Genomic DNA, 56,705 nt, shown 5'->3' with positions numbered 1-56,705 from the left:
CGATGATCTCTTGCGGGAACAGCAGCTCGGCACGCAGGCTTGCCCCGAACGGCGGGCGTCCCTGCCGCACCGCGATGTCGATGCCGTCGGCATGGAAGCTCATGACCCGCTCGGTCGCGGTGATCCGGAGGTCGATCCCCGGATGGGCCTCGGTGAATTCCGCGAGCCTCGGGATAAGCCATTTCGAGGCAAAGGTCGGGGTCACGCTGATCGTCACGCGCGAGGGCGTGTCCAGGAGTGCGCCGGTCGCGTCCATGAGCTGAGAGAAGGCCCGGGAGACCGCGGCATGGTAGCTCCGCCCTTCCTCTGTGAAACTGAGCCCCCGCGGCTCGCGCAGGAACAGGCGCAGGCCGAGATGGTCCTCAAGCCCACGCACCTGCTGCGCCACGGCGCCCTGCGTCACGCCCAGTTCCTCCGCCGCTGCGCGGAAGGACAGATGCCTGCCGGCTGCCGAGAAGGCGCGCAGGCCGTTCAGGGACGGCAGATTGGCTTCGCTCGTCACGATAGTTCTCCTACACCCACGCGACAGCTGCGCTTGGCTGGTCGCATGCGTCTCTCCTCCGTATTTGAACACGCATAGGCGAAACAGGCGCCACGGGAAAGACGCGGAGAAGATAGACATGGCAATAGAAAAAGTAGCTTTGATCACGGCGGGCGGCAGCGGCATGGGCGCCGGAGCGGCGCGGCGGCTGGCAGCCGATGGCTTCAAGGTCGGGGTGCTGTCCTCCTCGGGCAAGGGCGAGGCCTTGGGGCAGGAGCTCGGCGGCTTCGGCGTCACCGGCTCCAACCGATCGGTCGAGGATCTGACGCGACTGGTTGACGGTGCTATGGATCGCTGGGGGCGGATCGACGTGCTGGTGAACTCGGCGGGGCACGGGCCCAAGGGCGACATCCTCGAGATCACGGACGAAGACTGGCACGCGGGGCTCGACGTCTACCTGATGAACGTGATCCGCCCCACAAGGCTGGTCACGCCGATCATGGAGGCGCAGGGTGGCGGAGCGATCATCAACATCTCGACCTTCGCCGCCTTCGAGCCCGATCCGCTGTTCCCGACGTCAGGCATCTTCCGGGCCGGACTCGCCGGTTTCGCCAAGCTTTACGCCGATAAATACGCGGCACAGAACATCCGCATGAACAACGTGCTGCCCGGCTTCATCGACAGCCTGCCCGAGACCGAAGACCGGCGCGCGCGCATTCCTCTGGGCCGTTACGGGCGCGAGGACGAGGTCTCGTCGCTGATCGGCTGGCTCGCCTCCGAAGATGGCGGCTATGTCACCGGGCAGAACTGGCGGATCGACGGGGGGCTGACGCGTGGCGTTTGAAGCGGTCAACCTGCCGGGCCGTGTCCGCGCAGCCTTCGTCGTGAAATGGGCGGCCTCTGTCATCCAGATCCTTGGCTATGCCGGCACTGCCTTCGGCTGGACGCCGTGGAATCTCTACCTCTTCGTCGTCGGGGTTCTCGGCTGGCTGGTCGTCGGGCTGCTCTGGAACGACCGGGCGATCATGCTGATCCACCTTGTGGCCCTTGGCGCGATGCTGGCGGGGATGGCGCGCGCGTGAATGGGGGGGCCGTCACGCGGCGCCATTCATCCGCAGACCGTGCCCCAGCCGCTTCGCGCTGGTCACGGCGGCGTCGCGATGCAGCGACCAGGTCTGCGTGAGACCCTCCAGTATCACCAGAAGTTCGATTTCGCGGCCGTCCAGTCCGGTGGCGGCCGCCGCGCGGCGTGCCACCTCGGCCTTGTGCCGCGTCAGCAGTTCGCGCAACCCTTCGCTGCCGGGCTCTGCCGCCACGGCGCCGTGGAACAGACATCCATGCGCAGCCTCAGCGGCCATCCAATCCCCAACCCGCTCAAACAGCGCGTCGAGCACCGCCTGCTGTGTCTCGGGCAGGTCCTCGAACAGGTGCGCAAGGTAGCGCCCATGGCGATGCTCCAGCGCCGCCACCACCATGTCGGCGCGTGATGGCGTATATTTGTAAAGCGTGCGCAGGCTGACACCCGCCGCATCGCGCAGATCCTCGACGCTGGGTTCTGCAAAGCCACGGGCGGCGAAGGCCCGCTCCAGCCCGGCGGCGATCTTGGTCTTAGTGTCGGTCATGCTTGACGATGTAGAGTGATCCCTCTACCTACGCAAGTAGAGCAATCACTCTACACCTTGGAGCGACATGATGACCCTTCCCGATACGATGAAGGCGATGGTTCTGACAGGCCATGGCGGTCTCGACAAACTGGAGTGGCGGGAGGACGTTCCCGTGACGCGCCCCGCAGCGGGCGAGGTGCTGATCCGGGTCGGTGCCTCGGCGGTGAACAACACTGACGTGAACACCCGCACCGGCTGGTATTCGAAAGCGGTGCGCGGCGATACGAACGCCGCCGCGACCACCGGCTATGACGGTGCCTCGGATGCCGACGGCGGATGGTCCGGCGCGCTGAACTTTCCGCGCATTCAGGGCGCCGATTGCTGCGGCAGGATCGTTGCGGTCGGCGACGGGGTGGAAACCGCACGCGTCGGCGAACGGGTGCTGGTGCGCCCAATGTATAGCCCCAAAGACGAGGACGCGGATGCACTCGTTACGTTCGGCTCCGAGCGCGACGGCGGCTTCGCGGAGTTCGCCACTGTCGAAAGCAGAAACGCGCTGCGGATCGAAAGCTCGCTCGCGGACGTCGAACTCGCTTCCTTCCCCTGCGCATTCTCGACCGCCGAGGGGATGATCCAGCGCGCGGGATTGGGCGCCGAGCGGGTGCTGATCACCGGCGCCTCGGGCGGTGTCGGCTCGGCGGCGGTGCAGCTTGCCAAACGGCGCGGCGCGCATGTCACGGCGGTGACCAGCCCGGCGAAGGCAGCCGACCTCAGCGCGCTCGGTGCAGACGCCATTCTCGGACGCGAGGAGGCCCTGCCGGAGGACGCCTTCGACGTCGTCCTCGACCTCGTCGGCGGGCCGCGCTGGCCCGCGTTGCTTGAGGCGCTGGCGGTGCGTGGCCGCTACGTGACCTCGGGCGCCATCGCCGGGCCGATCGTCGAGCTGGACCTGCGCACGCTCTATCTGAAAGACCTGACGCTGATCGGCAGTACACGGCAGGATCCGGAGGTCTTCACCGATCTGATCGGCTATATCGAACGCGGCGGAATCCGACCGGTCCTCGCGGAGACCTTCCGGCTGCGCGATCTGCACAAGGCGCAGGAGGCGTTTCTCGAAAAGTCCCACATGGGCAAGATCGGGATCGAGATCGCAGGCTGACGCCGCACGCAGTGACCTATCCAAGGCGGAGTGATGTCAGCCCATGACGTCGCTCTGCTTCACCGCAATGATTCCGTGCCCCCTCAGTCTTTCTTGCCGTAGTGTGCGAGGAACATGTCCACGCAGTCGGCGATGACGGCATCCGGGTCGACCTCGGCCTTCGCCCCCATCAGGAACTGCGGCCAAACCAGGAAATGCTTCACCATCGACAGGAGCTGCCCGGCGGCAAAACCCGGCTCAGCCTGTCGCAGCGCGCCGGCCTGCATGGCTTCGCCGATCAGCGCCTGGATCGGGCCGTCCTGCATCGCCGCCTTCGCAAAGAAGGCCTGCGCGAGATCCTGATCGCGCAATAGCTCTGACATCACCAGCCGGTTCAGGCCCATGTATTCTTCGCCGGTCAGATGGCCGACGTAGTCCCGCACTGCCCCGTTCAGTTGCTCGCGCAGCGGCACGTTCGGGTCATAGCGCAGCTTGGGCGTCGCCGCGATCTGCTCCAGCAATATGTCGGTGATGGCCTGAAAGAGAACTGCCTTGCTTTCAAAATGCTTGTAGAGGGTGCGCTTCGACACCTCCGCCAGCTCGGCGATGCGATTTACCCGCGCCGCCGGAAAACCCTGCTCCTGAAACTCCAGGATCGCCGCATTCAGAATATCTTTTCGTTTCTTTTCAGTCAGTTTCATCGAATATGCCTTCTGCGTTTTCAGAAATGTAAACATGGCGGTTTACACCCCGCTGGCTCGCCCCTATGTAAACACGACGGTTTACACACACAAGCGCCGACGGCGCCCCGATCACTGGAGAACACCATGACTGACCTCACTTTCGGGCCGAAGGGCTGGACGCCTGAACGTCTCGGCGACCTCACCGGCAAAACCTTCGTCATCACCGGCGCCAACGCCGGCGCGGGCTTCCAGGCCGCGCGCATCCTCTTGAGCAAGGGCGCGGAGGTGGTGATGCTGAACCGCAGCGCCGAGAAATCCGCTGCCGCCGTTAAGGAGCTGAAACAGGAGTTCGGCACCGCCGCGCCTGTGCGCTTCGTCCGCATGGACCTCGCCGAGCAGGCTTCTGTCCGCGTTGCCGCCGAGGAGGTGCTGAAGACCACCCCGCGCATCGACGCGCTGATCTGCAACGCTGCCATCGCCCAGGTGCCGACCCGCAAGCTGACCCCCGACGGCTTCGAGAGCCAACTCGGCACCAACCATTACGGCCACTTCACCCTGTGCGGGATGCTGTTCGACCGGATCGAGCAGTCGCAGGGGCGGATCGTCGTCGTCGCCAGCCTCGGCTACAACATGGGGCTGAAGACCATCCGCTTCGACCACATGAACTGGGACACGGGCTATGGCGCGAACACCGCCTACAGCCAGAGCAAGCTGGCGCAGATGATGTTCGCCTACGAGCTTCAGGACAGGCTGGCCGCGGCCGGGCGGACGGGGGTGAAGGTTTACGTCTGCCACCCCGGCTCGTCCGCGACCTCGTTGATTACGACCAGTGGCAGCCGGACAATGCGCCTTATCTGGTGGCTGATGACCAAGACGCCGATGGTCCAGACCGCCGAACAGGGGGCCTACCCGGAGGTCATGTGCGCGACAGAAGAGGCGCTGACGGAGCAGCGCGCCCTCTACGGACCGACGGGCCGCATGGAAGCCGTCGGCCCGGTCGGACGCGGCACGCTGAACGCCCACGCTTACGACAAGCCGGTCATGGTCAGGTTGTGGGAGCGATCCGAGAAGGACACCGGGTTCAGCTGGGGCCTTTGAGCGCCTCGTGGTCCTGCCGATGCAAAGGCCGGGCTCAGGTTCGTCGGCCCCTCGAGCCGCCCGTCCGATCGCGGACACTGCAACTCATGAGGGCTACAAACTGGACATCTTGAAAACAGCGCTGACTGGACGAGAGCCGAAATGCTCTCCTCCGCTTTCTTCATCTTTTTTGGCCTGTCCTTTCTCCTGGTGAGCCTGGGGTTCTGGCAACTGGGTAGGACCGACGGTTTCGTCGCAGACGAGATCACGCGCTGAAGGGGGTTGAACGAATACCGGATCGCGGTGTTCAAGGTTATTCCGCTGATCATCGTCGCCTGCGCTGAGAGTCTCCTGTTCGGGGAGCGCTATCCGGGCAAGATCATGCCGCAGCGCCTCTGTCAGAAGCGCCGCGATCTCTTCGGCGGGCATGGCGCGTAGGATGGAGTCGGTCATAATTCTTGTCTCTTCGCGTTCCACGATTGCGAGGAGATGAGCCGTCCGGCTCATCGCCTCGGCCAGAAGAGAGGTTCGCAGCGAGAGACACAGAAATTTGCGCCGGCACCTTTCCGCGATGACGTTGGATAAGCGTTTCCGGAAATAGTAGATGCGGTCCCGGCGCTGGAGGTAGGGGCCGGCCGGCCGGCGCCGGTGACCTGATCGAGTGAAGGCAGGTTCGTGTGCGGCAGTCTGCGTCACACTCCCGGCGGGGTGTGACACAGGATTTCCGGGCCGGTCCTGCCGACCCGATATTCTTGGGCTTTTTCGTCTGTACGGGAAAACATGGCTGGGGTGGTAGGATTCGAACCTACGGTACACGGTACCAAAAACCGCTGCCTTACCACTTGGCTACACCCCAGCAGTGACGCGCTGATTACTCTGGTCGTCTGGCGGGTTCAAGCCCTTTCCGCCGAAAATTGCCCCGTCCGATGCCATCGGTCGCGGTGCCGGCAGGCCGCATCGGTTCATTCCGTCGGGGCGTCCCGTGACAGCAGATCCTTGCCGCGTTTTTCCCGACGTTCCTCCTCCACGATGGCCTCGAGCGCGTGTTCGGCGTGGGCCTGCACGTCCATGGCGTCCTCGGGCTGGGCGGGGGGCGGCGTCGATCCGGCGGAGGGGGGCGCGGGAAGCTGCCCCAGGCCCTCGCCGCCCGCGCCGATCAGGCGGTAGGTCGGCTCGGGCATGTCGATGCCGGCCTCGGCCAGCGCGGCGAGGCTGAGGCGGATGGCTTCGCCGCGGGCGGCCAGAAGCGAGGTGTCTCGCTGGTCGATCCAGCCCGCGAGGCGCAGGGTCACCGTGCTGTCGCCGATCGCCTCGATCCAGGCGTCGGGCGCCGGCGCCGTGAGGGTGAAGGGCAGGGCGGCCAGTGTGTCCTTTGCCGTCTGCGTCGCCCGCGCCATGTCCGATCCCGGGTTGATGCCGATGTCGAAGAAAAAGCGGCGCTCGGCATTCATGGTGAAGTTGACGATTCTGCTCTTGAAGACGGTGGCATTGGGGATGCGGATGTGATTGCCGTCCCAGCTCAGCAGGATGGTCGCGCGCGAGGTGAGGCGGACGACCTTGCCTTCGTCGCCGTTGATCTCGACCGCGTCGTTGGGCCGGAAGGGCTGGCGGATCGAGAGCATGATCGAGGCGATGAAGTTCTCGACCGTGTCGCGCACGGCAAAGCCGATGGCGAGACCGATGATCCCCGCCGCCCCGAGTATGGTCGAGAGCAGGGCGGTCGCGCCGAGGATGTCGAGCCCCACGACCACGCCGGCGATGGCGAAGGCCAGGCGGATGACCTGGCGATAGATGTCGGCGATGAAGGCGTTCGGGGCAAAACGGTCCCACGGCTGACGCATCCGCGCGATCAGGATGCCGAGGAAGACCACGACGAGAAAGGCGGTGAAGGCGATGGCCAGCAGGGGCAGCCAGGCCATCAGGTCCGCCATCCGCCGTTCGAACCGGTCGAACGCGGGGTTCAGGCGGCGACTCACGTCGGTGGTCTCGGTCACCTGGTTGCGGATGGCGACCACCCCCTCGATGCGTCCCGCCAGGTCGTTGAGGTTCCCGGCCGCGGCGGCGTCGAGGGTCGTGCCCCGCAGGGTCACGATCCCCGAGGAAACGGTGACGGTGACGTCCTCGTAGCCATCGAGGACAGCGAGGATGTCGCGGATACGGGTCGCGATCGCCGCGTCCTGCTGCGCGCTGTCCGAGACCGAGATGGTCCCGGTCGGCTGGTCGTTGTCCTGGGCCGGGGCGACCGGGGTGGTCAGCATCAGCGTCAGGAGGGCGAAGGACAGGATGCGGATCATGAGAGGCCGGGACAGGAATGGGAACGGGGCAACTCTACCCGTCGGGGCCGGGGGATCAATTGCGCAGTTCGGCGGCCTCGACGCCCCAGAGCGCCGATTTCGGGGCCCAGCCCTTGTAGCCGGCCACCGAGAGGCGGCACCAGTCCGGCGTGCACTGGTCGAGGCGGGCGACCACGCCCAGTTCTAGCTGGGCGGCGACGGGGCTCTTGCGGTTCGGGCGGAGGTGAATGTCCAGCATGTCCTTCTGGATCAGCACGGTGCGGACCCCGGACAGGAGTGAGTGGTGAATCCAGCCGCCGGCGCCCTCCTGATCGACGACGCGGCGCCAGTGGCCATGCTCGGCCGTGATCTGCAGCGGCATGTTGCGGCGCATGAAGACCCAGTCGATCCGGTGCGTGACGCTGGGGCCGCGCCGGACGTTGCCCTTGGATGCCTTCATCGAGACGTAGCGCGGCAGCGGAAGGTGGGTGACCGGGCCGGTCTCCTGCGTGGGGGGCGTGTCGCCGGTGCCCGCGAAGACGGGTGTCGCCGCGACGATCAAGGCCACTGCGACGGCGCGAAACCACTTCTGTCTCATGGTGATACCCAAATCTGCCCGCGATCCGCTGGCGGTTCTTGTGCCGCCGCTTGCTTTGGGTCACTTTGCCCCTAACTCGCAGCCTTTGGAAGCCAGGGGAGGGCCTTCATGCCAACTCAACGTCTGAGTGTTGTCGTAACGCGACGCTTGCCCGAACGGGTCGAGGCGCGGATGACAGAGCTGTTCGACGTGACGCTTGGCCCGCGGGACCGCCCGATGGATCGCAGCGAACTGGCCGAGGCGATGCAGACGGCCGATGTGCTGGTGCCCAACCTGCGCGACCGCATCGATCGCGCGCTGATCGCCCAGGCCGGGACCAGGCTGCGGCTGATCGCCAACTACGGCGCCGGGGTCGATCATATCGACGTGGCGACCTGCCGCGAACGCGGGATCCTCGTCTCCAATACGCCCGACGTGGTGACGGACGACACGGCCGACATGACCATGGCGCTGATCCTTGCCGTGACCCGCCGCATTCCCGAGGGGCTCGCCATGATGCAGGCGGACGACTGGGAGGGCTGGAGCCCCGGGGCGCTGCTGGGCGGCCGCATCGCCGGGCGGCGGCTCGGCATTCTCGGGATGGGGCGGATCGGGCAGGCGGTGGCGCGCAGGGCCAATGCCTTCGGCATGCAGGTGCATTATCACAACCGCCGCCGCCTGCGGGAAGAGACCGAGGCAGGGCTGGGCGCGACCTACTGGGAAAGCCTCGACCAGATGGTGGCGCGGGTCGACGTCCTGTCGGTCAACTGTCCGCACACGCCCTCGACCTTCCACCTGCTGAACGCGCGGCGGCTGAAGCTGATGAAGCCCGGGGCGGTGATCGTGAACACCTCGCGCGGGGAGGTGATCGACGAACATGCTCTGGCGCGGATGCTCAAGGCCGGCGAGATCGCCGGGGCGGGGCTGGATGTCTTCGACTATACCGATGAGACGAGCGCCGATCTCAGGACCCTCAGGAATGTCGTTCTGCTGCCGCACATGGGATCGGCGACGCGCGAGGGGCGCGCCGAGATGGGCGAGAAAGTCATCATCAACATCAAGACCTTCGCCGATGGCCACCGTCCGCCCGACCAGGTGTTTGCCGGACTGCTCTGATGCAACACGAATTGCCGGCCGGTCTTAACCTTTGATTTCCGTTTTGCTGTGACGCTGTAGGCGGGTCCGATGCTTGCGGCGCGGGCCGCGGAACAATGAGGTCGAAGCGAATGGAGACGGATGACGAGGCCGGTGCCGGGGCCACGCCCGGGCATGTACTCGGCCAGCACCGCTTTCCGAGACGGGGGGCGGATGCGCCGAACCTGACGGTCGAGGATGCGCAGACCGCGGGTGCGTTGGCGGATGGTGGGAAAGCCGATGGACAGGTCGCCTGAGGCCGACGGTTTCCTGCGTGGCATCCGGGCCACGCTGAAGGCGCTGTCCGGTGTCGCCTTCCTGCTCGACGATCGGGGGCGGGTGATTGCGGGCACAGTCGGCTGCGATCCTCTCGGTTCGGGCGCAGGCGGCTTTTCGCGGGATGTCACCGATCTGATCGACGACGTGCTGGGAACCGGCCAGACCCGGGCCCAGAAGCTCGCTCTGCCCGATGGGCGGTCCCTTTGCTTCACATGCAGCCGTGTCGTGGACCCGGCGACCGGGGCCCTCTACGTGCTTGCCCAGGAAAGCCGGCGCCCGTCGGTTCCGGACCGGTTCTTCCCGGCCCAGCCGGATCTGCTGCCGCCGATGGAGGAAATCGAACGCGCGCGCGCCGCGGAACGACGCATGCGCGAGGAGGCCTCGCACTGGCGGCAACTGTCGATGACGGATCGGATGACCGGGTTGCTGAATGCCGAGGGGTTCCGGGAAAGGGGGCGCGCCGTACTGAAGAAAAGCGCCTTCGCCACGTTGGTCTACGCGGATCTGAACGGGTTCAAGTCGATCAACGATACGTTGGGCCACGCGGCGGGGGACGAGTTGCTCCGCGACATCGCGCAAAGTCTCGCGGTGGCAACGCGCCTGACCGACCTGATCGCCCGGATGGGCGGCGATGAATTCGCCATCCTGTTGCCGGATTGCGGCGAAGGGGATCGGCTGCGTGTCGAGGAACGGCTGCGCCGCAGGATGGAGCGCCGGTTTCCCGTCGACGGGGGGCAGGGACGGCCCACCCGGATCCTGGCGGTCGATGCGGCCATCGGCATGGTATCCTGTCCCGAGGACGGGCGCGATCTGGACGAGCTGCTCGCCCTGGCCGACGCCCGCATGTACGACGACAAGGCCGCGCGCCGGGAGGGCCGGCGCTCGGGTTAGGATCAGCGGCTGGCGCCCGGCACCCAGAGGACGTCCGCCGTTCCGTCGGCATTGGCGACGCGGCTGGCGACGAACAGCCAGTCGGAGAGGCGGTTGAGATATTTCACCGCGACCGGATTGCATCCCTCTTCGCTCAGCAGGGCGACGGCCAGCCGTTCCGCCCTCCGGCTCACGGTGCGGGCCAGATGCAGATGCGCAGCGAGGGGAGAGCCACCGGGCAGAACGAAGCTTCTGAGGGGTTCCAGCCCCTTGTTCATCGCGTCTATTTCCGCCTCGAGCCGGTCGACCTGACTGTCGATCATGCGCAGCGGCGCATAGTCCGCCTTGTCGTCCGAGGTCATGTCGGGGCGGCAGAGATCGGCGCCCAGATCGAACAGATCGTTCTGTATCCGGGCCAGCGCCGCGTCCGTCTCGTCGGTGGCATGCAGCCGGGCGAGGCCGAGCGTCGCGTTCGTCTCGTCCACGGTGCCGTAGGCTTCGACGCGTAGCGAAGGTTTCGGAACGCGCGTTCCGTCACCGAGGGCGGTCTCGCCGCCGTCTCCGGTCCGGGTATAGATTTTCGACAGCACGACCATGGTCAACCTCCACTGCGCATCCAGACGAACAGCAGGATCAGGGCGACGGCCACGAACTGGGCGGCGATGCGCAGCTGCATGATCTTGTTCGCTTTCTTCCCGCCCGATCCGACGGCGAACCCGCCGATGCCATAGAGCAGGATCGCCGCCACGGCCAGCACGGCCAGGCACGCGACGATGAAAAGAGGGTCTTCGAGCATCACGTCTCTCCCGGGTTTTCCCTGATGTAGCCGGTTGCAGCCAAAAAGCGAACACGCCAATTCAGCGCAGCTCAGGCCCGCGAGAGGATCCAGTCGAGCGCGCGGTTGGGCAGAAGCCGCCGCGCCATCTCCATCGCCCTGGTCGGGGTCGTGACGCGATAACGGGCGCTCGGTTCGGGCTCCTCGAGGGCCCGGATGAGGGTGCGGGCCACCGCCTCGGGCGGCAGTTCGAACCGGTCGCGGCCGGGGGCGTCGTAGAGCCGGGTCAGGAGCGATCTGCGGTATTGTTCCGCGCGGGCCGAGGCCTCCCAGTCCACGTAGCGTTCGAACAGGGCCGTGCTGTTTTCGCGGATGCGGGTGCGGATCGGACCGGGCTGAAGCAGGATGACATGGATCGGCGTATCCCGCATCTCGATCCTGAGCGTGTCGGTCAGCCCTTCGAGCGCGAATTTCGACGCCACATAGGCCGAGCGCCAGGGGGCGGTGACGATGCCCAGTACCGAGGAACAGTTGACGATGCGCCCGTGTCCCTGACGCCGCATGACGGGGATCACGCGGCGTGTCAGGTCGTGGGGGCCGAAGAGGTTCGTCTCGAAGACATGCTGCAGGCCGGCGCGCGGCAGATCCTCGTTCGCGCCGGGGAGGGCCACGGCGCCGTTGTTGTGCAGCGCGTCGAGCGTGCCGCCGGTCGCGGCCAGCACCCGGTCCAGCGCCACTTCGATCGTGCCCGGGTCGGTATAGTCGAGGCGGGCCGTCTCGAACCCATCGGAGGCGAGCCGGTCGGCGTCGGCCTGCGCCCGGCACGTCGCGAAGACACGCCAGCCCTCGGCGCGCAGGGCCGTGGCGCTGGCGTATCCGATGCCCGACGAGCAGCCGGTGATCAGGATCGACCGTGTCAATGCGGGGCCGGAGGAGCGGTCCGGATCGGCCGGCTCAATTCGCGGCCGTGACGAGGAAATCCGCCATCCAGCCGACACGTCCGGTGTCGCCGACCCGCAGCTTCAGCCAGCCGTTACCGGGTTCGGCCAGCACCTCGACCGAGTCGCCGCGCGACAGCCTGGCGACGATCGAATGGTTGGTGCCCGGGCCGTTGCGCATGTTCACCCGATTGCCCGAAACCTCGCGCATGTCCGGAGCCGGCTCGGGCTTGACCACCGCGGGCTGGGGATCGAGGGTTTCCGGATCGGGCGCGGTCTCGAGCACGCCGCCGAACGAGGCGAGGACGGCCGGATCGACAGAAGCCAGTTCCTCTTCGTCGGGGCGGCGCAGGTCGAAGCTCGCCTGCGAGAACGAGGCGCGGGCAACTTCGGGCATGGGAGCGGGGGCGCGCTCGGCCTCGGCGTCGGCCTCGGGGCGGGGCGACCGGGAGGAGACCTGGACAGGTTCCGGCGCGATGTCGGCATCCGGTTCGCTGGCGGCCACGCGCTGCGTCGGCTGGAAGTCGGCGCCGCCGCTCATCTCGTAGCCGGCCCAGGCAAGGAATGCGAAGGTGAGAAAAATGAATTTGTTCATGACCTGCTCCGACGTGGCTTTGTACTGGTAACTCTTTGAGAACGAATTCGGTTTCTTATACTCTGATTCTCTGGTTTCCGTAGGTAGGGAATACCCTTAAAAACAAAGTGTCGCCTTTACCGTGACAACCTCTGCGGATACACATCATCTATGAGCGATCTGATTGACGACCCCAACATGGGTGGCGACACGAGCGCCGAGCCGCTGTCTCGCGCGATTGGCGACCGCTACCTGACCTACGCGCTGTCCACGATCATGCACCGGGCGCTGCCCGATGCCCGGGACGGGCTCAAGCCGGTGCACCGTCGCATACTCTACGCGATGCGCGAGCTGCGGCTGTCCGCCGGCGGCCGGTTCCGCAAGTCCTCGAAGATCTCGGGCGACGTGATGGGGAACTTCCACCCGCATGGCGACCAGGCGATCTATGACGCGATGGCGCGGCTCGCCCAGGACTTCAACGTCCGGTATCCGCTGGTCGACGGGCAGGGGAACTTCGGCAATATCGACGGCGACAACCCGGCCGCCAGCCGGTACACCGAGGCGCGGCTGACCGCCATCGCCGAGGCGATGATGGAGGGGCTGGCCGAGAACGCGGTCGATTTCCGCGACAACTACGACGGCACGCTGACCGAGCCGGTCGTGCTGCCCGCCGCGATCCCCAACCTGCTGGCCAACGGGGCGAGCGGGATCGCCGTCGGCATGGCCACGAACATTCCGCCGCACAATATCGAAGAGCTGTGCAACGCCGCCCTGCACCTGATCAAGACGCCGGACGCCAGGGACGAGACGTTGCTGAACTACGTCCCCGGCCCGGACTTCCCCACCGGCGGCACGATGGTCGAGCCGCGCGTGAACGTGGCCGAGGCCTATCGCACGGGCCGAGGATCGTTCCGGCTGCGCGCGAAATGGGAAAAGGAAGATCTCGGCCGGGGCCAGTGGCAGATCGTCGTGACCGAGATCCCCTACCAGGTGCAGAAGTCCAGGCTGATCGAGAAGATCGCGGAGCTGATCCAGACCAAGCGGGTGCCGATCCTCGCCGACATCCGCGACGAAAGCGCCGACGACATCCGGATGATCCTCGAGCCGCGGTCCAAGGCGGTCGATCCGGACGTGCTGATGAACATGCTGTTCCGGAACTCGGATCTCGAGGTGCGGTTCAGCCTGAACATGAACGTGCTGATCGACGGGGTGACGCCCAAGGTCTGTTCGCTCAAGGAGGTTCTGCGCGCCTTCCTCGACCACCGGCGCGAGGTTCTGCTGCGCCGGTCGCGGCACCGGATGGAAAAGATCGACCATCGGCTCGAGGTGCTGGAAGGCTTCATCATCGCCTTCCTCAACCTGGATCGCGTGATCGACATCATCCGCTACGACGACGATCCCAAGGCCGCGCTGATGGCCGAGGACTGGTCGGTCAAGCGGGGCCGCGCGGCCAGCGAGGCGGATTACGTCAGCCCGATCGGGCTGGATGCGGCGGGCGAGCTGTCCGAGGTTCAGGCCGAGGCGATCCTGAACATGCGGCTGCGGTCGTTGCGGCGGCTGGAAGAGCTGGAACTGATCCGCGAGCGCGACGCGCTGATGGAGGAACGGGCCGGGCTCGAGGATCTGCTGGAGAGCGAAGATCTCCAGTGGGTGCGGATCTCGGACCAGATCCGGGAGGTCAGGAAGACCTTCGGCGCCAAATCCGAAGGCGGCGCGCGCCGGACCCTGATCGAAGAGGCGGGCGAGGTCGAAGAGGTGCCGCTGGAGGCCATGATCGAACGCGAGCCGATCACCGTCGTCTGTTCGCGAATGGGCTGGGTCCGGGCGATGAAGGGTCATATCGACCTGACCCAGAAGCTCAAGTTCAAGGACGGGGACGAGGGGCGCTTTGCCTTCCATGCGGAAACCACGGACCGGCTGCTGGTTTTCGGCACCAACGGGCGGTTCTATACCGTCTCGGCCTCGAACCTGCCCGGCGGGCGGGGGATGGGCGAGCCGCTGCGCCTGATGATCGATTTCCCGAACGAGGCCGATATCGTCGATATCCTGATCCACAAGCCGGGGCGGAAGCTGGTCGTCGCCTCGTCGGCCGGCGACGGTTTCCTCGTGTCCGAGGACGATGTGCTGGCGCAGACGCGTTCGGGCAAGCAGGTGCTGAACGTGCGGGGCGACGCGACCGCGCTGGTCTGCAAGCCGGTGCAGGGCGATACGGTCGCCGTGGTCGGCGAGAACCGCAAGGTACTGGTCTTCCCGGTCGAGGACCTGCCCGAGATGGCGCGGGGCAAGGGTGTCCGGCTTCAGAAATACAAGGACGGCGGATTGTCGGACGTCACCACGTTCAACCTGGCTGAAGGGCTGAGCTGGTTCGACCCCGCCGGGCGCCGGCGCGTGCAGTCCGAGCTTGCGGAATGGACGGGGCGGCGTGCGGGATCGGGCCGGATGGCCCCGCGCGGCTTCCCGCGCGACAACAAGTTCAACTGACGGGGGCGGCGGGCACGGCTTCGGGCTGATCGAAACCGTGAAAGATCAGCACGGCCCCGTTCTTGTCGCAGTCCTCGTCCGAGGGCGGGACGGGATGGGCGCCGACCGATATGCGGTGCCCCTCGTGTTCGCCGGCGGCATGCCCGGCCGTGCCGTTCTCGATCGTCTCTTCGGCCATCTTCCACAGATCGACAAAGTCGAAGCGCGGACCGACAACCTCGAGCGTCCGGCCGATGTCGTGCTGCTGCATCTTGAACACCTGTCCGATGAGGCGGCTGTAGCGTCGGATCGTGCCGTCGCCGTCCAGGATGATCACGCCGACGTTCAGCAGCCTGAGGACGAGGTCCATGTTCTCGTTCAGGTCCGACAGTTCCTCGATCTTAAGTTCGTGTTCGGCGCTGACGGTGGTCAGCTCCTCGTTCACCGCGTGCAGTTCCTCGTTCGAGCTCTGGAGTTCCTCGTTCGACGCCTGAAGTTCCTCGTTCGAGGCCTGCAGTTCCTCGTTGGAGGCCTGCAGCTCCTCTCCGCTGGCCTCGAGCCGTTCGGTGACCTGCTGAAGCGTCTCTTCGGTGAGGCGGAGGTCGCGTTCAAGCTCGACGATCCGCTTGCTCAGGATCGCGCCGTCGTCGTCCGTCGCCACCGGGCCGGCCACCGTTTCCTCGTCGGTTTGCGGTGTGGTTTCCATCAGTCTGAGCGACACCAGAAGGAAGCGCGGCGGCATCGCCTGTTCGAGCGGTTCGATCGAAACCGTGCAGTGCTGGACGTGGTCCCGGTCGAATTCCACCTTGACGCGGCGGGTATAGGTCTCGGGATGCTGTCGGCGCATCTTCTCCATGCCGACGTTGATGGCGAAGTGCAGGGCGGGGTGGACGATGTCCTCGACCGTCCAGTCGGCGAGGTTGTTCATCGTGTCGATGAAGGCGCTGGCGGCGCCAAACCAGCTGAGCACACGACCATCCGACGAGATCAGGATCGACGAGGGGGCATAGCGCTTGAGCAAGGCGTTGTAGCTCTTGATCAGCATGTCCCGGTTGCGCAGTTCAATGGCGTCGCCGGTCGCCGTGCGGGCGACGTTGCGGTTCCCCGCGAGGACCGGGGCATAGTGTTCGCCGGCGCGCGGTGTCTTGCGGTCCGGCAGGTGATAGCGGTTCAGCGCATGGCCGTCCGAGGTCTTGCGATAGAGGCGCCAGCGCTGGTTCACGGTGGCGAATTCGTCCGCCAGGGGGCCGAGGCTTTCCGACGGGCCGAGCAGCATGTATCCGTCGCGGCGCAGGCCGAACAGGAACATCGAGACGATCCGCGTGCGCGCCTCCGGCTTGAGGTAGATCAGGAAGTTCCGGCACGAGATCAGGTCGAGGTGCATGAAGGGCGGATCGCTCAGCGCGTCGTGCACCGAGAAGATGATCTTCTGCCGCAGGGTCGGCTCGACGATGTAGTGGTCGCGGTGCCGGTCGAAATACCGGTCGCGCAGGGCCACGGGCATCTTGGTCATGGCCTCTTCGCTGTAGATGCCGGCCGAGGCACGATCGATCGAGCGGCGATGGACGTCGGTGGCGATCACGCGGAACTTGCAGTCGGCCTGCGCCGCCTTGATCGCCTCGTTGAGCTCGATCGCGATGGTATAGGCCTCTTCGCCGCTGGCGCAGGCGGGCACCCATATCCGGACGGGGTCGCCGCCGCTCTTGTCCCGCACGATGGCGTCGAGCGCCTCCTTGCGCAGCGCGGTGATCGCCTCGGGGTTGCGGTAGAACTGGGTGACCCCGATCAGGATGTCCTGGTAGAGTTCGTCCAGTGCGATGGGGTTGTTCAGCAGCAGCTGACGGTATTCCTCGAGATCGCGGAACCCGTGCAGCTGCTGGCGGCGTTCGATGCGGCGGGCCAGCAGGTCGGGCTTGTAGTTGCTGAAATCGATGTCCGTCTGGCTTTTCAGGATCTCCTGGATCTCGATCGGCGGACGCGGGTCGCGCCCTCCCATGTCCTCCGGGGCGTCCTTGCCGTATTCGAGAAAGTCCTCGACCGCCTTCGGCATTTCCGAGGGCAGCAGGATGCGGTCGACCGCGCCGCTCTTGAGCACGGATTGCGGCATCGAGGAGAATTCGGCATCGTCGGGCGACTGGGCCATGATCGTCGCGCCGGTGGCGTGCAGCGCCATCGCGCCGCGCGTCCCGTCCGAGCCCGAGCCGGACAGCACCGCGCCGAAGGTCGCCGCGGGATCGCGGCCGCAGAGAGAATTGAAGAAGTAGTCGATCGGCAGGTGGGGCAGGCCATCGGCCTCGTCATAGGCGCGGGTCCGGAAGCGGTCGTTCTCGAGTTTGACGAATTCGCTCGGCTTGTTGAGGTAGATCGTGTTCGGCTCGATCCTCAGCCCGTCCTGGACCTGCTGTATCCGGAAGTGGAACTGCCGTTCGAGCAGGTTCTTCATCATCGACCGGTAATCGGGCGATAGATGCTGGATCACGACGAAACACCACCCGGCCGAGGGGGGCGCCGTATTGAAAAACGCCTCGAGCGGTTTCAGGCCTCCTGCCGAGGCGCCCAATGCGATGACGGGGATCGTGGCCGGGCCTGCGGGTGGTGTTGAAATTTCGTTTGCGTCCATAAATGGTATCCTTGGTCTATCGATGGTATATTGGCTAGGCGATTCTGGCCAGTGACGAGGGAGTTCGCATTGGCAAGTATTCTGATAGCCGATGATGATCCTGATTATCTGGACGCCTTCAGTACCGGTATGCAGGTGTTCGGGCACGAAATAACGACGGCTCAAAATGGTGAATCGGCGCTGAAAATCCTGTCGGAACAGAGATTTGATATCGTCTTTCTCGACATCGTCATGCGTGGCGGGGGGGCGATCAGCCTGATCCACGATATCCGCGGCATGCTGCCCTCGATTCCGATCGTGGTTATCTCGGGACGGGTCGAGCTGTTCGAAACGCCCGTTTTCCGCGAGGGTTTCCGGCTCGCCGATGCACGGATGAAGAAATCGGCCTCGCTGCAACAGCTGCAATCCGTGGTGACGCGGCTTCTCATTTGAAATGAGACACGCATTCGAATGCTTTCATTTCTGCGGCCCAACTGGAAATGCCGTACGATTTCGCATGGGAGGCTAGAGAATGTCCGGACCCTTGCGACCCGATATCCATCACCCGTTGATCGCGGCCGCGCATGCCTGGTCACGGGCCATCGCCCTCGTGGTCCTCGCCGTCGCGGTCCTGACGCTCGCCGCGGGTTGGGGAGCCGGGACCGATTTCCTGGTGCGGGGACGTCAGGACTGGCCGGCCATGGTGCCGACCACGGCGGTGAGCGTCATGTCGCTGTGCCTCAGCCAGATCCTGCTGTCGTCCCGCAGGCGGTCCCGGGTCCGCGCGGGCCATGCGCTCGTCGCGCTGACGCCGCTCGTGGCGATCGTCTTCATGCGGACCGATCCAGGCATCCTCCCCGTGGATCTGAGGCCGTCCGATCGCATGTCCGATGCCTCGCTCGCCGCCATTGTCGGCCTGGCCGCGGCGCAGTCGGCGGGGCTGAGCCGGCGGGCCGAAGACATCCGGCTGCACGAATGGCTGGCGATCCCGGTCATCGGCCTGGCGCTGTACGGGCTGGGCGGCACGCTGATCGACGCGGGAGCGCTGGTTTCCCTGCCGTTCTTCGAGGGGCTTTCGGTGCCGTCCCAGCTGTGTTTCCTGTTGCTCGGCGTCTCGGCCATCGTGGTCCGGCCCGGGGGGACGCATCTGTCGGTGCTGATCGACCCGGGCGTGGGCGGACGGTTCGTCCGGCGCTACATGATCTGGGCGATCGTCGCGCCGATCGTGCTGAGCCAGGGCGCCTATCTCTTGACCGAGGCCGGCGTGATCGAGGACAGGCAACGGCTGGTCGCCCTGGCGACGACGCTGGTCATCCTCTGCTGCGCGGGCGTTCTCTGGGCGGGGCATGTCCAGGGCGAACTCGCTCAGCGCGACCTTCGCAGCCGGGAACAGCTGCGGGCGATCCTCTCGGGGCTGGACGCGGCGATCTTCGTCTGCGCGACCGACGGGGTGCTGACCCCGGCCAACCGCCGCGCCGAGGAGATGACGGAGGCGGGGCCCCTCAGGACCATGCCGCTTCACGCCGTCTCGGACCGGCGCCCGCTGACCGGCGCGCGCCATCCGGTGGAGCGGGTGATCCGCGACGGGGCGGACATCACCGCCGGCTGGATGCATCCCGACGGGCAGGAGCGTATCCTGCGGCTGAGTTCGTTCCAGGCGGCACTGCCCGATGCGTCCTGCGTGGTGGTCGTGACGGATGTGAGCGAGCCGTGGCACCTTCAGGAGACGTTGTCGCAGGCGGAACGGCTCGACGCGGTCGGGCAACTCGCGGGGGGCGTCTCGCACGAGATGCTGAATGTCTTCGGGATCATCAAGCTGGCCGTCGGCGGGGCGCAGATCCGCTGGCCCGACCTACGGGATGCGCCGTTCGCAGCCATCCTGAACGCCTGCGAGCGGGGCAGCGCCGTCGCCGAGAAGCTGCAGAAACTGACGGCACAGCCGGCGGCCCCGGTCGAGATCGACGCCGTGGCGGCCCTGGGCGCGGCGATCGACCTGGTGCGCAAGGCGGTGCCCTCGGACATCGCGCTCCACACCTCTGCCCCGGCGCGTAGCCTGACGGTCAACTGCGATCCGGTCGAGCTCGAGATGACCCTGGTGAACCTGGTGCTGAATGCCCGCAACGCGCTGGTCGAGGCCGGGGAGCGAGAGGGTGAGATCGTCGCCCGCGTCGAGGAGCGCGGCGGCCTCTTGCGGTTCGAGGTGGCGGACAACGGCCCGGGCATTCCCGCCGACAAGCTGCCCCGGGTGACGGACGCCTTTTTCACCACGCGGCGCAGCAGGGGAGGGACCGGCCTCGGCCTCGCCACGACCGCCGCCTTCGCGGAAGGCTCCGACGGAACGTTCAGGCTGGAATCCACGCTCGGTGCGGGGACGGTCGCGATACTGGAGCTGCCGTTGAGCGGGGGGGCACCGGGGGCCGCCTCGGAGCCCGAGGCCGCGCCCCAGGGCCTGACGGATCTGCGGATCCTGGTGGTCGAGGACGATGCGCAGTTCCAGACGCTGCTGGCGGATACGCTGGTGCTGCTGGGCGCGTCCGTCGATCGGGCGGCCTCGGCGCGCGAGGCGCTGATGCTGCTGGACAGCGACGGCCCCTTCGACGTGATGATCACCGATCACGTTCTTGCCGGGCGCCGCAACGGGAACCAGCTGGCCCGGCTCGCCGTGCGCAAGTGTCCCGATCTCAGCATCGTCTATCTCTCGGGGTTTCGGCCGGGCGGGGCGGGCAGCCTGCCCTCGGTCCCCGGCCTGGTGCTGCGCAAGCCGGTGACGCTGGCCAAGCTCAGCCACACGGTTCGGCTCGCGGTCGGAGCGGCGGGACAGGATCACTTGATGTCGTAGGTCGGGCGGAAGCCGGGCAGGTCGTCCCCCGCCAGCGGCGCGTCGAAGAGAAAGCCCTGACCGTAACGGCAGCCCCGGTCCCGCAGGCCGGTCACCTGATCCGGCGTCTCGATTCCCTCGGCGACCACGTCGATCCCGAGCCTCCGGGCCAGGTCGGTGATCGTTTCAAGGATGGCGCGGTCGCGGTCGCCGGCGCTGATCCCGTCGACGAAGTACTTGTCGATCTTGAGGATATCCACGGGCCATTGTGCTAGATGACGCAGCCCGCCATAGCCGGTGCCGAAATCGTCGAGCGCGATGCGCGCGCCCCGGCGCCGCAATTCGTTGAGCGAGCGGAAGACCTGGCCGTTCGGCTCGCCTAGCATGATCTGCTCCGTGACCTCGATGGTCAGCAGCGACCAGTCGAACCCGGTCTCGGCGATGGTGGACTGCACCTCGAAGGCGAATTCGGGATTCATCAGGTCGAAGAAGGTGACGTTGAGCGCGAGCGACAACGCCCGGCCCGTGGGGGCGACCGCCCGGGCGTGATCCCGGAAGGCCCTCTGCATGATCGCCCGGGTCATCTTCTCGGCGAGGGCGTGATCGCGGAAGATGGCCGAGAACTGCGACGGAATGAGCTTGTGACCGCTGCTGTCGCGCCAGCGGGCGAGGATCTCGAACCCGGCGCAGTCGCCGGTCGTCAGATCGACGATCGGCTGGAAGCAGGGCAGGATGTCGTGCCGCTCGACCGCGTCGAGAAACTGCTGACCCAGCTGGCTGTTGTTGTACTGCTTGTGATGGGTGGGGTCGTAGACCGTGCTGACGCCGCGGCCGGCGTTCTTGGCGGCATAGAGCGCTGAATCCGCCTGATCGTACAGCGTGGAATAGCGCGTTGCGTGGTCGGGGAACTGGCTGGCGCCGATGCTGACATGCCCCATGTCCGGCTTGGAGAGCGTGGCGGTCGCCCGCTGGATATTGCTGCGGCAGCGTGCCAGCAATCCGTCGAGATAGGCCCGCCCGCCGGTCGGGATCGGGGTGAAGACGCCGAATTCGTCACCGCCGAGGCGCCCGATGATGCTGGTTTCGGGGAACGAGGCGCCGAGCGCGCGGGCGATGGTCGTCAGGTAGGTGTCGCCGAACTGGTGGCCGTAGAGGTCGTTGGTCAGCTTGAAATGGTCGATGTCTATGATGAGAAAGGCCGCGCTTTCCGGCGCGGCCTCGAGTTCGGCGCGCACCTTGTTCTCGAAGGAGGTCCGGTTCTCGAGCTGCGTCAGCGCGTCGGTCTCGGAAATCCGCTTGAGCCGTGCGGTCCGGCTGGTCAGCGTCATCACCTCGTAGGCGAGGCCCGAGAGCGTGTCATGCGTCGCCCAGATGGCTTCGGCGCAGCGGGCGAGGCGCCGACAGGCCTCTGCCCTGTGGTCCCCGGGTCGGCCGTCGAAGGCGAAGGCCAGAAGACCGGCGGATTCCGCGTCGGGGCCGGTCAGGGGCAGCGTGTGGAATACGAAGTGAGTGCCGTGGACCTGCCGCGCCTCGGACCGGTCCCGGTCGTCGCGCCGTGCGGCGGAGCCGTCGCGCGAGGTCGTCAGCCGCAGCCGCAGCATGGCGTGATCGCCCAGGGACTGGGCGACGGCACCGCCGGGCACCAGCGCGATGTCCGGAGCCAGGCCGCCGACCCCCGTGGTGTCCGCCAGGAGGACGACCGCATGGGCGTCCAGGCTGGCCTGGGCGGCATCGCGGAAGATCTCCAGCAACCGTTCCAGTTCGGTCGCCGGGACGCCCGCCTCGAAGGCGGCGTCGTCAGGGGGATGGCTTGTCATCAGGGCCTGCGTCCTGCGTGTCGGTATCGGTATTCGTAAAGCGAGGGTAAACGGGTCCCGTCGCGAATTCATCATTTGGTCAGAAATGTTAATTTTCGGTTAAGCGGCAGCGCGGGGCCGATCCGGGTCGGGCCGCGGCTCGGCCGTCAGCCAGATGCCGCCCTCGGGGCGGGTGGTGATGATCAGCACGGGTTTCGGGTCGCGTCCCGGCACGGCGCGAAAGCGGAACCGGGCGAGGAGGGTCGCCAGGATGATCACCGCCTCCTGAATGGCGAAACCGGCGCCGATGCAGATGCGGGGCCCGTCGCCGAAGGGGAGGTAGCCGTACCGATCGACCGGCGTTCCGTCGCGGAAACGTTGCGGGTCGAAGGCATCGGGACGGTCCCACAACAGGCGGTTTCGGTGCAGGGCGTAGATCGGGATCATCACGGTATCGCCGGCCCGGATCTCGCGCCCGCAGAGCGTGTCCGCCGTCCGGGCGGTTCGCGAGAGGAGGCCGGCCGGCGGATAGAGCCGCAGCGATTCGTCCACGATGGCTCGGATCAGGGGCAGGGCGGGCAGGTCTTCGGCCCGGGCGGTGCGGGAGCCCAGCACCCGGCGCGCCTCTTCGGCCGCGGCCTCCTGCACCTCGGGCGCGAAGGCACAGAGATAGAGACCCCAGGCGAGGGTCAGCGCCGTGGTCTCGTGGCCGGCGACGATGAAGGTCAGCAGGTTGTCGCGGATCTCGGGCGTGCGCATGCGGCGCCGTGTCTCGCGATCCTCGCCCGCCATCAGCAGGTCGAGCAGGTCCGGCGGCGACTTGGCCGACCCCGCGCCGCGCTTGGCGATGGCGTCGTCGGCGACCGCCTTCATCTTCTTCAGGGCGTTGCCGGAGATTACCCGCCCGGGGCGCGGCACCCAGCCCGGCAGGCCCGCGATGTCGAACAACGACACGCGGCCGGCCACGTCGATATAGTTGTCGATGGCGCGATGCATCGACTCGCGGTCGAACCGACCTTCGCCCGAGAGGGTGACGTCCGAGATGACCTCGAAGGTCGCGCGGACCATCTCGAGATGCACGTCGATGGCACGGGAGCCGGCGGCGGCGATCCGGTCCGAGGACGCATCGGCCGCCGCCGTCATGACCGGGGACAGCGCGCCGATGTTGCGGGCCGAGAAGGCGGGGGCGGCGGCGCGGCGCTGCCAGCGCCAGTGCGCGCCTTCCGCGATGAACAGGCTTTCGCCGATCGCCGGGCGCAGCAGGTTCTTGGTGACAACCGATTTCGGATAGTCGTCGACCTTCTCGAGCAGGATCCGGCGCAGGGCCTCCGGGTCCATCACCATGTGCCAGCGCACTCCGGTCCTGCCCGAGACCATGGGCTGGGTGACGGCGATGGCGGGCAGGATCTCCAGCAGGTTCGTCCGAGCGGCGCGCAGGCTGCCGAAGAAGCCCAGGGGCCGGGTGGCCAGCCGCGCCTTGACCGGTTCCCGTTCCTGCAACGCGGTCTCCATGGGCGGGCGCTCTCCTCCGTGCGATCTCCTGGTGGCAAGATAGTGGTTCGGGGCGGCGCGGGCAAATGCGGCCGGGCGGTTTGCATGCGCCCGCCCCTTGGGCTATCCGGTTTCCTGCGTACCGCTTGTTCCGGAGGGGAATGGAATGATCCGAAGACTCGCCGCCCTGGCCCTGGTGGCCCTGGTCGCCGCCTGCACCGATGCCTCGGATCTCAGCGGCCCGCCGGCCGACCTGGGCAATTTCCGGCTGGGCCACAATGTCGTCGTTGCCTCCAAGATGCGGCAGGCGGCGCTGTCGCGCAGCGCCACCGAGGAGGAATGGGTCGCGGCGCTGACAAAGGCGATGGAGGAACGGTTCGGGCGGTATGAGGGCGAGCGCCTCTATCATCTGGGCATCTCGGTAGAGGGGTTCTCGATCGCCCCGCCGGGCGTGCCGCTGGTGGTCTCGCCCAAGAGCGTGCTGATCGTCCGCGCGACGATCTGGGACGACGAACTGGGCCGCAAGCTGAACCCCGAGGCCAAGCAGTTCACGGTCTTCGAATCCCTGACCGGCGAGACGCTGGTGGGCTCGGGCCTGACCCAGACCAGGGAGCAGCAGATGCAGAACCTGTCGCGCAACGCCGCCAAGATGGTGCAGAACTGGCTGCTGCAGAACCCCGAGTGGTTCCCCGGCATCGGGACCGACGATCCGGAGAGCGCGCCCGCGGCGGAAGAGGACGCGCCGGCGGCGGAGACCGCGGCAGGATGAGGCGCGGTTCAGCGCTTGATTATCCGGCCCGAACCTCGTAAATCGCCGCCGGAGTAAAACCGGGCTCTTGGCGGCCCCCCAATCAAAAGGCGCCTGTGAGAGATGGCAAAGGAAAAGTTCGAACGCGGCAAGCCGCACTGCAACATCGGCACGATCGGTCACGTCGACCACGGCAAGACGACGCTGACGGCGGCGATCACGAAGTACTTCGGCGACTTCCGCGCCTATGACCAGATCGACGGCGCGCCGGAAGAGAAGGCCCGCGGGATCACCATCTCGACCGCGCATGTGGAATACGAGACGGACAACCGTCACTATGCGCATGTCGACTGCCCCGGCCACGCCGACTACGTCAAGAACATGATCACCGGTGCCGCCCAGATGGACGGCGCGATCCTGGTGGTGAACGCGGCCGACGGCCCGATGCCGCAGACGCGCGAGCACATCCTGCTCGGCCGTCAGGTCGGCATTCCGGCCATGGTCGTCTTCCTGAACAAGGTCGACCAGGTGGATGACGAGGAGCTTCTCGAGCTCGTCGAGATGGAAGTGCGCGAGCTTCTGTCGGAATACGACTTCCCGGGCGACGACGTTCCGATCATCGCGGGCTCGGCGCTTGCGGCGATGAACGGCGACAATGCCGAGATCGGCGAGAACAAGATCCGCGAGCTGATGGCGGCCGTGGACGAGTACATCCCGCAGCCCGAGCGGGCCGTCGACCAGCCGTTCCTGATGCCGATCGAGGACGTGTTCTCGATCTCGGGCCGCGGCACCGTGGTCACCGGCCGCGTCGAGCGTGGCGTGGTGAACGTGGGCGACGAACTCGAGATCGTCGGGATCAAGGACACCAAGAAGACGACCTGCACCGGCGTCGAGATGTTCCGCAAGCTGCTGGACCGCGGCGAGGCGGGCGACAACATCGGCGCGCTGCTGCGCGGCATCGACCGTGACGGCGTGGAGCGGGGCCAGGTTCTCTGCAAGCCCGGCTCGGTCAAGCCGCACACCAAGTTCGAGGCCGAGGTCTACATCCTGACCAAGGACGAGGGCGGCCGTCACACGCCGTTCTTCGCGAACTACCGTCCGCAGTTCTACTTCCGCACGACGGATGTGACCGGCACCGTGACGCTGCCCGAGGGCACCGAGATGGTGATGCCGGGCGACAACCTGAAGTTCTCGGTCGAGCTGATCGCGCCGATCGCGATGGAAGACGGGCTGCGCTTCGCCATCCGCGAAGGCGGCCGGACCGTCGGTTCGGGCGTGGTCTCGAAGATCGTCGAGTGATCTGACGATCCCGCGACGACCCCGGAGGCGATCCGGGGTCCCGCGCGGCGGGGGGCATGTCCCGGGCCCGACCCGGGACCGCCAGGCCCCCGGCCTGGACAGGAAAAGGCCTCGTTGCACCGCACGGGGCGGCCCCGGATCAGGTCCGGGGCACGACACAGGGCTCAAACGCTCGACAAGGGCCCCGGATCGTCTCCGGGGCCTTTGTCGTTCCGCGACAGGCCGATGTCCGGATGATCGTGTTTCGCCACCCGGGACTTTCCCTTTTCCGGCAGGGCACTAAGCTGATGCTGAGCACGCAAGGCCTGACCATGACCCCGATCGACACGCCCATCCTTTTTGCCCATGCCCTGAACGGACCGCTTGCCGGTCAGCCGCTGGACGGGGCCGATATCGAAACGACCCTGCGCGAGGAGGCCCTGGGCTGGGTCCATCTCGACGCGGGCCATGCGGATGCGGCCGGATGGATCGCCCGCTCCATGCCCTATCTCGACGAGACGATCCCCGCCGCGCTGATCCATCCCGCGACCCGGGCGCGGGCAACCCGCATCGGCAAGGGGGTGCTGGCGGTGCTGCGCGGGCTGAACCTCAATCCCGGCAAGGATCCCGAAGACATGGTGGCGATCCGGATCTGGATCGAGCGTGAGCGGATCGTGACCCTGGCCCGTCAGCGCGTGCGCGCGCTGGAGGACCTGTCCGCAGAAGTCCGGAGCGGCGGCGGTCCGGCCACCGCCGGGGCGTTCCTGGCGCGCCTGGCAGAGTTGCTCAACGCGCGGCTCGAGCCGCTTATCGGCGATCTGGACGTCGAGACGGATGCGCTCGAGAGCCAGGTGGTCGGGCAGCCGGATCAGGAACTGCGGCACCGGATCGTGGCGATGCGGCTGCAGGTGATCGAGCTGCGCCGCCACACCGCGCCGCAGCGCGAGGCGCTGCAGAAACTGGAAGACGACCAGATCGCATTTCTCGACGACGGCGACCGGCGCCACCTCCGCGAAGCACGCGAAAAGCTGGTGCGGCTGGTCGAGAACCTCGACGAGATGAAGGACAGCCTCGCCGTTCTGCGCGAGGAACTGTCGGGGCAGCTGTCGGACCGTCTGAACCGGCACATGTACATCCTGTCGATCCTGTCGGCGATCTTCCTGCCGCTGGGGTTCCTCACCGGGCTGCTGGGGATCAACGTCGGCGGCATGCCGGGGGCCGGGAACCCGATGGCCTTCTGGTATGTCTGCGGGGGCCTGTTGCTCGTCCTCGTGGCGCAGCTGATCGTGCTGCGCCGGGCGGGCTGGCTCTGAGTTTCCCGCGCGCCACCCCGGCGTGGCCGGTGGTGGCGCGATCAATTCCGCGGCGCATGCAAATCCGGCTTGATCTTGCGCGCCGGCTGCCCTATCCCACGGCACGGCCTAGGGGTATAGCTCAGTTGGTAGAGCATCGGTCTCCAAAACCGAGGGTCGCGGGTTCGAGTCCTGCTGCCCCTGCCAGTTCTTCGGATACTTTCACTGTTCGCTTGCCTATCGGCAGGGCTCGGTCTTGACGAGTCGTCCGCACCCGCTTCTCGAATATCCGGCGCGCGGAGAACGGTCTTGCCGAGCTTTTTCGTTTCGAACGCGATGAGGGTCCGCGATGCCTCGTCCATGGAGTCGCGGCGCATCCAGCACTGGTGACGGTCTTCCGCCGCCCGGGATATCTCTTGTTGCAAGTCGCGCGTTCAGCGATAAGTTGCCCACCGACAAAAGGCGTGGGACCGTTGTCCAGATTGCGAAAGGGAAGACGTTGAAACCAAAGTATTATGTTGGAATCTTCGAAGGTCACTTCGATCCCGCGGTCGCCGTCGTGCGCGACGGCGAAGTGATCGCCTTCAACGAAGAAGAGCGCCTGACCCGCAACAAGCACGCCGCCCACGCCTATCCTGTCCGCGCGCTCGAGAAGACGTTGAAGGACGTGGGGATCGGCCCCGAAGACGTGGCCGCGATCTGCGTCAACTGGGACGCGGAAGCCTATGGTGACGGGCGTATCGGCACGTTCTTCCAATCCCTGCGCGACAGGTACGATGTCGACGCGGCAACGGTGGCCTGGCAGGATCGTCTTCTGGGCAAGTTCAATCCCGAGGCGCTCGAGAAGCTGCACCACAAGGCGTGGCGCACGATCTGGGGCGATATCCGTCTTCCGCCGGTCCGCACCGTCCCCCACCATTGGACCCACGCGTTCCAGGCCTATGCCCAGTCTCCCTACGATTCCGCGATCGCGCTGACCGTGGACGGCTCGGGTGATACGCATTGCACCGTGGTCTGGAAATGCGAGGGTCAGGAGATCACGCCGCTCAAGGAAATCCCGATGCCGCATTCGCTGGGATGGCTCTACGCGGCCTTTACCGAGTACCTGGGGTTCGAGGCCTATGACGGCGAATACAAAGTGATGGGACTTGCGGCCTTCGGCGAGGCGGACCCGACGCTGCGCGACAAGCTGCGCGAGATTGTCTCGCTCGGCGAGAACGGCGAATACTCGGTCGATCCCTCCTTCATCCACTACGGACCCCACACCTATTCCGACCGCTATACCGACAGGCTCGCGGATCTTTTCGGTCGCCCGCCGCGTCTGAGGGAAGAGCCCATCGAGGCATGGCACAAGAACCTTGCCTTCGAGGTTCAGGCGCTTCTGGAAGAGACCATGATCGCGCTGGTCCGGTGGGCGCAGGCGGAAACCGGCTTCGACCGGCTTGTCGTGGGGGGCGGGGTCGGCCTGAACGTCAAGATGAACACGCGGCTTTTCGACATGCCGGAGATCACCAACATCTTTCCGCATCCGCTCTGCTCTGACAGCGGGGCTGCAGCCGGCGCGGCATTGGCGGTCTGCTGGCAGGAGGACGGCGTCTGGCCGGAACCCCTGGGGTCGTTGGCCCTGGGCGTGAGCGAGAGCAACAACGAGATCGAAGCCGTTCTGGAGAAAACAAAGCTCAACTACACCAGATCGGAGGATGTCGCGGCCGACGTGGCGAAAGCCCTGGCCGACGGGAAGATCGTCGGTTGGGTCCAGGGCAAGATGGAAGCCGGCCCCCGCGCGCTCGGCCACCGGTCCATCCTGGCGGACCCCCGGTCCGAGGGTGCCCGGGACAAGGTCAACGAGGTGATCAAGTACCGCGAACTCTGGCGTCCGTTCTGTCCCTCCATGCAGGCGGAGGCGGCTGCGGACTATTTCGACTCCTACGATGACGCGCCCTACATGATCATCGCCTTCGAAGCGAACCAGAGACTGAAGGACGAGGCGCCTGCCATCGTCCATATAGACGGGACCAGCCGCGTGCAGATGGTGCATTCGGAAACCTCGGCGCGGTATCACGACCTGATCGGCAAGTTCGCGGAGCTCACGGGCGTGCCGGTCTTGCTCAACACCTCCTTCAACGTCAAGGGGGAACCGATCGTCTGTACCGCGCTCGATGCGGTGCGCACCTTCTGCGGAACCGGTCTCGACGTGCTCGCGGTCGGTGATTTCATCCTGCGCAAGGACGATCTCTCCAGGACCTAGCGTCCGGCTCATCGCAACTGCGATGAGCCGGGGCGGCCCCACGGTCCCGCGCGGGTCAGCTGGCGCGTATCAGAACAAGCCGCGGATCAGGACGAAGCCCTCCGCGAAGGGTACACCGGCCTGTGCGCCGGTGACCTGTGCCATCGCCCGCAACGTCTCGGCGTTGCGGGGGTGCGGCGCCGGGCGGATCTCGTCGACATAGGCGTTGAGGGCGTCAATCTTCGCGTCGATGGTGTCCGAGATGTCGACGAAGACGTTCGGCATGAAAGCCTTGTGGGCCACCGGATCGCTCCATTCGCTCGACGATCCGACGTAGTAGCTCAGCACGCCCCTGACGCGCTTTCCCGGTGTCGGGCGGGTTGCCACAAGCGTCGAACGGAAGACCATGCTGTGGTCGAGGTTCACGTCCCCGTGGTGATGGGTGAAGACGAGGTCGCATTGGCTTTCCTCGACCACGTTGGACAGCCACTTGTTGATCTCGATATGCGGGACCGTTTCCAGCCGCATGTCCGGAAAGGTGCCGTGGTATATCTTGCCGATCCCCAAGATGTCGGCCGCCTCCCGCATCTGGGCGTTGCGCCTGTTGCGCGCGTCCATGTCATCGCCGTGCTGGGCGGAGGAGCCGTCCGATACCACGGCCAGGCTGACCTCGGCCCCGTGCCGACGCGACAGGAGCGCGAGCGTCCCGCCCGCGCCGAGGGTTTCGTCATCCGGGTGCGCCGCGACCACTAGGACACGTTTCGCTGTCTCGATCATTTTTTACCTCCTGGTTTCGGGGTTGGGGCTCGGGAAACGCCTTGTGCACCACCGCCCGCTCACAGCCTGAAGAAACTGCCTCGGGCAGCTTTACTACCGGCTGGCAGGAGGGGGCAATCGGTCAGTTCTTGTCCAAGGACCGAGGGATCCGTCCCGGAGGAACCCGCGCGGCTGGCGCGGCTCGTGCTGGTTTTCCCCGGGGGGCGCGCATCGGCACCGCCGCGCCGTCAGATCGGCAGGATCACGGGTTTGCCGGCGATCTCGTGCACCTCGACTTCGGTATCGAAGAGGGTCCGGAGCGTCTCGGGCGAGAAGACCTGCGACGGCGCCCCCTCGGCCAGGAGGCGGCCGTCTTTCAGGGCGATGACGTGATCGGCGAAGCGGGCGGCGATGGTGAGGTCATGCAGCACCACCACGATCGTCCGGCCGGCGGCGCCATGACGTGCGAGCAGGTTCATCACCCGGCGCGCGTAGGTGAGGTCGAGGTTGTTCAGCGGTTCGTCCAGCAGCAGGACAGGCGTCTCCTGCGCCAGCACCATGGCGATCAGGGCGCGCTGCTGCTGCCCGCCGGAGAGCGTGTCGAGCTGACGCTCGGCCAGGTCGTCCAAAGCCATGTCCGTCAGGCAGGTCGCCACCACGGCACGATCCCTGTCGGACAGGTGCCCGGAGCCGTGCGGATAGCGGCCGAAGCCGACGAGGTCGCGGACGGTCAGGCGCGGGGTGATCCGCGTCGCCTGTCGCAGGATCGTGAGCTGGCGGGCGAACTCGGTGCGGGGGATGGCCGTGATGTCGCGCCCCGACAGATGCACCGCCCCGGATGCGGGCGAGGCGAGGCGTCCCATCAGCGTCAGCAGGGTCGATTTGCCCGCGCCGTTGGGGCCGACAAGGGCGGTGATGCCGCTTGCGGGGACAGCTGTCGTGATGCTGTCGAGGATGCGTTTGCCTCCGGCCGCATGGGTAAGGTCGTGACAGGAGATCATGCGCGGGCCCTCCGGAAGAGCAGTAGGATGAAGACCAGGCCGCCCAGGCTCTCGATCACGACGAACACCGTGCCCTGCAGCGACAGGATGCGCTCGAACACGGTCTGGGCGGCGATCAGCACGGTCGCCGCGACAAGGGCCGAGAGCGGCAGCAGGGTGGTGTGCCGCCAGGTGCCGGCCACCTGGTGGGTGACAGCCGAGACCAGCAGGCCGAAGAAGACGACCGGCCCGACGAGCGCGGTCGAGACGGCGACCAGGAGGGTGACGAGGATCAGCAGGCGCCGGGCTTCGCGCCGGTGGTCGAGGCCGAGGGTCATGGCGGGATCGCGGCCGAGGGCGAGGACGTCGAGCCGGCGCGCCCGGGCGAGGAGCAGCGCCGAGATCGCCAGCGTCACGATCGTGGTGATCCACAGCAGGTCGCTCTCGATATTGTTGAAGCGCGCGTAGGAGTTGACCATCACGTAGATGTATTCCGAGGGATCGATGACGCGGGCCACCAGTGAACTGAGGCTGCGCAGGAGGATGCCCAGGACGATGCCCGTCAGGACCATCCGGTTCAGGTCCTCGCTGCGGCGCAGCACGAGGCCGAAGAGAAGGGCGGCGGCTCCGATCATGACCGCCGTTTCCAGGGCGAAGAGCGGCGGGCCCTGCAGCGCGGTCAGGCCGACGCCCCCCAGCAGCAGGACCAGGAGGGACTGGATCAGGATGTAGAGCGCGTCGAACCCCATGATCGCGGGGGTCAGGATGCGGTTGCCGGTGATCGTCTGGAAAGTGACGGTCGATATGGCCACCGCGCCGGCCACGACGGTGAGGGCGACCAGCTTTTCGCCACGGAAGGCCAGGATGAAGCCCCAGTCGCCCCGGGCGCCAAGCGTGAGGAACAGCGCCGAGGCGACGAGATAGAGCGCCAGCGCGACGAGGCGGGGGTCAGGCCGCATGGGCGTTCCGTCCCTGCAGCATCCAGATGAACACCGCCGCGCCGATGACGCCCAGGATCGTGCCGACCGGGATCTCGTAGGGCTGGATGACGAGGCGCCCGAGGATGTCGCAGGCCAGCACCAGGGCGGCGCCGAACATGGCCAGCCAGGGCAGGGAGTGGCGCAGGTTGTCGCCCATCAGTCGGCTGGCGATGTTGGGCACGACGAGACCGACGAAGGGAAGCATCCCGACGGTCACCACGATCACCGCCGTCACCACCGAGACGATGGTCAGCCCGAGCGCCATGACCCGGCCGTAGTTCAGGCCGAGCGTGCGGCTCATGTCCTCGCCCATGCCGGCGAGGGTGAACCGGTTGGCGAAAACATAGGCGAGGAGCGAGATGGCCCCGGCGAACCAGAGGAACTCGTACCGGCCCAGCATGACGCCCGAGAATTCGCCGCTCATCCAGATGTCGAGATATTGCAGCAGGTCGTTCTCGTAGGCGATGAAGGTCGCCACCGCCCCCAGGATGCCGCCGTAGACGATGCCGGTCAGCGGCACGAGGAGCGGGTCGCGCGGCGGCAGGCGCCGGATGATCAGCAGGAAAAGCCCCGTGGCCGAGAGGGCCGTGCCGGTCGAGATCAGCATCTTCAGCCAGAGGGCCGCCCCGGGGAGAAGGACGGTCACCGCGACCAGCCCCAGCCCCGCCGCCTGGCCCGTTCCCACCGTCGCCGGCTCGACGAAGCGGTTGCGGGCCAGCATCTGCATGATGATGCCGGCCACGGCCAGACCGGCCCCGGCCAGCATGGCGGCGGCGGTGCGGGGCAGGCGGCTGACCGCGATCAGCCACAGCGCCTCGCGATCCATGCTGAGCCGGGCGACCCCCGTCGTCAGGCTGAGCGCGATCAGCAGGGCCAGCCCCGCAGGGACGAGATACGCGGGTCTCACTCGGTCGCCGGCCCCGCGCTCTCGAAGGCGGCGCGGATCGTCGCCATGGTGGTCAGGACGGACCGGGCACCGCCGCCGGCGATGTAGATAGGGCCGGCATCGAGATAGACGATGCGGCCGTTTTTCCAGGCGCGCGTGTCCCGGACCAGAGGATTGTCGAGGGTCGCGCGGGCGTCGGCTTCGCTCCCGCCGATGGCGGCGACGCGGTCGATGACGAGCAGCCAGTCGGGATCGGTCTCGCGGATGAATTCGAAGGAGATGGCCTGACCGTGGGTCGCGGCCTCGAGATCGGCGGCCGCCGGCGGCAGGTCGATGGCGTCATGCAGCCAGCCGAAGCGGGACCCGGCGCCATAGGCGGATACCTTGGGTCCGTTGGTCATCACGATCAGCGCATCGCCCTTGCCCGCGACGGCGGCCGCGGTCTCGGCGATGGCCGTCTCGATCCGGGTTTGCAGCGCGGCGGCGGCGTCCGTCCGGTCGTAGATGGCGCCATATGCGGCGATCCTTTCCAGACCCTCGGCGACCGGGTCCTCGCCCCAGATCGTCATGTCGATCGTGGGCGCGATGCGTTGCATGGCCTCGTGATGCTCCATCGAGCGGCCGCCCACGATCACGAGGTCGGGACGGGCGGCATGGACCGCTTCGAAATCCGGCTCGAAGAGGGTGCCCGCCTCGCCCTGGTACTCGGAGAGATAGGGCAGGTAGGTGTTGCCGACCGAGGTGAGACCCGAAACCCCGAGCGCGTCCAGCGTGTCCAGCGCGGCCATGTCGTAGACGAAGGTGGTGCGGGGCGGGCTTTCCACCTGGACGGGTCCGGCGGATGTGGCGACGGTGACGGTCTCGGCCGCCGCGGGGGCCAGACCGGCCGCCAGCAGGGCGAAGCCCAGGACGAATGCTCGTTTCACAATGTTCTCCAGCGCATTACAGTTTCCGGAGTCGGCCCGCGGTTCGGCGGCGGTCGGTCCGGGAGTGGCTGGCTGGGTTTAGGCTTATGCAGGCTCGCCCCCGCGTGTCGCGCCGGCCCCTGAACGAAAGGACAAGAGAGCGCGTGACGGACGGGCCTGCGGCAGATTCCGAGCTATTCGCGGAAGATACGGATCCTATGATCGGTTACAACCGGCTTTGGATCAATCTTCTGCGCATTCAGCGCAGCACCATGGCCCGCCTCTCGCGCGCGCTGCGCAAGGAGGGGATCGGCGACCCGATCTGGCACGAGCTGATGACCCAGATCGAGAGGGCGGGGCCGGGCGGTCTCCAGATGGCCGAGCTCGAACGGCGGCTGTTCTGCGCGCAGTACACGCTGTCGCGTCACGTCGGCCGGCTCGAGGAGCTGGGGTTCGTCAGCAGCCGGTCCGAGAACGGTCCGGGCCGCAGCAAGCGGCTCGTGCTGACACGGGCGGGCCAGGAGACGAACCGGCGGATCTGGCCCGTCTACGCGCGGATCATCCAGGACGAATTCGCGGACCGGCTGACGACCGAGGAGGCCTATGACCTCGTCGCGCGACTGATCCGGCTCTATCCGTGAGCGTGGAGGCACCGGCCGCGCGGGCCGGTGCCTCCTGTCGTGGTTCGGCGGGCGCGGTCAGAAATTCAGCACGGCGACGACCGAGATCGTCCGCCCCGGCTCTTTCAGGGTGTCGATGGAGCGGAAGTCGCCGCCATAGGTCGCGCGGTCGGCATAGGTCACGTCGAAGAGGTTGGTGACCTCGGCGCGGATCGTCATGTTCTGCATCGAAGGCGGCACGTATTCGGCGAAGACGTTGACCACCTCGTAGCCCGGAAAATCGCGGTTGCCGAAGCTGCCGACCCCGGCTCCGGACTTGGGCAGGGCGGCATCGACCCCGCCGCCGACCGTCAGGCCCGGGAGGCCGGTTTCCTGCTCGATCTCGAACGCCATCACGGTGCCGAGCGGCGCACCGAAATCCAGCGTTGCATAGCTGTCCTGCGGGACCCCGTTCACCGAGACCTCGCTGTGCGAGAGGGTGAACCGGGCGAAACCGCTGTTCCAGCCGTAGGTGGCGCCGAGGTTGAACCCCCTGCTTTCGAAGTCCGAATTGCCGGTGGCCGCGAAGGTCGAGGTGCGGGCATTCTCGAACCGGGTCAGGAAGACCTCACCGCCCAGCTTGAACGTGCCGACTTCGTAGTCGAATCCAATCGTCGCGTTGTTGGCGCGGGCCGGCCGGAGCGCGGTATAGTTCCAGGCCGGGTTGAAGGTGTAGTTGTCCTCGATGTCGATGCCGCCGAAGACGCTCGAGACGCCGCCGCGGATCGCGAAGCTCTCGGTGAGGGCGTAGACGACCGAGGCATTCCCGGAGAGGCCGCCGTTCCGGATCGTCTGGCCGCCGGTTCCGGTGAAGGTCTGTCGGTCGTAGCGCGCGCCGAAGGACAGGCGCAGCCGGTCGGTCGGGTCCAGCCTGGCCTGTGCGAAGAGCCCCACGTTGCGGGACCGTTCGGTGATGTCGGCGGGCCAGCTCGACCCCGGGGGGCTGTAGTAGTTGCCGTCCGTCTCCTGGTAATCGACCCCGGCGACCACCGTGCCGCCGCCCAGGTTGAACGTGTTGCTGACCGAGGCCGAGAAAGTGCCGGTCGTGCCGTTGCTGGCCGAGGGCAGGGGCCGGTCCACCTGGTTTTCCGAGTAACCGAGCGTCACCCTGGGATCCCACAGGCCCTCGGCAAGGACGTTCTCGTAGGTGAAGGAATAGCTCTTGCGCAGGGTGTCGAACCTGTAGAGCGCCTGAGGCGCGCCGTTCTGTCCGCCGAAGTTGGGGCGGAACTGGCGCAGTTCCTCGTCCCGCAGTTGCTGGGCCGAAAGTTCGAACCGGTGCCCGTCCTGGCTCTCGTAGGCGATCTTGCCGAGGGTGCTGACCAGGTTCGCGCCCGATCCGACCTGCGTCGCGCCGCTGCCGGTTTCGTAATCTCCTCCCTCGGCGCGCTTGACGTAGCCCAGCCAGGAAAAGCCCTGGTAAGTCCCGGCGAGGGTGAGTGCGCCCTGGGCTGTGCCGCCGTTGTCCGCATAGCTCAGCCGGACATTGCCGCCGACGACCTGTCCGGCGGGGATGACGTCTTCGGGATCGACGGTCTCGAACACGACCGAGCCGGCGAGCGCGAAGGGCCCCGCATCGGCGGGGGAAACCGTGGCGTCGGCACGCACCTGTTTCAGAAGGCCCGGATCGATGGCGTTCGAGGTGACGTGGTGGAAGGCGCGGTTGTTCTGTGCCGCGCCGTCGATCGAGACGCCGAGGTTGAGCATGTCGACCCCGTTGATGAAGATCTTCTGCGCGATCGGAATGCCGCCCCCGACCGAGACCGAAGCGATACCGGCGAAGACGTCCTTGAGGTCGCCGGTGCGGGCGCGGTCCAGTTCGAGTTCCGAGACGTACATCGAGGTCGCCCGGTCGGCCGCGCCGGAAAAGGCGTCGCGGATCTCGACGATCACCGGGTCGAGGCGGTAGGCCGCGCCGGTCTCCTGCGCCATGGAGGGCAGGGCGGCGGGCAAGGTCGTCGCGCTGGCAAGCAGGAGCGCGCGCGCCCTGCGGAATCGAATGGATGATATGTACGGCATGCTGTCCCCCAACCGTGAATACTGTTGTCCGTCTGGCTGGGAAGACCTGGCTGACCAAAAGGTGACTATATCAGTCGGAATTATCATGCAAGTGCATGAATGGCCGGGAAGCTGCGGCGCGCCCCGGGGAAGGGCACGTCGGGCGCCGCGGGCGGCCGGCGAGCGGGCGGCCCATGCGTCATCCGTTCCGTGCGGCTTGAATTCATGCCGGACTGGGGTTAAGTGACCGGACGGTCGCGCGGGCCATCCGGTGCGCATGTGACCCGGACCCAAGCGAGACGGACTATCCTATGGCCAACCCGATCCAGTTCATCAACCAGACGCGTGCCGAGATCTCCAAGATCACCTGGCCGACGCGGCGCGAGGTTCTGCTGACGACCGTGATGGTCTTCATCATGGCGGCGCTGACGGCCGTGTTCTTCGCCCTGGTCGATCTGCTGATCCGGACCGGGTTGCAGGGGCTGCTGGGCCTCTTCGGCTGAGGCGGCGGCGCGGGCGTGGAAAAACGCCCGCCGGCCTTGCCTTGCCGGGGACAAATCGGTAGGGACGCTCTATTCCCCGGACATGGCGCGCGACGATTCGAGACGCGCGCCGCTTTGTTTCAGGGCCCCCCGGCGGGGATCGAAGACGCAGTTTTTCCGGCGGCGCGCCGGCGTAGAAGGATCGAAGCGAGATGGCGAAGCGGTGGTACTCGGTCAGTGTTCTCTCGAATTTCGAGAAGAAGATCGCCGAGCAGATCCGGACGTCCGTGGCGGAAAACGGACTCGAGGACGAAATCGAGGAGGTTCTGGTTCCGACCGAGGAAGTCATCGAGATCCGGCGCGGCAAGAAGGTCACGACCGAGCGCCGGTTCATGCCCGGCTACGTGCTGGTGCGGATGGAGATGTCCGACGCGGGCTATCATCTGATCAACTCGATCAACCGTGTCACGGGCTTTCTCGGGCCGCAGGGACGCCCGATGCCGATGCGCGATGCCGAGGTGGCCTCGATCCTGGGGCGTGTGGCCGAGGGCGAGGAACAGCCGCGCACGCTGATCCACTTCGAGGTCGGCGAGAAGGTCAAGGTCAACGACGGTCCGTTCGAGGATTTCACCGGCATGATCGAAGAGGTCGACGACGACAACCAGCGCCTCAAGGTGTCTGTGTCGATCTTCGGCCGCGAAACCCCGGTCGAGTTGGAATACACCCAGGTGACCAAGCAGGCCTGACACGCTCGGGCGGTGCGTCGAGCACGCAGCCTACGGTGAAACGGGCGGGGTTCTCCCGCCCTTTTTCATTTTTCGGGAGTGGTCGGCTGCCGGGTGTCGGGACCGGCCTGGTTGGCGGCCCAGATCGGAGTGCCGGCGAACATGGCGTACCGCGCGTCGGCCCGGCGCCCCCGGTCCAGCCAGGCGGCATGGGCGCGGGCCTTCTCGGCGATGGCCGTTGAAATCCGCAGCGCGTCCCGCCCCTCGGTGAGGCTTTCGTAGAGGCGCAGGCCCTCGGTGGTGATCACCGGCGTCGCGGAGTGCCGCATGGGGCGCCGTCCGGCGTTGATGCTGTCCACCAGCGTCACGGCGAGGGCCGTGTGTTCCGGCGCGGCGCCTGGCGCGGGGAAGATGCGCAGCAGGATCGCGAGGGCGACCCAGAAATCGCATTCCGGATGATCGGAGATGCAGCCCAGGGCGCGGAGATCGTCGCCGCTGTCGCGGGACCACATGCGCCCCGTCACCAGTTCGGCCAGGTCCTCGTGCCCGGCGTAGGGAAGGGCGGCGGCGCAGAGATCGGGCCGCTGGTCGAGCAGGTGGGACAGGTAGTCCGCCGGTCCGGCACATGTTTCCGGTGCGGGAGCGGCCTTGAGGACATGCGCGGGAAAGGTGGTTTCGATGTTTTGCATAGCGCTTCAACGTTCCAGGGCGAAATCGGTTGCAGCATTACCCAGGGTCAATGCGGCCAGCCGATGACCGAACCGGGCAAATTTGGGGGCAGGGCCCGCAGCGAGCAAAGGCGATCGGCCCGTGGCGGGCCAGTGAGGCGAGGGTGACTTGCATTGCGGGGCCGTCGGGTGTATCCGGCCGCCCTGTCGTTCCGGCGACAGATTCCCTGTGGGAGGCGAGGGTCGCGCGCGATCCGGACCTGACCACATCACGCATATCCGCCCCATCGCGTTGCGGCGGAGTTGAGAAGGAGATGGCCAATGGCCAAGAAACTCGTCGGCAGCCTCAAGCTGCAGGTGCCTGCCGGGCAGGCGAACCCCTCGCCGCCGGTCGGACCCGCCCTGGGTCAGCGCGGCATCAACATCATGGAATTCTGCAAGGCGTTCAACGCCAAGACGCAGGAGATGGAGCCCGGTGCGCCGTGCCCGACCGTGATCCAGTATTATCAGGACAAGTCCTTCACCATGGATATCAAGACGCCGCCGGCGTCCTACTATCTGAAGAAGGCCGCCAAGCTGAAGTCCGGCTCCAAGGAGCCCGGCAAATCGACCGCCGGGACCGTCACGGTGGCCCAGGTCAAGGAAATCGCCGAGGCCAAGATGAAGGACCTCAACGCCAACGACGTCGAGGGCGCAATGCAGATCATCCTGGGTTCGGCCCGGTCCATGGGCATCGAGGTGAAGTAAGATGGCACATCTTGGAAAACGCACCCGCGCCGCCCGCGAAGCCTTTGCCGGCAAGGAAGACGTGACCGTCGAAGAGGCCGTCGCGCTGATCAAGGCCAACGTGAAGACCAAGTTCGACGAGACCGTCGAGATCGCGATGAACCTGGGCGTCGACCCGCGCCACGCCGACCAGATGGTCCGCGGCGTCGTCGGCCTGCCGAACGGCACCGGCAAGGACGTGCGCGTCGCCGTCTTCGCGCGTGGTCCGAAGGCCGAGGAAGCGCAGGCCGCGGGCGCCGATATTGTCGGAGCCGAGGACCTGATGGAAACCATCCAGGGCGGCAAGATCGAGTTCGATCGCTGCATCGCGACCCCGGACATGATGCCGATCGTCGGCCGCCTGGGCAAGATCCTCGGTCCGCGCAACCTGATGCCGAACCCCAAGGTGGGCACGGTGACCATGGATGTCGCCGACGCCGTCAAGGCGGCGAAGGGCGGCGAGGTCCAGTTCAAGGCCGAGAAGGCAGGCGTTGTGCACGCCGGCGTCGGCAAGGCCTCGTTCGACGAGGCCAAGCTGGTCGAGAACATCCGCGCCTTTGTGGATGCCGTCTCCAAGGCCAAGCCGGCCGGGGCCAAGGGCACCTACATGAAGAAGATCTCGCTGTCTTCGACCATGGGCCCGGGCGTGACCGTCGACATCCAGTCGGCGACCGGCAACACCACCGCCGCCGCCGCTGCCGAGTGAGGCAGCCGCACCGGCTGAAATGACGGCGGGGTCTTCGGGCCCCGCCGTTCGCGTTCCGGGACGGGACCGCGGCTCATGGCGCAAGCGGTTTTCCGCCTTGTGGTTTTTGCGTGCGAGAGGCCCGGTTTCATGGTAGGATGGCTGAAGATACCGCAAGACCCGTGATCCGCCACAGGCGGTTCACGCGTTTGTTGTTCCGATGTTCCGGATTAGGTCTTCACATTCCGTGTCCCAGCCTCTAATACGCGCACCTGTCGCTGTGCCCCGGATTCGGGGTGTCGGCGATTCGTCCGAGACGGCGGGTGGACCTGGTCCATAATTCCTGCCTGAGACGGGAAAGACCCAGATTTCTTCGGATGCTCAGTCGAGCGCCCGGGGCGATGATTGGACGGACCCGTAAGGACCCGCATGGCCGGGGCTTTATCGTCCCGGCTGAACTGAGCCGGAGGGTCCGACCCTCCACTACTTGGAGTGAAACTGTGGATAGAGCCCAGAAAGAGAAAGTGGTCGAGGAACTCGGCCAGATCTTCGAAAGCTCTGGCGTTGTGGTGGTTGCCCACTACACCGGTCTCACGGTTGCAGAGATGCAAACGCTTCGTGCAAAGGCCCGTGAGGCCGATGCCAGCGTGCGCGTCGCCAAGAACAGGCTTGCCAAGATCGCCCTGGACGGAAAGCCCTGCGAAAGCATCGGCTCGCTCCTGACGGGTATGACCGTTCTGACCTATTCCGAGGACCCCGTCGCGGCAGCGAAGGTGGCCGAGGATTTTGCCAAGGATAACAAGAAATTCGAGATCCTTGGCGGCTCGATGGGTGAGAACGCTCTTGACCGTGCCGGCGTCGAAGCCGTGTCGAAAATGCCGTCGCGCGATGAACTCATCGCGTCCATCGTCGGCTGCATCGGCGCACCTGCTTCGAACATCGCCGGGGCCATTGGCGCACCTGCTTCGAATATCGCCTCCATCCTGTCCACGATCGAGGACAAGGCGGCGTAAGCAACCCGAGATACGGCGTAGGGTTGAACATCCCGACGTTGGAACACATCTAGATACGGAAACAGTAACATGGCTGATCTGAAGAAACTGGCTGAAGAGATCGTTGGTCTGACGCTTCTCGAAGCACAAGAACTGAAAACCATCCTGAAAGACGAGTACGGCATCGAGCCCGCAGCTGGCGGCGCTGTCATGATGGCGGGCCCGGCCGGCGGCGGCGACGCCGGTGCGGCCGAGGAAGAGAAGACCGAATTCGACGTCATCCTGAAGTCGGCCGGCGCCTCGAAAATCAACGTCATCAAGGAAGTCCGCGGCATCACCGGCCTCGGCCTGAAAGAAGCCAAGGAGCTGGTCGAAGCCGGCGGCAAGGCTGTCAAGGAAGGCGTTTCGAAGGACGAAGCGGAAGAGATCAAGGGCAAGCTGGAAGCAGCCGGCGCCGAGATCGAACTTAAGTAAACGGTGCGTGCAAGCACGCCCCTACGGGCGCGTGATGCCATGCATGTGCGAAGACAGGCTGAACCCGGCGGCTCCGGGTTCAGCCGAACCTGTCTCAGAGAGTCCCCGGATCAGCGCCGGGGCCTGCCTAAGGCGAGGTTCGAAGGATCGGGAGGCCATCGGTCGGGAGATGGTCGAGCATGGATCCGAACCCCCTGTTTCGAAAAGGGCGCAGTGCCGGGGCCCGGCGGCACGTGTTCCCCGATGTGAAACGAAAGGTGACTTACGTCATGGCTCAGACCTTCCTCGGTCAGAAACGTCTTCGGAAATATTACGGTAAAATCCGTGAAGTCCTTGAAATGCCGAACCTCATCGAGGTTCAGAAAGCCTCTTACGATCTTTTCCTGAAATCCGGAGACGAGCCCGAGCCCCTGGATGGCGAAGGCATCAAGGGCGTCTTCCAGTCGGTCTTCCCGATCAAGGATTTCAACGAGACCGCGATCCTCGAATTCGTGAAGTACGAGCTGGAGAAGCCCAAGTACGACGTCGAGGAATGCCAGCAGCGCGACATGACCTATTCGGCGCCGCTGAAGGTCACCCTGCGCCTGATCGTCTTCGACATGGACGAGGATACCGGCGCCAAGTCGGTGAAGGACATCAAGGAACAGGACGTCTTCATGGGCGACATGCCCCTGATGACCCCGAACGGGACGTTCATCGTGAACGGGACCGAGCGCGTCATCGTGAGCCAGATGCACCGCTCTCCCGGCGTGTTCTTCGATCATGACAAGGGCAAGACCCACTCCTCGGGCAAGCTGCTCTTCGCCTGCCGGATCATTCCCTACCGCGGCTCCTGGCTGGATTTCGAATTCGACGCCAAGGACATCGTCTTTGCCCGTATCGACCGCCGCCGCAAGCTGCCGGTGACGACGCTGCTCTATGCGCTCGGGCTCGATCAGGAAGGCATCATGGATGCCTACTACGAGACGGTGGACTACAAGCTCCGCAAGGGGCAGGGCTGGGTCACCAAGTTCTTCCCGGAACGTGTGCGCGGCACGCGCCCGACCTATGACCTCGTGGATGCCGACAGCGGCGAGGTGATCGCCGAGGCCACCAAGAAGATCACCCCCCGCGCGGTGAAGAAGCTGATCGACGAAGGCAATGTCCAGAACCTGCTGGTGCCCTTCGACCGGATCGTCGGCAAGTTCGTCGCCAAGGACATCATCAACGAGGAAACCGGCGCGATCTATGTCGAGGCCGGGGACGAGCTGACGCTGGAATACGACAAGGACGGCGAGATCACGGGCGGCACGCTGCAGGATCTGCTGGATGCCGGCATCACCGACATCCCCGTGCTCGACATCGACAACGTCTCGGTCGGTCCGTACATGCGCAACACAATGGCGCAGGACAAGAACATGGACCGCAACAGCGCGCTCATGGACATCTACCGCGTCATGCGCCCGGGTGAGCCGCCGACCGTCGAGGCGGCCTCGTCCCTGTTCGACTCGCTCTTCTTCGACAGCGAGCGGTACGACCTGTCCGCCGTCGGCCGGGTCAAGATGAACATGCGCCTGGCACTGGATGCCGAGGATACGCAGCGCACGCTGCGCAAGGAAGACATCGTCGCCTGCATCAAGGCGCTGGTCGAGCTGCGTGACGGCAAGGGCGAGGTGGATGATATCGACCACCTCGGCAACCGCCGTGTCCGCTCGGTCGGCGAGCTGATGGAGAACCAGTACCGCGTCGGCCTGCTGCGGATGGAGCGCGCGATCAAGGAACGCATGTCCTCGGTCGAGATCGACACCGTCATGCCGCAGGACCTGATCAACGCGAAACCGGCGGCCGCTGCCGTGCGCGAATTCTTCGGCTCGTCCCAGCTGTCGCAGTTCATGGACCAGACCAACCCGCTGTCGGAAGTGACGCACAAGCGGCGCCTCTCGGCCCTCGGGCCGGGCGGTCTGACCCGCGAGCGCGCGGGCTTCGAGGTCCGCGACGTGCATCCGACCCACTATGGCCGGATGTGCCCGATCGAGACGCCGGAAGGCCCGAACATCGGCCTGATCAACTCGCTGGCCACCTTTGCCCGCGTGAACAAGTACGGCTTCATCGAGACGCCGTATCGCCGGGTCGAGAACGGGCAGGTCACGGACGAAGTGAAGTACATGTCCGCCACCGAGGAGATGCGTCACACCGTGGCGCAGGCCAATGCCAATCTCGACGAGAACGGCAAGTTCGTGAACGACCTCGTCAACACGCGCCAGTCGGGCGAATACACGCTTGCGCCGAACGAGACCGTCGACCTGATCGACGTCTCGCCGAAGCAGCTGGTCTCGGTCGCGGCCTCGCTCATTCCGTTCCTGGAAAACGACGACGCCAACCGCGCGCTGATGGGTTCGAACATGCAGCGTCAGGCGGTTCCGCTCCTGCGGGCCGAGGCGCCGCTGGTCGGCACCGGGATCGAGGGCGTCGTCGCCCGTGACTCGGGCGCGGCCATCATGGCCAAGCGCGGCGGCGTCATCGACCAGGTCGATGCGCAGCGTATCGTGGTGCGCGCCACCGAGGATCTCGAACTGGGCGACGCCGGCGTGGACATCTACCGCCTGCGCAAGTTCCAGCGCTCGAACCAGAACACCTGCATCAACCAGCGTCCGCTGGTGAAGGTGGGCGACACGGTCGAGAAGGGCGAGGTGATCGCCGACGGTCCGTCCACCGATCTTGGTGAACTGGCGCTCGGCAAGAACGTGGTCGTCGCCTTCATGCCGTGGAACGGCTACAACTACGAGGACTCGATCCTGATTTCCGAGCGGATCGCCCGTGACGACGTGTTCACCTCGGTCCATATCGAGGAATTCGAGGTGGCGGCACGTGACACCAAGCTCGGGCCGGAAGAGATCACCCGCGACATCCCGAACGTGGGCGAGGAAGCGCTGCGCAACCTCGACGAGGCGGGCATCGTCTATATCGGCGCCGATGTGGAGCCGGGCGATATCCTGGTGGGCAAGATCACGCCCAAGGGCGAAAGCCCGATGACGCCGGAGGAGAAACTGCTCCGCGCGATCTTCGGGGAAAAGGCCTCGGACGTCCGTGACACCTCGCTTCGCGTGAAGCCGGGCGATTACGGGACGGTCGTCGAGGTCCGCGTCTTCAACCGCCACGGCGTGGAAAAGGACGAGCGGGCCCTGCAGATCGAGCGCGAGGAAATCGCGCGTCTCGGCCGTGACCGGGACGACGAGCTGGCGATCCTCGACCGCAACATCTATGCCCGCCTGCGGGACCTGATCATCGGCAAGACCGCCGTGAAGGGTCCGAAAGGGGTCAAGGCGAATTCGGAAATCACCGAAGATCTCCTGTCCTCGCTGCCGCGGTCGCATTGGTGGCAATTGGCGCTGGCCGAAGACCAGGACGCCCAGATCGTCGAGGCTCTGAACGAGCAGTACGAGGTGCAGAAACGCGCCCTGGACGCCCGGTTCGAGGACAAGGTCGAGAAGGTGCGCCGGGGCGACGACCTGCCGCCGGGCGTGATGAAGATGGTCAAGGTCTTCATCGCGGTGAAGCGCAAGCTTCAGCCGGGCGACAAGATGGCCGGCCGTCACGGCAACAAGGGCGTGATCAGCCGCGTCGTGCCGCAGGAGGACATGCCGTTCCTCCAGGACGGCACGCCGGTCGACTTCTGCCTCAACCCGCTGGGTGTGCCGTCGCGCATGAACGTCGGCCAGATCCTCGAAACCCACATGGGCTGGGCCTCGCGCGGGCTGGGTCTCAAGGTGGACGAGGCGCTGGACGAATACCGGCGGTCGGGCGACATGACCCCGGTGCGTGACGCGCTCAAGATCGTGTATGGCGACGACGTCTATGACGAGGGCTTCTCGCCCATGGACGAGGAAAGGCTTCTGGAGGCGGCGGGCAACGTGACCCGCGGCGTGCCGATCGCGACCCCGGTCTTCGACGGCGCGAAGGAGCATGACGTCAACGACGCGCTGGTGCGTGCCGGCTTCAACGAGAGCGGTCAGTCGATCCTCTACGACGGCCGGACGGGCGAACAGTTCGCGCGTCCCGTCACCGTCGGGATCAAGTACCTGCTCAAGCTGCACCACCTCGTCGACGACAAGATCCACGCACGTTCGACGGGGCCGTACTCGCTCGTGACCCAGCAGCCGCTGGGCGGCAAGGCGCAGTTCGGCGGTCAGCGCTTCGGCGAGATGGAAGTCTGGGCCCTCGAGGCCTACGGCGCGGCCTACACCCTGCAGGAAATGCTGACGGTCAAGTCGGACGACGTGGCCGGCCGGACGAAGGTCTACGAAAGCATCGTCAAGGGCGAGGACAATTTCGAGGCGGGCGTTCCCGAGAGCTTCAACGTGCTCGTCAAGGAAGTCCGCGGCCTCGGCCTGAACATGGAACTCCTGGACGCGGAGGGCGAGGAATAACGGACCTTTCCGGTGGCGGTGCGTGCGCAGCACGCACCCTGCCGCCCGTAGAGTGCGTGATCCCACGCACCGTTCCTCCCCTTCCACGCCCCTCAACTGAGGTTACACAATGAACCAGGAACTGACGAACAACCCGTTCAACCCGCTCGCACCGCAGAAGATCTTCGACGAGATCAAGGTCTCGCTGGCTTCGCCCGAGCGGATCCTCTCGTGGTCCTATGGCGAGATCAAGAAGCCCGAGACGATCAACTACCGGACCTACAAGCCCGAGCGCGACGGCCTGTTCTGCGCCCGTATCTTCGGGCCGATCAAGGACTACGAGTGCCTTTGCGGCAAGTACAAGCGGATGAAGTATCGCGGCGTCGTCTGCGAGAAATGCGGCGTCGAGGTGACGCTGCAGAAGGTCCGCCGCGAGCGCATGGGCCATATCGAGCTGGCCGCGCCGGTCGCGCATATCTGGTTCCTCAAGTCGCTTCCCTCGCGGATCGGCCTGCTGCTGGACATGACCCTGCGCGATCTGGAACGCGTGCTCTATTTCGAGAACTACGTCGTCATCGACCCGGGTCTCACCGACCTGACCGAAGGCCAGATGCTGACGGAAGAAGAGTTCATGGACGCCCAGGACGCCTATGGCATGGATGCGTTCCAGGCCAATATCGGCGCCGAGGCCATCCGCGAGATGCTGGCCAAGATCGACCTCGAGTCCGAGGCCGAGCATCTGCGCGCGGAACTGGCCGAAGCCACCGGCGAACTGAAGCCCAAGAAGATCATCAAGCGGCTCAAGGTCGTGGAATCCTTCCTTGAATCCGGCAACCGGCCGGAGTGGATGATCCTGACTGTTGTCCCGGTCATTCCGCCGGAACTGCGCCCGCTGGTTCCGCTGGACGGCGGCCGCTTCGCCACGTCGGACCTGAACGACCTGTACCGCCGGGTGATCAACCGGAACAACCGTCTCAAGCGGCTGATCGAGCTGCGCGCGCCGGACATCATCGTCCGCAACGAAAAGCGGATGCTGCAGGAATCTGTCGACGCGCTGTTCGACAACGGCCGTCGCGGCCGCGTCATCACGGGCCAGAACAAGCGCCCGCTCAAGTCGCTGTCGGACATGCTCAAGGGCAAGCACGGCCGCTTCCGCCAGAACCTACTGGGCAAGCGCGTCGACTTCTCGGGCCGGTCGGTCATCGTGACGGGCCCGGAGCTCAAGCTGCACCAGTGCGGCCTGCCCAAGAAGATGGCGCTCGAGCTCTTCAAGCCCTTCATCTACTCGCGCCTGGAGGCCAAGGGCCTGTCCAGCACCGTGAAACAGGCGAAGAAGCTGGTCGAGAAAGAGCGCCCCGAGGTCTGGGACATCCTCGACGAGGTCATCCGCGAGCACCCGGTTCTGCTGAACCGCGCGCCCACGCTGCACCGTCTGGGCATCCAGGCGTTCGAGCCCACGCTGATCGAGGGCAAGGCGATCCAGCTTCACCCGCTGGTCTGCTCAGCCTTCAACGCCGACTTCGACGGCGACCAGATGGCTGTTCACGTGCCGCTCTCGCTCGAGGCGCAGCTGGAAGCGCGCGTTCTGATGATGTCGACGAACAACGTTCTGTCGCCCGCCAACGGCGCGCCGATCATCGTTCCGTCGCAGGACATGATCCTGGGTCTCTACTACACGACCATCGAACGCGCCGGCATGAAGGGCGAGGGGATGACCTTCTCGTCCATCGAAGAGGTGCAATACGCTCTGGATTCCGGGTCGGTGCACCTGCACGCGCGGATCCAGGCGCGGATCAAGCAGATCGACGAGGAAGGCAACGAGGTCTTCAAGCGGTACGAAACCACGCCCGGCCGGGTCCGGCTTGGCGCGCTGCTGCCGCTCAATGCCAAGGCGCCCTTCGAACTGGTCAACCGCCTGCTGCGGAAGCGCGAGGTGCAGCAGGTCATCGACACCGTCTATCGCTACTGCGGTCAGAAGGAGTCGGTCATCTTCTGCGACCAGATCATGACCATGGGCTTCCGCGAAGCGTTCAAGGCCGGCATCTCGTTCGGCAAGGACGACATGGTGATCCCGGACAACAAGTGGACCATCGTCGAGGACACCCGCGAGCAGGTGAAGGACTTTGAACAGCAGTACATGGACGGCCTGATCACCCAGGGCGAAAAGTACAACAAGGTCGTGGACGCCTGGTCGAAGTGCAACGACAAGGTGACCGAGGCGATGATGTCGACCATCTCGGCCACCAAGTCGGGCGAGGACGGCTCCGAGGAGGAACCGAACTCGGTCTACATGATGGCGCATTCCGGTGCGCGTGGCTCGGTCACCCAGATGAAGCAGCTGGGCGGGATGCGCGGCCTGATGGCGAAGCCGAACGGCGACATCATCGAGACGCCGATCATCTCGAACTTCAAGGAAGGCCTGACCGTGCTCGAGTACTTCAACTCGACCCACGGGGCACGGAAGGGTCTGTCGGACACCGCGCTCAAGACCGCGAACTCGGGTTATCTGACCCGTCGTCTCGTGGATGTGGCGCAGGACTGCATCGTGCGCGAGGTGGACTGCGGCACCGACCGTGCCGTGACCGCCGAGGCGGCCGTGAACGACGGCGAAGTGGTTGCCACCATCGGCGAACGCGTGCTGGGCCGGGTCGCGGCGGAAGACGTGATCCGTCCGGGCACCGAAGAGGTCATGGTGCAGAGGGGCGCGCTCATCGACGAACGTGTGGCCGACTCCATCCAGGAGGCGAACGTCCAGTCCATGCGCATCCGCTCGCCGCTGACCTGCGAGGCCGAGGACGGCGTCTGCGCCATGTGCTACGGTCGCGACCTGGCACGCGGCACGATGGTGAACCAGGGCGAGGCCGTGGGGATCATCGCGGCGCAGTCCATCGGCGAACCCGGCACCCAGCTGACGATGCGGACCTTCCACATCGGCGGCGTGGCGCAGGGTGGCCAGCAGTCCTTCCTCGAGGCATCGGTCGACGGTACGGTGGCGTTCGAATACCCGAACCTGCTCGAGAATGCCGCCGGCGAGATGCTGGTCATGGGCCGCAACATGAAGCTGCGCATCCTCGACGAGACGGGGGCCGAACGCGCCAGCCACAAGCTGGGCTATGGCACCAAGATCTTCGTCAAGGAAGGCGAGAAGATCACGCGCGGGGACAAGCTCTTCGAATGGGATCCCTACACGCTTCCGATCATCGCCGAGAAGGCGGGGACCGTGCGCTATGTCGATCTCGTCACCGGTATCGCCGTGCGCGAGGAAACCGACGACGCCACCGGCATGACGCAGCGCATCGTGGCGGACTGGCGCGGCTCGCCCAAGGGGAACGAGCTCAAGCCGGAACTGCTGATCGTCGGCGAGGATGGTGAACCGGTCCGCAACGAGGCGGGCAACCCGGTGACCTATCCGATGTCGGTGGATGCGATCCTGTCCGTCGAGGACGGGGCCGACATCCAGGCCGGTGACGTGGTCGCGCGTATCCCGCGCGAGGGCGCCAAGACCAAAGACATCACCGGCGGTCTGCCGCGGGTGGCGGAACTGTTCGAGGCACGCCGTCCCAAGGATCACGCCATCATCGCCGAGATCGACGGTTACGTCCGCTTCGGCCGCGACTACAAGAACAAGCGCCGCATCGGCATCCAGCCCGCGGACGAGAGCCTTGAGCCGGTCGAATACATGGTGCCCAAGGGCAAGCACATCCCGGTGCAGGAAGGCGACTTCGTGCAGAAGGGCGACTACATCATGGACGGCAACCCGGCGCCGCATGACATTCTTGCCATCATGGGCGTCGAGGCGCTGGCGGACTACATGATCAACGAGGTGCAGGACGTCTATCGCCTGCAGGGCGTGAAGATCAACGACAAGCACATCGAGGTGATCGTTCGCCAGATGCTGCAGAAGTGGGAGATCTCGGACTCGGGCGACACCGTGCTGCTCAAGGGCGAAACGGTCGACAAGATCGAGTTCGACGAGGCCAACGAGAAGGCGCTCGCCCGTGGCGGCCGCCCGGCCGAGGGCCAGCCGATCCTGCTGGGGATCACCAAGGCGTCGCTGCAGACCCGGTCGTTCATCTCGGCCGCCTCCTTCCAGGAGACGACCCGCGTGTTGACCGAGGCTTCGGTCCAGGGCAAGCGCGACAAGCTGGTCGGTCTCAAGGAGAACGTCATCGTCGGCCGCCTGATCCCGGCCGGGACGGGCGGGGCCACGCAGCGCGTGCGCCGCATCGCCTCCGAGCGGGACAACGTGGTTCTGGAAGCCCGCCGGGAAGAGGCCGAACAGGCCGCCGCCCTGGCGGCCCCGGTTCAGGACGATGTGGTCGGCGGCGACGAGTTCGACACGCTGGTCGAGACGCCCGAAAGCCGCGATTGATCCCCATTCGGGCCTTCGGGTCCGAACGACGACACCCAAGGCCCCCGGTACATCCGGGGGCCTTTTTCGTGCCCGCAGCGGGCGAGGGCGCGGGGGCGGGGCCAGCCGTTGGTTGCGCCCTTGGCTGCGCACGGCAAGCCTCCGTCCCGCCGGCAGGTTTCGGCCAGCCTCTAACCTCTGACCTCTAACCTCTGACCTCTGGCCTTGCAGGTGCCCCCGGACCGCCGGAGAACCGGATTGCCCGGGGGCGTCGCCAGACCGCCACGTGGTGGCCTTCCATGGCCGCGCCGACCCCTTTCTCTGCGGATCATCGGTGTCCTCGGGCCCCCGACCGGCTCACGCGCCCGCGAAGAGCCGGACCGGCCCGCGGCGAGGGGCGCCAACCGCCAAACCCCGGCTTGCTGCCGTACCCCCCGCGCTGGCGTCAGATCCCCTGAAGCATCCGGGCCTTGCGGGTCGATGTCAGCTTCATCCCCGGCGCCGACAGCCTGTCGCCCGGACCCACCCAGGCATAGGCCAGCAGGCAGGGGTCGAGATCGGCGGTGGTGATCCGATGCTCCTCTCCCGGGCGGTTCAGGATCAGCGACCCCGGCGCGTGGACGGCGGCATCGTTCTCGGACCAGGCGCCGGCGACCGAGATATAGCTTTCCTCGATCTCGCTGTGGCTGTGCTGCGGATAGGTCGTCTTGGGCGCGAAGAGCACGAAGCCCAGGATCAGGCGGTCCGCCTGCACCGGGCCGCGCGGACCCAGCACCTCGCAATAGGCGTATTTCCGCGCCAGTGCCTTCGGCACTTTCTCGTAGCCGTATTCCCACGTCAGCCCCTGGGTGACCCGGGAGAGGGCCCGCGCCATGCCCGAGACCGCACCCCGTTCGCCAAGGTCGAGCGCCCGGCTCAGATGGGCGGTGACCGGCTTGGCCTCCTGGGGGCGCGCCAGGATCACCGGGTTCGCCTCGATCACGTGGGAAAGGGCCTCCCGAACCCGCTTGCGATGGCTGCGGATCAGCCGGCTGCCGCCGGCCGATCCGTTGCGGTAGAGCGCGAAGAACTCGCGCAGCAGATAGAGCCAGTCCGGGCTGTCGAAGAGGCGCGGGCTCGCGTCCGTTTCGGCGTGCGGCGGTGCTTCTGTCATGTGCGTCGGCCTCTTTTCTCCGGGCGGCGTATTCCGACCAAAGAGCGCGCGCGCCCGCCCGGTCAAGTTCGACGGCGACCTTCTCATGTCGCATTTCAGGTGCACCGGTCCGGTCCGGCGCGCCCGTGCCTCTTCATCTTGCCCGAAATACTCCGGGAGGTCTGGAGGGCAGCGCCCTCCAGCCCCGCCACCGGCGTCCGGCGGGGCTTTCCTTCGCCCCGCCGTCATGCGACGTCTGGTCGACAGCCGAGGGCAGGACGGGGGAGGCCGGTGGAATGCGGATGGCGGGTGGCAACGACAACGTCAAGGGCGCGCTGGTCATGGTTCTCTCCATGGCGCTGTTCACGCTGAACGATACCTTCATGAAGACCCTGGCGGACGAGGTCTCGCTCTACCAGATCCTTACCCTGCGCAACGGCGCGGTGACGGTGGTGCTGCTTGTGCTGGCGTGGCGCATGGGGGGCTTGAGGAAGGGGCTCACGCGTCGGGACGCGGGGCTGGCGGTGATCCGGGGGCTGGCCGAGGTGGCGACGGCCTACTTCTTTCTCACGGCGCTCTTCAACATGCCGCTGGCGAACGTGACGGCAGTGCTGCAGTCGGCGCCGCTCATGGTCATGCTCGCGGCCGCGATCTTTTTGGGGGAACCGATCGGCTGGCGCCGGGTGACGGCCGTGGTGGCGGGCTTCTGCGGCGTCCTGCTGATCGTCCGCCCGGGGACCGAGGGGTTCAACGTCTATTCGCTCTACACGCTGGTCGCCGTCCTCTGCCTGACCGTGCGCGACATCGTGACCCGCAAGCTTTCGCCCGAGGCGCCGACGATGCTGGTGACGGCGATCACCTCGGGGCTGGTCTGCCTGTTCTTCGGCGCGTTCAGCACGGGCGTGGACTGGGTGGCGCTCACGCCGCGGTCGGGCGGCATGATCGCGGGCGCGGCGCTGATGGTGCTGGGGGCCTACCTGTCTTCGGTCACGGCGATGCGGCTGGGAGAGGTCAGTTTCGTCTCGCCCTTCCGCTACACCGCGATGCTCTGGGCGCTGGCCCTCGGGTTCGTCGTCTTCGGCGAATGGCCGACCGGACTGACCCTGATCGGCGCGGCGGTCGTGGTGGGGTCGGGTCTCTATTCGCTCTGGCGCGAGACGGTGCGGGTGCGACGCGACCGGGACGCGCAGGAGAAGGTCGCGCGCCAGCGGAGCTATCGCCCTGGGGCCTGACCAAAGACGCGGCGGACGTGGTCGGCGTCGATGGCGAAGCGGGCGCGAAAGGTCTCCTCCTCCGCGGGTGTGAGCGGCGCGACCGCGAAGGCCTTGACCGGCTTCTGGCGGCTGTCGTTATAGGTGTTGTGGGTCCGGACCCACATCTCGTCATCGGGAAAGGACAGGGCGGGCATGAACTGCGGCAGGCGTTCATGCATGAAGTTCATGATGGTCAGGCCGTCCCCGGCACGGACATGCATCCCGAGCGCGGCGACATAGAAGGGGCGATAGATCGGGCCGGCGGCGATGCCCGCAGCGGAGATCTCGGCGATGTGCCCGCGGTTCCAGTCGAAGGCGACGGTGCGGTTGTCCCGGCAGATCGCGTGGCCCGCCTCGGCGGCCTGGCGCAGGCGCGCCACGAAGTCGAGCGCAAAGGCGTCGTCGTCGTCGTGGCGGAACTGCAGGCAGGGGGCGGACCGGCTGCCGCGGGCGTCGTTGATGATCTCCTTCATCACGTCGCGGTGGCGGCGGGGCGGGTGCGCCTCGATGCGGATCTGCGGGATGTCGGCCGTCAGCGTCTCCAGCCGCCGGCGGTGCCGCGCGGGGAGCTGATCGCCGATGACGACGATCAGCAGGAAGTCGGGGTCGGTCTGGTGGCGCAGGCAGGGCAGGGCGACCGTCTCGAACAGGCGGAAGCGTTCTTCCAGCCGGTGCTCGGCATAGAGAAAGGCGATGCGGTCGTCCACGCTGTCGTGCTCGACCTGGAAACCGCCGAGCGCGGGATAGGAAAACCGGCAAAGACCAATGACCTGCATCCTGAGCCGCGCCCTTCCTTGCCGTGCCTCTCCGCGCCACGATGTCAGCGGCGGACGGCCAAGACAAGCGGGGGGCCTTGTTGACAACCCCGGCGACTCTTCGTATATGCGCGCCATTCGGCAGAGGGGTCTCCCCGCCGCCAATCGAATCGAAGTGGTCAAGATCCGGGTGCAACGCCCCGATCCTCTGGAACACCCGCCGCGTCGTTCCCCGCGAACGAGGGGACGCATGCGGTATTTGTGCGTTGCGTGGACGCGCGCAGCGTGAAGTGAGAAACGGCACCTCGAAGGTGCGCACATATGTGAGAGATGGGGAACGACGCCCGATGCCAACGATCCAGCAGCTGATCCGGAAACCCCGGCAGCCCAAAGTGAAACGCTCCAAGTCCCAGCACCTGGAACAGTGCCCGCAGAAACGCGGCGTCTGTACCCGGGTCTACACCACCACCCCGAAGAAGCCGAACTCGGCCATGCGGAAGGTGGCCAAGGTGCGTCTGACCAACGGCTACGAAGTGATCAGCTACATTCCGGGTGAAAGCCACAACCTGCAGGAGCACTCGGTGGTCCTGATCCGTGGCGGCCGTGTGAAGGACCTTCCGGGCGTCCGTTACCACATTCTCCGCGGCGTGCTGGACACCCAGGGTGTCAAGGACCGCAAGCAGCGTCGCTCCAAGTACGGTGCGAAACGGCCCAAATGATCCGTGTTGCCCTGATATCCGTCCTCGCGCTGGTCGCGGCGCCCGTCTCGGTTTCCGCCGAGACGTACGGCGCGATCGCGTACAGCTTCCAGTCCGACAAGTACGGTCGCGCCTGGAACTACGGCAGCAGGCAGGAGGCCGAGAAGGCCGCAATCGGCTTCTGCAAGGCCGCGGGCGGAAAGCGCTGCAAGATCGGCGTCTGGCTCCAGGATACCTGTGGCGCGTTTTCGGTATCGGAAACCTCGAGAAACATGAAACAAGCTGGATCCAGCTGGGGCTTCACCTCCTCGAATGCCGCGCATGGGCGCGCGGTTCAGGAGTGTGAGGCACGCGACGGGGCAGGCACCTGCCATGTGGTCGCCTCGGTCTGTTCCAACGGCAAGTAATACTTAGGAGATCGGAATGTCCCGCCGTCACGCCGCTGAAAAACGCGAAATCCTGCCCGACGCCAAGTACGGCGACCGGGTCCTGACCAAGTTCATGAACAACCTGATGATCGACGGCAAGAAGTCGGTCGCCGAGAAGATCGTCTACAACGCCCTCGACCGCATCGAAGCCAAGGTCAAGCGCGCCCCGGTCGAGCTGTTCCACGAGGCGCTCGACAACATCAAGCCGTCGGTCGAGGTCCGCTCCCGCCGTGTTGGTGGCGCCACCTACCAGGTTCCGGTCGAGGTGCGCCCCGAGCGCCGCGAGGCGCTGGCGATCCGCTGGCTCATCACCGCGTCGCGTTCGCGCAACGAAAACACCATGGAAGAGCGCCTTGCGGGCGAGCTTCTGGATGCCGTCAATTCGCGCGGGTCCGCCGTCAAGAAGCGTGAGGACACGCACAAGATGGCCGATGCGAACAAGGCATTCAGCCACTACCGCTGGTAATCCTTCCTTCTCACTCCTTCACCAAGGGCTGCATATCATGGCACGCGTTTATCCCCTCGAGCGGTACCGGAACTTCGGTATCATGGCGCATATCGACGCCGGCAAGACCACCTGCTCGGAACGGATCCTCTTCTACACCGGCAAGTCCCACAACATCGGTGAGGTGCACGATGGTGCGGCCACGATGGACTGGATGGAGCAGGAGCAGGAACGCGGGATCACCATCACCTCGGCCGCGACCACGACCTTCTGGCAGTGGCAGGAAGACCCGAGCGCCGAAGGCACCTACGACACCAAGTACCGGATGAACATCATCGACACGCCGGGCCACGTCGACTTCACCATCGAGGTCGAGCGTTCGCTGGCCGTGCTCGACGGTGCCGTCGCCGTTCTGGACGCCAACGCGGGTGTCGAGCCGCAGACCGAGACCGTCTGGCGCCAGGCCGACCGCTACAAGGTTCCGCGGATCGTCTTCGTTAACAAGATGGACAAGATCGGCGCCGACTTCTTCAACTGCGTCAAGATGATCGCGGACCGCACCGGTGCAGTCCCGGCCCCGATCCAGATTCCGATCGGCGCCGAGAACGAACTGGAAGGCATCATCGACCTGGTCACCATGGAAGAGTGGACCTGGAAGGGCGAGGATCTGGGCGCCTCCTGGACCCGTCAGCCGATCCGCGACGAGCTGAAAGAGCTCGCCGAGGAATGGCGCGGCAAGCTCATCGAGAACGCCGTCGAAATGGACGACGACGCGATGATGGAGTACCTGGAAGGCAACGAGCCCGACATCCCGACCCTGCGGAGCCTGATCCGCAAGGGCACGCTGGCGCTCAAGTTCGTGCCGGTCCTGGGCGGGTCCGCCTTCAAGAACAAGGGTGTGCAGCCGCTGCTGAACGCGGTGGTCGACTATCTGCCGTCGCCGCTGGACGTGGTCGACTACATGGGCTTCAGCCCCGACGACGAGACCGAAGAGCGGAACATCGCCCGCCGCGCCGATGACTCCATGCCCTTCGCCGGCCTGGCCTTCAAGATCATGAACGACCCCTTCGTCGGCTCGCTGACCTTCACCCGGATCTATTCCGGCGTGATGAACAAGGGCGATTCGATCCTGAACGCGACCAAGGGGAAGAAAGAGCGCATCGGCCGCATGATGATGATGCACTCGAACAACCGCGAAGAGATCGAAGAGGCCTTCGCCGGCGACATCATCGCGCTGGCCGGTCTGAAGGACACGACCACGGGTGACACGCTCTGCGATCCCAAGGCGCCCGTCGTCCTCGAGACCATGACCTTCCCCGATCCGGTGATCGAGATCGCGGTCGAGCCGAAGACCAAGGGCGACCAGGAGAAGATGTCCCAGGGTCTGGCCCGGCTGGCCGCCGAAGACCCGTCCTTCCGCGTGGAGACCGACCTCGAATCCGGTCAGACCATCATGAAGGGCATGGGCGAACTTCACCTCGACATCCTCGTCGACCGGCTGAAGCGCGAATTCAAGGTCGAGGCCAACATCGGTGCGCCGCAGGTGGCCTACCGCGAGACCATCGGCCACGAGATCGAGCATACCTACACCCACAAGAAGCAGTCGGGTGGATCGGGCCAGTTTGCCGAGGTCAAGCTCATCATCACTCCGACCGAGGCCGGCGAAGGCTATTCCTTCGAAAGCCGGATCGTCGGCGGCGCGGTGCCGAAGGAATACATCCCCGGCGTCGAGAAGGGCATCCAGTCGGTGATGGACTCCGGTCCGCTGGCAGGCTTCCCGGTGATCGACTTCAAGGTCGCGCTGGTGGACGGCAAGTTCCATGACGTCGACTCCTCGGTCCTGGCCTTCGAAATCGCGTCGCGGATGTGCATGCGCGAAGGTCTCCGCAAGGCCGGCGCCAAGCTGCTGGAACCGATCATGAGCGTCGAGGTCGTGACGCCGGAGGAATATACCGGCAGCATCATCGGCGATCTGACGTCGCGTCGCGGCCAGGTTTCAGGGCAGGAACCGCGCGGCAACGCGATCGCGATCGACGCCTTCGTGCCGCTGGCCAACATGTTCGGCTACATCAACACGCTGCGTTCCATGTCCTCGGGCCGCGCGCAGTTCACGATGCAGTTCGCTCACTACGACCCGGTCCCGCAGAACATCTCTGACGAGATCCAGTCGAAATACGCATAACGGGTGGTG

At 66.1% G+C, this 56,705-nt stretch carries 50 protein-coding genes, 2 tRNA genes and 1 pseudogene (1 of these 53 only partly in view); 29 read left to right on the top strand and 24 right to left on the bottom strand.

The genetic code is table 11. The features are described from left to right. On the bottom strand, positions 1–502 hold the 5' portion of the coding sequence (locus tag OB2597_RS12170; RefSeq protein ID WP_009805870.1) for a LysR substrate-binding domain-containing protein. It extends 392 nt beyond the left edge of the window; the window shows 502 of its 894 coding nt (coding positions 1–502); its start codon is at positions 500–502; the stop codon falls past the left edge of the window. Positions 503–620: 118 nt separating this feature from the next. Here OB2597_RS12170 and OB2597_RS12165 point away from each other — a divergent pair, with 118 nt between their 5' ends. Together OB2597_RS12165 and OB2597_RS12160 are read left to right on the top strand one after the other, a co-directional pair. Further along, positions 621–1,325, top strand: coding sequence for an SDR family oxidoreductase (locus OB2597_RS12165; RefSeq protein WP_040609303.1), 705 nt, complete (start codon positions 621–623; stop codon positions 1,323–1,325). Beyond that, entirely contained in the window at positions 1,315–1,563 is a 249-nt protein-coding gene (locus tag OB2597_RS12160) for a DUF6552 family protein (RefSeq protein ID WP_009805868.1), read from the top strand. Before OB2597_RS12165 ends, OB2597_RS12160 begins: the two co-directional genes overlap by 11 nt. Before the next feature lie 12 nt (positions 1,564–1,575). Here OB2597_RS12160 and OB2597_RS12155 read toward each other — a convergent pair whose 3' ends face one another. Beyond that, entirely contained in the window at positions 1,576–2,103 is a 528-nt protein-coding gene (locus OB2597_RS12155) for a TetR/AcrR family transcriptional regulator (RefSeq protein ID WP_009805867.1), read from the bottom strand. A 67-nt stretch (positions 2,104–2,170) separates the two neighbouring features. Between OB2597_RS12155 and OB2597_RS12150 the strand changes: the two genes are divergently transcribed. Then, positions 2,171–3,244: an alcohol dehydrogenase family protein gene (locus OB2597_RS12150; protein ID WP_009805866.1), complete on the top strand. Its 1,074-nt coding sequence runs from the start codon at positions 2,171–2,173 to the stop codon at positions 3,242–3,244. An 83-nt stretch (positions 3,245–3,327) separates the two neighbouring features. Here OB2597_RS12150 and OB2597_RS12145 read toward each other — a convergent pair whose 3' ends face one another. Continuing rightward, positions 3,328–3,924: a TetR/AcrR family transcriptional regulator gene (locus OB2597_RS12145; RefSeq protein WP_040609738.1), complete on the bottom strand. Its 597-nt coding sequence runs from the start codon at positions 3,922–3,924 to the stop codon at positions 3,328–3,330. 126 nt (positions 3,925–4,050) lie between these two features. On the opposite strand from OB2597_RS12145, the gene OB2597_RS12140 reads away from it, so the two are divergent. Beyond that, entirely contained in the window at positions 4,051–5,004 is a 954-nt protein-coding gene (locus OB2597_RS12140) for an SDR family oxidoreductase (RefSeq protein WP_009805864.1), read from the top strand. A 93-nt stretch (positions 5,005–5,097) separates the two neighbouring features. Here the strand turns inward: OB2597_RS12140 and OB2597_RS21915 are convergent, their stop codons facing one another. From OB2597_RS21915 to OB2597_RS12125, 5 genes and pseudogenes are all read right to left on the bottom strand, one after another. Further along, a complete protein-coding gene (locus OB2597_RS21915) occupies positions 5,098–5,436 on the bottom strand; it encodes a hypothetical protein (protein ID WP_148234724.1) in 339 nt (112 codons plus the stop codon). A gap of 27 nt (positions 5,437–5,463) precedes the next feature. Beyond that, a pseudogene (locus tag OB2597_RS22755) lies at positions 5,464–5,679 on the bottom strand (DUF6538 domain-containing protein); the annotation flags it as partial. A gap of 85 nt (positions 5,680–5,764) precedes the next feature. Beyond that, a tRNA-Gln gene (locus OB2597_RS12135) sits at positions 5,765–5,839 on the bottom strand. A 106-nt stretch (positions 5,840–5,945) separates the two neighbouring features. Next, positions 5,946–7,277: a mechanosensitive ion channel domain-containing protein gene (locus tag OB2597_RS12130; RefSeq protein ID WP_009805861.1), complete on the bottom strand. Its 1,332-nt coding sequence runs from the start codon at positions 7,275–7,277 to the stop codon at positions 5,946–5,948. Between the two features lie 55 nt (positions 7,278–7,332). Then, on the bottom strand, positions 7,333–7,854 hold the full coding sequence (locus OB2597_RS12125) for an SH3 domain-containing protein (RefSeq protein WP_009805860.1): 522 nt from the start codon (positions 7,852–7,854) through the stop codon (positions 7,333–7,335). A 108-nt stretch (positions 7,855–7,962) separates the two neighbouring features. Between OB2597_RS12125 and OB2597_RS12120 the strand changes: the two genes are divergently transcribed. The 3 genes from OB2597_RS12120 to OB2597_RS20980 all read left to right on the top strand — a co-directional run bounded on the left by OB2597_RS12120 (position 7,963) and on the right by OB2597_RS20980 (position 10,137). Next, positions 7,963–8,949 (top strand): 2-hydroxyacid dehydrogenase, encoded by a 987-nt coding sequence (locus tag OB2597_RS12120; protein ID WP_040609301.1) that lies wholly within the window; start codon positions 7,963–7,965, stop codon positions 8,947–8,949. Positions 8,950–9,059: 110 nt separating this feature from the next. Next, positions 9,060–9,224 (top strand): hypothetical protein, encoded by a 165-nt coding sequence (locus OB2597_RS22195; protein WP_009805858.1) that lies wholly within the window; start codon positions 9,060–9,062, stop codon positions 9,222–9,224. Beyond that, on the top strand, positions 9,208–10,137 hold the full coding sequence (locus OB2597_RS20980) for a GGDEF domain-containing protein (protein WP_009805857.1): 930 nt from the start codon (positions 9,208–9,210) through the stop codon (positions 10,135–10,137). The genes OB2597_RS22195 and OB2597_RS20980 overlap by 17 nt, the downstream gene beginning before the upstream one ends. A gap of 2 nt (positions 10,138–10,139) precedes the next feature. On the opposite strand, the gene OB2597_RS12110 is transcribed toward OB2597_RS20980, so the two are convergent. The 4 genes from OB2597_RS12110 to OB2597_RS20975 form a co-directional block, all read right to left on the bottom strand. Beyond that, positions 10,140–10,712: a cob(I)yrinic acid a,c-diamide adenosyltransferase gene (locus tag OB2597_RS12110; protein ID WP_009805856.1), complete on the bottom strand. Its 573-nt coding sequence runs from the start codon at positions 10,710–10,712 to the stop codon at positions 10,140–10,142. Positions 10,713–10,714: 2 nt separating this feature from the next. After that, entirely contained in the window at positions 10,715–10,912 is a 198-nt protein-coding gene (locus tag OB2597_RS12105; protein WP_009805855.1) for a twin transmembrane helix small protein, read from the bottom strand. A 71-nt stretch (positions 10,913–10,983) separates the two neighbouring features. After that, the gene (locus OB2597_RS12100; protein ID WP_009805854.1) at positions 10,984–11,811 is read right to left on the bottom strand and encodes an SDR family NAD(P)-dependent oxidoreductase; all 828 of its coding nucleotides are present in this window, start codon (positions 11,809–11,811) and stop codon (positions 10,984–10,986) included. Between the two features lie 34 nt (positions 11,812–11,845). Then, positions 11,846–12,424 (bottom strand): SH3 domain-containing protein, encoded by a 579-nt coding sequence (locus tag OB2597_RS20975; RefSeq protein WP_009805853.1) that lies wholly within the window; start codon positions 12,422–12,424, stop codon positions 11,846–11,848. Between the two features lie 150 nt (positions 12,425–12,574). On the opposite strand from OB2597_RS20975, the gene OB2597_RS12090 reads away from it, so the two are divergent. Beyond that, entirely contained in the window at positions 12,575–14,884 is a 2,310-nt protein-coding gene (locus tag OB2597_RS12090; RefSeq protein ID WP_009805852.1) for a DNA topoisomerase IV subunit A, read from the top strand. On the opposite strand, the gene OB2597_RS12085 is transcribed toward OB2597_RS12090, so the two are convergent. Further along, positions 14,877–17,483 (bottom strand): CheR family methyltransferase, encoded by a 2,607-nt coding sequence (locus OB2597_RS12085; protein WP_084658760.1) that lies wholly within the window; start codon positions 17,481–17,483, stop codon positions 14,877–14,879. The genes OB2597_RS12090 and OB2597_RS12085 overlap by 8 nt on opposite strands. 69 nt (positions 17,484–17,552) lie before the next feature. Between OB2597_RS12085 and OB2597_RS12080 the strand changes: the two genes are divergently transcribed. Then, positions 17,553–17,915 (top strand): response regulator, encoded by a 363-nt coding sequence (locus OB2597_RS12080; RefSeq protein ID WP_009805850.1) that lies wholly within the window; start codon positions 17,553–17,555, stop codon positions 17,913–17,915. 79 nt (positions 17,916–17,994) lie between these two features. Further along, entirely contained in the window at positions 17,995–20,301 is a 2,307-nt protein-coding gene (locus tag OB2597_RS20970; RefSeq protein WP_084658757.1) for an ATP-binding response regulator, read from the top strand. On the opposite strand, the gene OB2597_RS12070 is transcribed toward OB2597_RS20970, so the two are convergent. After that, complete coding sequence (locus tag OB2597_RS12070) at positions 20,286–22,097, bottom strand: putative bifunctional diguanylate cyclase/phosphodiesterase (protein ID WP_009805848.1); 1,812 nt, start codon at positions 22,095–22,097, stop codon at positions 20,286–20,288. The genes OB2597_RS20970 and OB2597_RS12070 overlap by 16 nt on opposite strands. Before the next feature lie 99 nt (positions 22,098–22,196). Then, entirely contained in the window at positions 22,197–23,588 is a 1,392-nt protein-coding gene (locus OB2597_RS12065; protein WP_009805847.1) for a cytochrome P450, read from the bottom strand. A gap of 145 nt (positions 23,589–23,733) precedes the next feature. Between OB2597_RS12065 and OB2597_RS12060 the strand changes: the two genes are divergently transcribed. The 5 genes from OB2597_RS12060 to OB2597_RS12040 all read left to right on the top strand — a co-directional run bounded on the left by OB2597_RS12060 (position 23,734) and on the right by OB2597_RS12040 (position 29,133). Further along, complete coding sequence (locus OB2597_RS12060) at positions 23,734–24,336, top strand: hypothetical protein (RefSeq protein WP_009805846.1); 603 nt, start codon at positions 23,734–23,736, stop codon at positions 24,334–24,336. 102 nt (positions 24,337–24,438) lie between these two features. Continuing rightward, on the top strand, positions 24,439–25,614 hold the full coding sequence (tuf, locus tag OB2597_RS12055; protein ID WP_009805821.1) for an elongation factor Tu: 1,176 nt from the start codon (positions 24,439–24,441) through the stop codon (positions 25,612–25,614). Positions 25,615–25,901: 287 nt separating this feature from the next. After that, positions 25,902–26,906 (top strand): zinc transporter ZntB, encoded by a 1,005-nt coding sequence (locus tag OB2597_RS12050; protein WP_009805845.1) that lies wholly within the window; start codon positions 25,902–25,904, stop codon positions 26,904–26,906. 110 nt (positions 26,907–27,016) lie between these two features. Continuing rightward, positions 27,017–27,092: transfer RNA gene (locus OB2597_RS12045), tRNA-Trp, on the top strand. A 292-nt stretch (positions 27,093–27,384) separates the two neighbouring features. After that, entirely contained in the window at positions 27,385–29,133 is a 1,749-nt protein-coding gene (locus tag OB2597_RS12040; protein ID WP_009805844.1) for a carbamoyltransferase family protein, read from the top strand. 69 nt (positions 29,134–29,202) lie between these two features. Here the strand turns inward: OB2597_RS12040 and OB2597_RS12035 are convergent, their stop codons facing one another. The 5 genes from OB2597_RS12035 to OB2597_RS12015 all read right to left on the bottom strand — a co-directional run bounded on the left by OB2597_RS12035 (position 29,203) and on the right by OB2597_RS12015 (position 33,640). Next, positions 29,203–29,889 (bottom strand): PIG-L deacetylase family protein, encoded by a 687-nt coding sequence (locus OB2597_RS12035; RefSeq protein WP_040609299.1) that lies wholly within the window; start codon positions 29,887–29,889, stop codon positions 29,203–29,205. 227 nt (positions 29,890–30,116) lie between these two features. After that, on the bottom strand, positions 30,117–30,869 hold the full coding sequence (locus OB2597_RS12030) for an ATP-binding cassette domain-containing protein (protein WP_009805842.1): 753 nt from the start codon (positions 30,867–30,869) through the stop codon (positions 30,117–30,119). Next, positions 30,866–31,807 carry an iron chelate uptake ABC transporter family permease subunit gene (locus OB2597_RS12025; protein ID WP_009805841.1) on the bottom strand — a complete coding sequence of 314 codons (942 nt, stop codon included), beginning with the start codon at positions 31,805–31,807 and terminating at the stop codon, positions 30,866–30,868. Before OB2597_RS12025 ends, OB2597_RS12030 begins: the two co-directional genes overlap by 4 nt. Beyond that, entirely contained in the window at positions 31,797–32,735 is a 939-nt protein-coding gene (locus OB2597_RS12020; protein WP_009805840.1) for an ABC transporter permease, read from the bottom strand. Before OB2597_RS12020 ends, OB2597_RS12025 begins: the two co-directional genes overlap by 11 nt. After that, positions 32,732–33,640, bottom strand: a complete 909-nt coding sequence (locus tag OB2597_RS12015; protein ID WP_009805839.1) for a siderophore ABC transporter substrate-binding protein — start codon at positions 33,638–33,640, stop codon at positions 32,732–32,734. The genes OB2597_RS12020 and OB2597_RS12015 overlap by 4 nt, the downstream gene beginning before the upstream one ends. A 197-nt stretch (positions 33,641–33,837) precedes the next feature. Between OB2597_RS12015 and OB2597_RS12010 the strand changes: the two genes are divergently transcribed. After that, positions 33,838–34,260, top strand: a complete 423-nt coding sequence (locus OB2597_RS12010) for a MarR family winged helix-turn-helix transcriptional regulator (RefSeq protein ID WP_009805838.1) — start codon at positions 33,838–33,840, stop codon at positions 34,258–34,260. A gap of 57 nt (positions 34,261–34,317) precedes the next feature. On the opposite strand, the gene OB2597_RS12005 is transcribed toward OB2597_RS12010, so the two are convergent. Next, a complete protein-coding gene (locus tag OB2597_RS12005; RefSeq protein WP_050759234.1) occupies positions 34,318–36,297 on the bottom strand; it encodes a TonB-dependent receptor plug domain-containing protein in 1,980 nt (659 codons plus the stop codon). Positions 36,298–36,587: 290 nt separating this feature from the next. Here OB2597_RS12005 and secE point away from each other — a divergent pair, with 290 nt between their 5' ends. Together secE and nusG are read left to right on the top strand one after the other, a co-directional pair. After that, positions 36,588–36,779 (top strand): preprotein translocase subunit SecE, encoded by a 192-nt coding sequence (secE, locus tag OB2597_RS12000; protein ID WP_009805836.1) that lies wholly within the window; start codon positions 36,588–36,590, stop codon positions 36,777–36,779. A 191-nt stretch (positions 36,780–36,970) separates the two neighbouring features. Next, positions 36,971–37,504, top strand: a complete 534-nt coding sequence (gene nusG, locus OB2597_RS11995; protein ID WP_009805835.1) for a transcription termination/antitermination protein NusG — start codon at positions 36,971–36,973, stop codon at positions 37,502–37,504. A 65-nt stretch (positions 37,505–37,569) separates the two neighbouring features. On the opposite strand, the gene OB2597_RS11990 is transcribed toward nusG, so the two are convergent. After that, positions 37,570–38,172: a hypothetical protein gene (locus tag OB2597_RS11990; protein WP_009805834.1), complete on the bottom strand. Its 603-nt coding sequence runs from the start codon at positions 38,170–38,172 to the stop codon at positions 37,570–37,572. Between the two features lie 300 nt (positions 38,173–38,472). On the opposite strand from OB2597_RS11990, the gene rplK reads away from it, so the two are divergent. The 6 genes from rplK (at position 38,473) to rpoC (ending at position 49,824) form a co-directional block, all read left to right on the top strand. After that, complete coding sequence (gene rplK / locus OB2597_RS11985) at positions 38,473–38,898, top strand: 50S ribosomal protein L11 (protein ID WP_009805833.1); 426 nt, start codon at positions 38,473–38,475, stop codon at positions 38,896–38,898. 1 nt (position 38,899) lies between these two features. Continuing rightward, the gene (rplA, locus tag OB2597_RS11980; protein ID WP_009805832.1) at positions 38,900–39,622 is read left to right on the top strand and encodes a 50S ribosomal protein L1; all 723 of its coding nucleotides are present in this window, start codon (positions 38,900–38,902) and stop codon (positions 39,620–39,622) included. Positions 39,623–40,101: 479 nt separating this feature from the next. Beyond that, positions 40,102–40,614 (top strand): 50S ribosomal protein L10, encoded by a 513-nt coding sequence (gene rplJ, locus OB2597_RS11975; RefSeq protein ID WP_040609298.1) that lies wholly within the window; start codon positions 40,102–40,104, stop codon positions 40,612–40,614. Positions 40,615–40,683: 69 nt separating this feature from the next. Next, on the top strand, positions 40,684–41,067 hold the full coding sequence (rplL, locus tag OB2597_RS11970) for a 50S ribosomal protein L7/L12 (protein WP_009805830.1): 384 nt from the start codon (positions 40,684–40,686) through the stop codon (positions 41,065–41,067). A gap of 269 nt (positions 41,068–41,336) precedes the next feature. After that, positions 41,337–45,473, top strand: coding sequence for a DNA-directed RNA polymerase subunit beta (rpoB, locus tag OB2597_RS11965; RefSeq protein WP_040609730.1), 4,137 nt, complete (start codon positions 41,337–41,339; stop codon positions 45,471–45,473). A gap of 109 nt (positions 45,474–45,582) precedes the next feature. Next, positions 45,583–49,824, top strand: a complete 4,242-nt coding sequence (gene rpoC / locus OB2597_RS11960; RefSeq protein ID WP_009805828.1) for a DNA-directed RNA polymerase subunit beta' — start codon at positions 45,583–45,585, stop codon at positions 49,822–49,824. Positions 49,825–50,248: 424 nt separating this feature from the next. On the opposite strand, the gene OB2597_RS11955 is transcribed toward rpoC, so the two are convergent. Next, positions 50,249–50,956, bottom strand: a complete 708-nt coding sequence (locus tag OB2597_RS11955) for a dimethylsulfonioproprionate lyase family protein (protein ID WP_009805827.1) — start codon at positions 50,954–50,956, stop codon at positions 50,249–50,251. A 275-nt stretch (positions 50,957–51,231) separates the two neighbouring features. On the opposite strand from OB2597_RS11955, the gene OB2597_RS11950 reads away from it, so the two are divergent. Next, positions 51,232–52,167: a DMT family transporter gene (locus OB2597_RS11950; protein WP_009805826.1), complete on the top strand. Its 936-nt coding sequence runs from the start codon at positions 51,232–51,234 to the stop codon at positions 52,165–52,167. Here the strand turns inward: OB2597_RS11950 and OB2597_RS11945 are convergent. Beyond that, a complete protein-coding gene (locus OB2597_RS11945; RefSeq protein ID WP_009805825.1) occupies positions 52,149–52,964 on the bottom strand; it encodes a putative rhamnosyl transferase in 816 nt (271 codons plus the stop codon). The genes OB2597_RS11950 and OB2597_RS11945 overlap by 19 nt on opposite strands. Positions 52,965–53,290: 326 nt before the next feature. On the opposite strand from OB2597_RS11945, the gene rpsL reads away from it, so the two are divergent. Genes rpsL through fusA form a run of 4 tightly spaced genes read left to right on the top strand, consistent with a single transcriptional unit; the run spans position 53,291 to position 56,696 of the window. Then, positions 53,291–53,662 carry a 30S ribosomal protein S12 gene (rpsL, locus tag OB2597_RS11940; RefSeq protein ID WP_005862801.1) on the top strand — a complete coding sequence of 124 codons (372 nt, stop codon included), beginning with the start codon at positions 53,291–53,293 and terminating at the stop codon, positions 53,660–53,662. Beyond that, positions 53,659–54,048: a DUF4189 domain-containing protein gene (locus OB2597_RS11935; RefSeq protein ID WP_009805824.1), complete on the top strand. Its 390-nt coding sequence runs from the start codon at positions 53,659–53,661 to the stop codon at positions 54,046–54,048. Before rpsL ends, OB2597_RS11935 begins: the two co-directional genes overlap by 4 nt. A 16-nt stretch (positions 54,049–54,064) precedes the next feature. Then, a complete protein-coding gene (gene rpsG / locus OB2597_RS11930; protein WP_009805823.1) occupies positions 54,065–54,535 on the top strand; it encodes a 30S ribosomal protein S7 in 471 nt (156 codons plus the stop codon). A gap of 37 nt (positions 54,536–54,572) precedes the next feature. Continuing rightward, complete coding sequence (gene fusA, locus OB2597_RS11925; protein WP_009805822.1) at positions 54,573–56,696, top strand: elongation factor G; 2,124 nt, start codon at positions 54,573–54,575, stop codon at positions 56,694–56,696. The last annotated feature ends 9 nt before the right edge of the window (positions 56,697–56,705 follow it).

The organism is Pseudooceanicola batsensis HTCC2597, from assembly GCF_000152725.1.
GTDB lineage: Bacteria > Pseudomonadota > Alphaproteobacteria > Rhodobacterales > Rhodobacteraceae > Pseudooceanicola > Pseudooceanicola batsensis.
This window is presented reverse-complemented; position numbering and strand designations above follow the sequence as displayed.

Coding starts and splice junctions, on each gene's coding strand:
- OB2597_RS12110 (WP_009805856.1), bottom strand. CDS start 10,712: ATGGTCGTGCTGTCGAAAATCTATACCCGGACCGGAGACGGCGGCGAG.
- OB2597_RS12065 (WP_009805847.1), bottom strand. CDS start 23,588: ATGGAGACCGCGTTGCAGGAACGGGAACCGGTCAAGGCGCGGCTGGCC.
- OB2597_RS11945 (WP_009805825.1), bottom strand. CDS start 52,964: ATGCAGGTCATTGGTCTTTGCCGGTTTTCCTATCCCGCGCTCGGCGGT.
- OB2597_RS11990 (WP_009805834.1), bottom strand. CDS start 38,172: ATGCAAAACATCGAAACCACCTTTCCCGCGCATGTCCTCAAGGCCGCT.
- nusG (WP_009805835.1), top strand. CDS start 36,971: ATGGCGAAGCGGTGGTACTCGGTCAGTGTTCTCTCGAATTTCGAGAAG.
- OB2597_RS12035 (WP_040609299.1), bottom strand. CDS start 29,889: ATGATCGAGACAGCGAAACGTGTCCTAGTGGTCGCGGCGCACCCGGAT.
- OB2597_RS12105 (WP_009805855.1), bottom strand. CDS start 10,912: ATGCTCGAAGACCCTCTTTTCATCGTCGCGTGCCTGGCCGTGCTGGCC.
- OB2597_RS12140 (WP_009805864.1), top strand. CDS start 4,051: ATGACTGACCTCACTTTCGGGCCGAAGGGCTGGACGCCTGAACGTCTC.
- OB2597_RS12145 (WP_040609738.1), bottom strand. CDS start 3,924: ATGAAACTGACTGAAAAGAAACGAAAAGATATTCTGAATGCGGCGATC.
- OB2597_RS12165 (WP_040609303.1), top strand. CDS start 621: ATGGCAATAGAAAAAGTAGCTTTGATCACGGCGGGCGGCAGCGGCATG.
- OB2597_RS12010 (WP_009805838.1), top strand. CDS start 33,838: ATGATCGGTTACAACCGGCTTTGGATCAATCTTCTGCGCATTCAGCGC.
- OB2597_RS21915 (WP_148234724.1), bottom strand. CDS start 5,436: ATGACCGACTCCATCCTACGCGCCATGCCCGCCGAAGAGATCGCGGCG.
- rplA (WP_009805832.1), top strand. CDS start 38,900: ATGGCACATCTTGGAAAACGCACCCGCGCCGCCCGCGAAGCCTTTGCC.
- rpoB (WP_040609730.1), top strand. CDS start 41,337: ATGGCTCAGACCTTCCTCGGTCAGAAACGTCTTCGGAAATATTACGGT.
- OB2597_RS20980 (WP_009805857.1), top strand. CDS start 9,208: ATGGACAGGTCGCCTGAGGCCGACGGTTTCCTGCGTGGCATCCGGGCC.
- OB2597_RS12150 (WP_009805866.1), top strand. CDS start 2,171: ATGATGACCCTTCCCGATACGATGAAGGCGATGGTTCTGACAGGCCAT.
- rplK (WP_009805833.1), top strand. CDS start 38,473: ATGGCCAAGAAACTCGTCGGCAGCCTCAAGCTGCAGGTGCCTGCCGGG.
- OB2597_RS22195 (WP_009805858.1), top strand. CDS start 9,060: ATGGAGACGGATGACGAGGCCGGTGCCGGGGCCACGCCCGGGCATGTA.
- OB2597_RS12125 (WP_009805860.1), bottom strand. CDS start 7,854: ATGAGACAGAAGTGGTTTCGCGCCGTCGCAGTGGCCTTGATCGTCGCG.
- OB2597_RS12060 (WP_009805846.1), top strand. CDS start 23,734: ATGATCCGAAGACTCGCCGCCCTGGCCCTGGTGGCCCTGGTCGCCGCC.
- OB2597_RS11935 (WP_009805824.1), top strand. CDS start 53,659: ATGATCCGTGTTGCCCTGATATCCGTCCTCGCGCTGGTCGCGGCGCCC.
- OB2597_RS12120 (WP_040609301.1), top strand. CDS start 7,963: ATGCCAACTCAACGTCTGAGTGTTGTCGTAACGCGACGCTTGCCCGAA.
- OB2597_RS11955 (WP_009805827.1), bottom strand. CDS start 50,956: ATGACAGAAGCACCGCCGCACGCCGAAACGGACGCGAGCCCGCGCCTC.
- OB2597_RS12130 (WP_009805861.1), bottom strand. CDS start 7,277: ATGATCCGCATCCTGTCCTTCGCCCTCCTGACGCTGATGCTGACCACC.
- rpsL (WP_005862801.1), top strand. CDS start 53,291: ATGCCAACGATCCAGCAGCTGATCCGGAAACCCCGGCAGCCCAAAGTG.
- OB2597_RS12155 (WP_009805867.1), bottom strand. CDS start 2,103: ATGACCGACACTAAGACCAAGATCGCCGCCGGGCTGGAGCGGGCCTTC.
- secE (WP_009805836.1), top strand. CDS start 36,588: ATGGCCAACCCGATCCAGTTCATCAACCAGACGCGTGCCGAGATCTCC.
- OB2597_RS12070 (WP_009805848.1), bottom strand. CDS start 22,097: ATGACAAGCCATCCCCCTGACGACGCCGCCTTCGAGGCGGGCGTCCCG.
- OB2597_RS11950 (WP_009805826.1), top strand. CDS start 51,232: ATGCGGATGGCGGGTGGCAACGACAACGTCAAGGGCGCGCTGGTCATG.
- OB2597_RS12050 (WP_009805845.1), top strand. CDS start 25,902: ATGCTGAGCACGCAAGGCCTGACCATGACCCCGATCGACACGCCCATC.
- OB2597_RS20975 (WP_009805853.1), bottom strand. CDS start 12,424: ATGAACAAATTCATTTTTCTCACCTTCGCATTCCTTGCCTGGGCCGGC.
- rpsG (WP_009805823.1), top strand. CDS start 54,065: ATGTCCCGCCGTCACGCCGCTGAAAAACGCGAAATCCTGCCCGACGCC.
- tuf (WP_009805821.1), top strand. CDS start 24,439: ATGGCAAAGGAAAAGTTCGAACGCGGCAAGCCGCACTGCAACATCGGC.
- OB2597_RS12090 (WP_009805852.1), top strand. CDS start 12,575: ATGAGCGATCTGATTGACGACCCCAACATGGGTGGCGACACGAGCGCC.
- fusA (WP_009805822.1), top strand. CDS start 54,573: ATGGCACGCGTTTATCCCCTCGAGCGGTACCGGAACTTCGGTATCATG.
- OB2597_RS12085 (WP_084658760.1), bottom strand. CDS start 17,483: ATGGACGCAAACGAAATTTCAACACCACCCGCAGGCCCGGCCACGATC.
- OB2597_RS20970 (WP_084658757.1), top strand. CDS start 17,995: ATGTCCGGACCCTTGCGACCCGATATCCATCACCCGTTGATCGCGGCC.
- OB2597_RS12030 (WP_009805842.1), bottom strand. CDS start 30,869: ATGATCTCCTGTCACGACCTTACCCATGCGGCCGGAGGCAAACGCATC.
- rpoC (WP_009805828.1), top strand. CDS start 45,583: ATGAACCAGGAACTGACGAACAACCCGTTCAACCCGCTCGCACCGCAG.
- rplL (WP_009805830.1), top strand. CDS start 40,684: ATGGCTGATCTGAAGAAACTGGCTGAAGAGATCGTTGGTCTGACGCTT.
- OB2597_RS12005 (WP_050759234.1), bottom strand. CDS start 36,297: ATGCCGTACATATCATCCATTCGATTCCGCAGGGCGCGCGCGCTCCTG.
- OB2597_RS12025 (WP_009805841.1), bottom strand. CDS start 31,807: ATGCGGCCTGACCCCCGCCTCGTCGCGCTGGCGCTCTATCTCGTCGCC.